Raw genomic sequence first — 54,516 nt, 5'->3', positions numbered from 1 at the left:
AGGAAGAGCATCCCGGCATTCGTCAGCCGCGTCTCCGCGGAGTCGCGGACGAAGAGCGGAGTTCCCACCTGCTCCTCCAGCTTCGCGATCGACGAGTAGAGCGACGCCAGCGGGATGTTGAGCGCCTTCGCCGCCCGCGGAAAGTGCAGCTCCTCGGCGACGGCGACGAAGCGCACGAGCAGGGTGATGTTCACGGGAGGCCCTTCATGGATGGTGGAACAGGCGCTCTACTAACCGTACGGAAGCGGACCCCTACGCGCGAGCGAGTGCCGGTTCCGTCACGGGCAGACGCGAACGCTGCGTCCCTCGAACGTCACGATGTCACCGAGCTGCAGCTGCCGCCCGCGACGCCGATCGACCTCGCCGTTCACGGTCACGTAGCCATCGATGATGGCCTCTTTGACATTCCCGCCCGAGTCGAGGAGCCCGGCGAACTTCAGGAACTGGCCGAGGCGGATGCCGTCGCCGCCGATCGGGGTGTCGTCGATCGGGGGCGAGGGGGTCATTCTGGAATGGTAGCTGACCTCGGTTCGCGAGGTCGCACCGGCTCTCCAGATGTGTCCGCAATATGAGGCCCTGGCGATCTTGAGCGAGCGGGCGGCTTGTGACTGCGAACGCCCCGGTCGAAGCACACGTTCGACGGATGGTGCCCCTGGAGGGACTCGAACCCCCAACCTTCTCCTTAGGACGGAGCAGCTCTTCCATTGAGCTACAGAGGCCAGCCCATCGAGTCTAGCGAAAACGAAAACCTGTCATGCCGCCGGCGCGAGGTAGTCCTGCCAGTCGGGTAGGGGCGCCTCCGAGCCGCGCACGACCCAGGAGGCGTCACGTGGGGCGCGAGGGGTGATGTTGAGGGTCCAGCCCATCTCGGCGGGGGTGCGGTCGCTTTTGAGGTTGTTGCAGCGGAGGCAGCAGGCGACGAGGTTCTCCCAGCTGTCGCGGCCGCCGCGGGAGCGGGGCAGGACGTGGTCGATGGTGGTGGCGGACTTGCCGCAGTAGCCGCAGCGGTGGAGGTCGCGGCGGAGGACGCCGCGGCGGCTGACGGGGACGGTGCGGCCGTGCGGGAGGCGCACGTAGCGGGTGAGCAGGATGACGGATGGTCTCTCGTAGCTGCCGGAGATGCTCCACACGGGGTGGGCGCCGTCGCTGGCGAGCACGGTCGCCTTCTGGTTCAGGACCAGGACGATGGCGCGCTTGTAGGAGACGACCGCGAGGGGTTCGTAGCCGGCGTTGAGGACGAGAGTCTTCATCTGCGACCTTCCGGGAGGGCGAGAGAGGGGATGACGGGTGCCGGGCAAACAAAAAGGGCACTGTCCGTGCGGACAGCGCCCAATGAAGGAACGGCATGGTGGTGGTGACGCACCACGTGATGGTGGAGGCAGGGCTCCACGTGGTGACGGCACAGCAGGAAATCGCGTTGGCGCTCGACCGGCAGAAGGCCGCGCTTCGCCCGCCGGGTCGCTCGCGGCGACCTGACTCCGGGCACGACGTCAACCGGATGAAGCGGCATCAGGGGATCAGAGTAACGCAGAAACGGCGCGCCTCCTATTCGAGGCGCGCCGTTTCACAGCCGGGCCGGGAGGAGTTCACCGGCCGGACACGAATCAGATACCGAGGCGGACGATGTAGAAGTCGCTCGTCCAGATGGGGCGCACCGAGATGGACCGGCCGACCTCGGGGGCGTCCATGATGTTGCCGTTGCCGGCGTAGAAGCCGTCGTGGCCGGACATGATGACGATGTCGCCGGGGCGGGCGTCGGCGATGGAGATGCGCTTGCCGGCCGCGGCCTGACCCGACACGGAGTGCGGGAGGGAGACGCCGAACTGGGCGTAGACGAACTGCACGTAGCCCGAGCAGTCGAAGCCCGCGGGCGAGGCGCCGCCGAAGACGTACGGGGTGCCGATGTACTGCTGCGCCACCGAGAAGACGGAGTCGAGGCTGAAGTTGGGGTAGGGCGGGTTGGCCAGGAAGTCGGAGACCGACGGGCCGGAGTAGCTGTTCGCGTAGTTCGTGAGGCTGACGGCGGCGCGCTGGCGGGCGGCCTCTGCGGCAGCGGAGGCGGCTGCAGCGGCCTTCTGCGAGGCGAGCTGCTCCTCGGTGGTGGCCGAGGCGGCGTCGCGGGCGACGGCGGCGGAGGCGACGGTGGTGCCGACCTCGACGCTCTGCGACTGGGCCTTCTTCATGCTGTCGGCGGCGGAGGGGCCGAAGGCGGAGTTCTCGGCGTTGTCCGGGTTGAAGGCGAAGGCGGGAAGAGACATGGTGGCGATGATGCCGGTCGCGACGGTCATGACCGCGACGTTGATGGCCCAGCCGCCCTTGCGCTTCTTGGCGGGGGTCTTCTTCACGACGGCGGTGGAGCCGGTGGAGGCGGAACCGCCGGACGACGATGCGGTGGGCTTCGCCGGAGCGGCGGCACGGGCAGCGGTGCTCGTGCGCTGCGGGGCGGCAGCCTGCGTGGTGCGCTCAGCGCGGAGCGAGCGGCGGGAGACCGCTGCGGAGGAGGCGGGGATGCCCGTCTCGGCGGTCGTCGGTGTGGCTTCGGTGCTCGTGCGGTCCTGGGCAGGGCCGGGCGTACTCGAGTGGGCCAAGTGCATCCTCCTGCGCTCCGGCAACCCTAGGGTGGCTGCCCCCGCCCGATGCGAATTGGCTTCGGCTTCACGAACCGGGAGACGGGTTCAGGGGGTGTGGAGCGTCCCGGTTCGGGTCCTGGTGGGCCGGTTGTGGCCCGTTCGGACTCGTAAGAGACTACGGGACGCTCACCCGTTTGTCACATCTTTTCGGAGCTTTTTTAACGAAAAGGTAACGGAACTCAGGCCTCGACGAAGATGTGGGCGGCGAGCTCGTTGGGCAGCTCCAGGCCGGTCTCGAAGCCCTCGATCTGCACGCCGACGTACGAACCGGCGGCGGAGAAAGTGCCGGTCGAGCCGGGGAAGACACCGGCCTGCTTGAGCTGCAGCAGCAGCTCGGGGTCGACCTGCGCCGGCTCGCCGAGCCGGCGGATCCTGGCAGTCACCCCGGAGTCGGAGCCGCGCACGACGTCGACGAGGTTCACGAGGTTCTGCGTGGCCACCTCGGTCGTGCCGAGGTCGCCGAGGTCGCCGAGACCCGGGATGGGGTTGCCGTAGGGCGACTCCGTCGGGTGCCCGAGCATGGTGAGCAGCTTGCGCTCGACCTGCTCGCTCATGACGTGCTCCCAGCGGCAGGCCTCTTCGTGGACGTACTCCCACTCGAGCTCGATCACGTCGCTGAGCAGGCGCTCCGCGAGGCGGTGCTTGCGCATGACGTTGACGGCCTTGCGGCGGCCCTCCTCGGTGAGCTCGAGGTGGCGGTCGCCGGAGACGACGACGAGGCCGTCGCGCTCCATGCGGCCGACGGTCTGCGAGACCGTGGGGCCGGAGTGCCCGAGGCGCTCGGAGATGCGCGCCCGCAGGGGGACGATGTTGTCCTCCTCGAGCTCCAAGATGGTGCGAAGGTACATCTCGGTCGTGTCGATCAGATCGGTCATGAACCCCTCCACTTGCAGGCACGCGAATGTCGCACTAGAGCCTACTTGCTGCCGATGACAGAAATGTGCAGGCGCGTCGATGGGGCCCGTGCGGCCCTCCGCGCTATCCAACAGCCAATACACTCTCTTTATGCCGGATGTGACCATTCCCACTGACCTCCTGCCCGCCGACGGCCGCTTCGGTTGCGGCCCGTCCAAGGTCCGCCCCGAGCAGCTCGCCTACCTGGCCGGGCCGGGCGCGGCGCTGCTGGGCACCTCCCACCGCCAGGCACCGGTCAAGAACCTCGTCGGCAGCGTCCGCCAGGGCCTCTCCGACCTGTTCCGCCTGCCGGAGGGCTACGAGGTCGTCATCGGCAACGGCGGCTCCACCGCCTTCTGGGACGCCGCGGCGTTCTCCCTCATCGAGAAGCGCAGCCAGAACCTCGTCTTCGGCGAGTTCGGCGGCAAGTTCGCCAAGGCCGCGGCCGCGCCGTGGCTGGAGGCCCCGCACGTGATCGAGGCGGCCGCCGGATCCCGCAGCGCCGCCGAGGTCGTGGAGGGCGTGGACGTCTACGCCTGGCCGCACAACGAGACCTCCACCGGTGTGATGGCGCCGGTCACCCGCGTGAACGGCGACGCCGGCGCGCTGACGGTCATCGACGCGACGAGCGCGGCGGGAGGCGTCGACATCGACGCGTCGCAGGCCGACGTCTACTACTGCGCGCCGCAGAAGAACTTCGCGTCCGACGGAGGCCTCTGGCTCGCCCTCTTCTCCCCCGCCGCGATCGAGCGCGTCGAACGCATCGCCGCGAGCGGCCGCTACATCCCCGAGTTCCTCAGCATCAAGAACGCGATCGACAACTCGCGCCTCAACCAGACGCTGAACACCCCGGCCGTCGCGACCCTCGCCCTCCTCGACAACCAGATCGAGTGGATGAACGGCAACGGCGGCCTCGCCTGGGCCGACGCCCGCACCCGCGAGTCGTCCGACGCCCTCTACACGTGGGCCGCGGGCGTGGACTACGCCACCCCGTTCGTCGCCGACCCGGCGCACCGCTCGCAGGTCGTCGTCACGATCGACTTCGACGACCGCATCGACGCCGCCGCGGTGGCCAAGACCCTCCGCGCCAACGGCGTGGTCGACACCGAGCCCTACCGCAAGCTCGGCCGCAACCAGCTGCGCATCGCGACGTTCACGGCCATCGAGCCGTCGGACGTGCGCGCGCTCATCGGCTGCGTCGAGTACGTGGTGGAGCGGCTGGGCTGAGCACCGCCATGCGGCTCTGGCTCCGAGACGACGAGAGACGGCCCGATCCGACACCCGCGAAGACGGATGATCGGCGGGCCGTCCTGGTCGGTCTCGCGTTGTGGGTCCTAGCGTTCGTCCCCGTGCTGCTCTTCGCCCCGGACGTCTGGATCTGGACCGTGGTCGTCGGCCTCGCCCTCGGCGTCGCCGGACTCGTCTACCTCACCGTCACCCGGCGCAAGCGCGGCTGACTCGGCCTCGGCCAGCGCCGTCGGCTCCTCGAGCGCGGCGGCCTCCTCGGCCGGGAGGTCGAGATCGGCGTCCACGTCGGCGTCGTCGTCGACATCGTCGGCGTCGTCGGCGTCGTCGGCGTCGTCGGCGTCGTCGGAGTCGTCCGCGTCATCGTCGCCGGAGTCATCCGCGTGGAGGCTGTCGATGTCCACGCCGTCGAAGTCGTCGTCGCCGTGCAGGTCGTGCACGTCGCGGTCGTCGTCGTCGTCATCGGACTCGTCGTCGAAGTCGTCGTCGTCATCCTCGTCGGAGGCGTCGTCATCCGACTCGTCATCGTCGGACTCGTCCTCGTCGGACTCGTCGTCGTCCTCGCCCTCACCCGCAGCGGCGGCCTCGGCCGCGAGGGCCTCCTGCGCCGCCTGGTAGTCGGCGAGACGCTCGGACCACGGCACCCAGTCGGGCGCGAGCAGCGCGCCGTCGGCCGGCATCAGCTCGGCCTCCAGCACGGTCGGCTCGGCGTCCTCGTCGGCACGGCCGACGGTGACGGTCCAGCGCCATCCCGGGTAGCCGGGGAGGGTGCACTCGAACAGCAGGGAGACGACGCCCTCGCCCTCGACGACGTGACCGATGGCAGCGCCGACCGTCGACTCGGGTGTGATCTCCGCGAGCGCGCGGCGGGCGAGCGGCTCGGCCGCCAGCAGATCCTCGATGCCGGTGTCAGGCATCCAGGTCGTCCGCAACGCGCCGCAGCACAGCGGCGATCTTCGCGCCGTGCTGCTTGTCGGGGTACTTGCCGCGACGCAGGTTGGAGCCGATCCCGTCGAGGAGCTTGACCAGATCCTCCACGATGATCGCCATGTCGTCGGCCGACTTGCGCTTCATCTTCACGAGGCTCGGGGGCGTCTCGAGGACGCGCACCGACAGCGCCTGCGCACCGCGCTTGCCGTCGGCGATGCCGAACTCGAGGCGCGATCCCGCCTTGACGACCGCGCCGGCGGGCAGCGCGGAGGCGTGCAGGAAGACCTCCTGACCGTCGTCGGCGCTGATGAAGCCGAAGCCTTTCTCATCGTCGTAGAACTTGACCTTGCCGGTTGGCATGGGAACCTCACTTCACATGGGGGATCGAATGACCAACCTCAATTATCCTTGATTTCGTGACCCAGCAGACCCCAGCGCCCGCATCTCGTGTGCAGCGCGTCCTCTCGTACATCATCGCGGCGCTCGTGATCGTCTCTCTGGTCTGCATCGCGGCCATCCTGATCGGCACCGCTGTGGGCGGATTCGCGCAGCAGGGATCGGGTGAGGGGCTGTGGCCGGCGGTCTTCGTCTTCCCGCTGATCGCCCTCCCGATCGCGTTCGTGCTCATCATCGCGCTGATCATCGTCGTCGGCCGCCAGCGCAGCAAGGCGGCGAAGGCCGCCAAGGCCCTGGACACCAAGGGCCGGCGCTAGGCGGGCGACCGCGGACCGCCGCGATGACGACGACGCTCGCTCTGGCGGCGCGTCTGCGAGCGCTCGGCGACGACGCGCTCATCTCCTCCCTGCACCGCCGCAGCATCCGGCGTGCGGGGGTCTCCGACTTCTTCGACCTGGCCGAGGCGCTGCTGGACGCCGAATCGGTCCAGCGGGCACTGGTCGGCCTCGACCGCACCCGCCTCGCCGTGCTGATCGCGCTGGGGCACGCGGATGAGCCGCTCGGCGTGGAGGCCATCGCCGCTCTGCTCGCCGACGAGCCGGCCACCGCGGGGCTGAGCGTCCCGGCCGTGGAGTCCGCGCTGGAGGCGCTGAGCGCGCTGCTCCTGGCGCAGCCCGCGGCCGCCGAGGACGGGAGCGATGGCGGCGAGGGCGCGGGCGGCGGAGACGGCGCGGGCGACGCGGACGACAGCGGCTCCCGCCCGGCTCCCCACGGCTTCACGACCTACGACGCGGTCTTCGCGCGGCTGACCGCGTGGCCGGAGGCGACCCTCCCATCGCCCGACGACCTGCTGCACACCGCGCCACCGCCCGCCCTCGCGCCGGTGCCGGACACGGAGCGCCGCTTCACCGACCGCCTCGCCGCCGACCGGGCGTTCGACGCGGTCGTCGCGGTCTCCGAGCTGCTGGCCGAGCTCTCACGGGAGGGTGCCCGCGAGTTGCAGCGCGGCGGCCTGGCCCTGCCCGCGGTGAAGCGGCTCGCCGAGGCCCTCGCGGTCGACGCGTCCGCCATCCCGACCGTGCTGTCGGTCGCCTCCCGTGCCGGGCTCGCCGCGCTGGAGGACGGCGTCTGGCTGCCCACCGAGCCCGCGGCCGAGTGGCTCCACGCCTCCACTCCCGAGCGCTGGCGCGCCCTCGTGGCGGCCTGGCTCGACGCACTGCCGGACGACCTGCGCGCCCTCGTGGCCGCCCGCAGTCGCGCCTCGTGGGGCGACAGCCTGCGCGAGCACGTCGCCTGGCTGTACCCGGCGGCGCCCGAGCAGGCGCAGCAGCGGGTGGATGCCCACCCGCGCGACGCGGAATGGCTCGGCGTGACCGCCGCCGGAGCCCCCTCCAGCGCCGGGACCGAGCTGGTGGAGCACGGGCCCGAGGCCGCGGCCGCGTTGCTCACGCCCGCCTTCCCCGCCCAGGTGCGCGGCGTCTACCTGCAACACGACCTCACCGTCATCTCGCCCGGACCGCTCGCCCCGGACCTGGAGGCGCGCCTGCGCGGGATGGCCGACCTCGAGAGCCGGGCGCTGGCGTCGACCTTCCGCTTCTCCCCCGCCTCGATCGACCGCGCGATCACCGCCGGCGAGTCGGCGTCGAGCATCCGGGACTTCCTGGCCGGGATCTCGCTCACCGGCCTCCCGCAGCCGCTGGACTACCTGATCACGGATGTGACCGAGCGGCACGGGCGCGTGCGGGTGCGGGCTGTGGACGACGGGGATGCCCGCAGCGCCATCCACTCGGCCGACGCCACCCTGCTGCGCACGATCCAGGTCGACCAGTCGCTGTCGTCGCTGCGGCTGGCCCCGGTGCACGCCGACGAGCTGCGCAGCCGGTTCCCGCGGGATGTGGTGTTCTGGGCCCTCTCAGATGCCCGGTACCCCGTGGTCGCCGAGGACGACGACGGCGTTCCGGTGGCCCTGCGGAGGCAGCGGTACGCGCATCCGCATCCCGTCGCCTCCCGCGACCAGGACCGCGAGCTGGTCGAGCGGCTGCGCGCGGTGGACGAGGCGACGACGGACGACACCGGTGAGCAGTGGCTGGCCCGCCAGCTCGACCAGGCCGTGCGCGCCCGGCAGACGGTGATCGTGGAGGTCGCGATGCCCGACGGGCGCACGGTGGACTACCTGCTCGAGCCGACCGGGGTCGGCGGCGGGCGCCTGCGCGGGCGGGATCGGGCGGCCGACATCGAGCGGACGCTGCCGCTGTCGAGTGTGAAGGGCGTGCGGCCGGCGTGACGGGCGGCGGGCAGCGTGGCGAGCGCGCACCCAGCCTGACGGCCAGCCGCGCGGCGTAGACTCAGCCGTTATGTCCGATGGCCCCCTGATCGTCCAGAGCGACCGCACCGTCCTGCTGGAGGTCGCCCACCCCGATGCCGAGGACGCCCGCCACGATCTCGCCGTCTTCGCCGAGCTGGAGCGCGCCCCCGAGCACATCCACACCTACCGGATCACCCGGCTCGGGCTCTGGAACGCGCGCGCCGCGGGCCACACGGCCGAGGACATGCTGGGCACGCTCGAGCGGTACTCGAAGTTCCCCATCCCGCAGACGGTGTCGGTGGATGTGGCGGAGACCGTCGGCCGCTACGGGCGCCTCGCGATCGCGCGCGACGACGAGGGCGAGCTGGTGCTGCGGTCGGACGACCTGGCCGTGCTCACCGAGGTGGCGAGCGCCAAGCGCATCGCGCCGTTGCTGCTCGAGCGCCGCGGGGACACGACGTTCGCCGTGCAGGCGTGGGCGCGCGGGCAGCTCAAGCAGGAGCTGGTGAAGCTCGGCTGGCCCGCCGAGGACCTCGCCGGCTACACCCCCGGCACCCCGCACGACATCGGGCTGATCGAGGACGGCTGGGCGCTGCGCGACTACCAGCGCAAGGCGGTCACCAACTTCTTCGACGGCGGTTCGGGCGTGGTCGTGCTGCCCTGCGGCGCGGGCAAGACGCTCGTCGGCGCGGGGGCGATGGCGACCTCCAAGACCACGACGCTGATCCTCGTCACCAACACGGTGTCGGCGCGGCAGTGGCGCGACGAACTGCTCAAGCGCACGACCCTGACCGCCGACGAGATCGGCGAGTACTCCGGGCAGGTGAAGGAGGTCAAGCCGGTCACGATCGCGACCTACCAGATCCTCACGGCCAAGCGGAAGGGCGAGTACGCCCACCTGGCGCTGCTCGACGCGCTCGACTGGGGACTCGTGGTCTACGACGAGGTGCACCTCCTGCCCGCGCCGGTGTTCAAGCTGACCGCCGAGCTGCAGGCCCGCCGCCGCCTCGGTCTGACCGCGACGCTCGTGCGCGAGGACGGCCGCGAGGGCGATGTCTTCAGCCTGATCGGTCCCAAGCGCTTCGACGCGCCGTGGAAGGAGATCGAGGCGCAGGGCTTCATCTCCCCCGCCGCGTGCTACGAGGTGCGCATCGACCTCCCCGCCTCCGAGCGGCTCAGCTACGCGGCCGCCGCGGACGACGAGCGCTACCGCCTCGCGGCGACCGCCCCGGCCAAGCTGGACGTCGTGCGGCAGCTCGTCGACCGGCACGCGGGCGAGCGCATCCTCGTGATCGGCCAGTACCTCGATCAGATCGACGAACTCGCCGAGGCGCTGGGCGCGCCGCAGCTCACGGGCGCGACGCCGGTGGACGAGCGCGAGCGGCTGTACCAGGAGTTCCGCGACGGGCGCACGCAGGTGCTGGTCGTCAGCAAGGTCGCGAACTTCTCGGTCGACCTCCCGGAGGCGACGGTCGCCATCCAGGTCTCCGGCTCGTACGGCTCGCGGCAGGAGGAGGCGCAGCGTCTCGGCCGCCTCCTGCGCCCGAAGGAGTCGGGGCTGTCGGCGAACTTCTACACGCTGGTCTCCCGGGACACGGTCGACCAGGACTTCGCGCAGAACCGGCAGCGGTTCCTGGCCGAGCAGGGGTACTCGTACACGATCCTGGACGCGCACACGCTGCAGGCTGCCTAGGGGCGTCGCCGGAACTCCGGAGATCTCCGGCGACACGCCGCTCGGTTCGCCGTTGTTCCGGTGATCCGCGTGGATTCGCGCCAAATCGCCGGAGTTGCTGGAGGGCCAGGTGGCCGGGACGGGTCAGGCCGGGTCGGTGAGAAGGCGGCGCAGCGTTGTGCGGGCTGCGGGGTCGGTGGGGTGGTCGCGGAGGGTGATGGCGGACTTCCAGAGGGCCCAGCCGCGGGCGCGCGCCCAGGTGGCGTCGTCGAGGGCGACGGCGTCGCGGAACGCGGTGCGTGCGGGGTCGTCGAACATGGTCCAGGCGAGGACGAGGTCGCAGGCGGGGTCGCCGACGCCGGAGGTGCCGAAGTCGATGACGGCGCTGAGGCGGCCGGAGTCGACGAGGAGGTTGCCCTCGGCGACGTCGCCGTGGAACCAGACGGGCGCGGCCTCCCAGCGCGACGCGGTGGCCCGCTCCCAGATGGCGCGCGCGGCGGGCGCGTCGTCGCCGAGCAGCGCGATCGCCGCGACGGCCTCGTCGGCGTAGACGCCGGGCGGGGCGCCGCGGAAGAAGTTGTGCGGGCCGGGCGCGGGGCCGTCGGTCGCATCGACTCCGCGGAGGGTGACGAGGAACGCGCCGAGGTCCTGGGCGAGCACGACGGCGTCGACGGCGTCCACGTCATCCACCCCGTCCGCCCCACCCACCTCGCGCCGCGCGAGCGCGAGCGCGAGCGGCCGGCCCGGGAGCCACCGGTACACCGACCACGGAAACGGATACCCGTCGCCGGGCACGCCGACGGCCACGGGTTGCGGGATGGGCAGCGGCAGCCGGGAGGCGAGACGCGGCAGCCACTCCTGCTCCTTGGCGACCTGCCCCGTGTACCCCGCGGCGCTCGGCAGGCGCACGCTCAGCTCGCTCCCGAGCCGGAAGGTGCGGTTGTCCCAGCCGTCGTGCTCCACGGGCGCGATGGGGAGGCCGCGCCACTGCGGGAACTGGGTGTCGACGAGCCGGCGCACCAGTGCTGCGTCGATGGCGGGCCGCACCTCGGGCGCCGTGGCGGGGTCAGGGGCGGACATAGCGCAGCAGCAGGGTGCTCTCGCTCTGGAGCACATGGGCCAGGCGCAGCTCGCGCGGGACGGGCGGGGTGGCGCCGGTCGCGATGCGGGAGGCGGTGCCGGCGACGAGCTCGGGACTGACGGTGAGGCAGAGCTCGTCGACGGAGTCGGCGGTGATGAGGTCGCCGAAGAGGTGCGGGCCTCCCTCGCAGTGGATGCGGGCGAGACCGCGCTCGCCGAGAGCGGCGACCATGGCGGCGGGGTCGACCCGGTCGACGCCGCAGACGAGGACGTCGGCCACGGCGGCGAGGGCGTCGCGCTTCTCCGCGGGGGCCGTCTCGGTGGTGACGACGATCGGCAGCACCGGCGCGTCCGTGAAGATCGGGCTGGCCGGGTCGAGATCGAGCCCGGCCGAGACCAGCGCGAACACGGGCTGCTCGGTCAGGCCGGCCGCGACGCGGGCGCGCTGGGCGGCGCGGTCGACGCGCATGGGGCCGTACCCTTCGGCGCGCACGGTGCCCGCGCCGACCACGACGACGTCGCACAGGCGGCGCAGGAGGTCGAAGACGCGGTGGTCGGCGTCGCCGCCGAGCCCGGCGGACAGGCCCTGCACGGTGGCGGCGCCGTCCACGCTGCTCACGAAGTTGACGCGCACCCACGGCGAGCGCGTCGGGAGGTCGTAGAGCGCGGTGAGGTCGGCGTCGCTCAGGGCGTCCTGCGCGGGCGCGGGAAACAGGCGTCCGATGGCGGCGTCACTCATTCACGTCTCCCATGTTGTGCTTCAGGTAGGCGGGCGCGCGCAGGCCGAGGATGGCCTCCGTCATGCGGGCGGCGGCGACCGAGGCATGCACGTCGTGCATCCGGATGATCCGGGCGCCGTTGACGATCGAGACGACGGCCGCGGCGAGCGAACCTTCGAGGCGCTCGCTGCGCGGAGCATCCAGGGTCTCGCCGATGAAGTCCTTGTTCGAAACGGCGGCGAGCACCGGGTAGCCGAGGTCGGCCAGCTCGGAGAGGCGGCGGGTGAGCTCGAGCGAGTGGAGGGTGTTCTTGTTCAGGTCGTGCCCGGGGTCGATGATGATCCGCTCCTCCGGCACCCCGGCGGCGAGCGCCCGGTCGACGCGGTCGAGCAGGAAGGCGGAGACCTCGGCGACGACATCCCCGTACTGCGGGCGCGGGTAGACGGTGCGCGGCTCGGCGAGGCTGTGCGTGATGACGAGGGTGGCCGCGCTGTCGGCGACGACGCGGGCGAGGTCGGGATCGCTGAGCCCGGTCGTGTCGTTGATGACGGTGGCGCCGGCGTCGATGGAGGCGCGCGCGACCCGCGCGTGGAAGGTGTCGACCGAGATGACGACGTCGGACCCCTCCCGCAGCCGGCTCACGACGGGGGTCACGCGCTCGATCTCGTCCTCGACCGGGACGGGGTCGCCGGGAGCGAACGGGGCGCCGCCGATGTCGACCCAGTCGGCGCCGAGCGCGACGGCCTCGAAGCACGCGTCGACGGCGGCCTCCAGGGCGTACGTGCGCCCCTGGTCGTAGAAGGAGTCGGGGGTCCGGTTCACGACGGCCATCACGGCGACGTGCCGCGAGAAGTCGAAGGTGCGCGCGCCGATGGTGCGGACGGGCACGCGGAGCGGGGGCAGGTAGGGCTCAGAGCGCGGCAAGGTCCACGCTCTCGTCCGTCAGGCGGGCGGGGTCGAGGCGGTCGCCGGAGCGGATGAGGCGCTGGATGTCGTCCTGCACGTCCCACACGTTGACGTTCATGCCGGCGACCACGCGGTCGTCGCGCAGCCAGAAGGCGACGAACTCGCGCGCGTCGACGTCGCCGCGGAAGACGACGCGGGCGTTCGCGGCGAGCGGTGCGTATCCCGAATACTCCATGCCCAGATCGTATTGGTCGGAGTAGAAGTACGGGATGTCGTCGTAGCTCGCGCGCTCGCCCAGGATGCTGCGCGCGGCGACGGTGCCGCCCGCGATCGCGTTGGCCCAGTGCTCGTTGCGCAGGTGCCGGCCGATGGCGGGCAGGAAGGGGTTGGCAAGGTCGCCGACGGCGAAGACGTCCTCCGCGGAGGTGCGCATCCCCTTGTCGGTGAGCACGCCGTTCTGGATGGTGAGGCCGGAGCGCTCGGCGACCAGCACGTCCGGGGTGGCACCCACGCCCGCGACCACCAGGTCGGCCGGGATGCGCTCGCCCGAGGCCAGCACGACGGCGTGACCGGCGCCTCCCTCGACCGCCGCGACGGCACCGGTCACGAACCGCACGCCGTGGTCGCGGTGCAGCCGCTCGAAGACGCCGCCGAGCTCGGCACCGATCGCGCCGGCCAGCGGGACGCTCTGCCGGCCGACGACGGTCACGTCGTTGTCGTAGCCGCGGGCGGCGGCCGCGACCTCCATCCCGATCCAGCCGGAGCCGACGATGACCACGCGCCGGCCGCCGACCTCCAGGGCCGCGTAGAGCCGTTGGCTGTCCTCGATGGTGCGCAGGCGCAGCACGTCGCCGCCCCCGCTGCCGGGCACGTCGAGCGAACGTGGCCGCGCGCCGGTCGCCAGCACGAGGCTGTCGTAGGTGAGCCGGGCGCCGCCGGTGAGGAACAGCTCGTGCGCGCCCGGGTCGAACGAGCCCGCCTCGGTGCCGGGCAGGAACTCGACGTCGTGCTCGGGATACCACTCCCCCGGCTTCACGTACGTGTCGCCGACATCCCCCTCGCCCTTCAGGTACTCCTTCGAGAGCGGGGGCCGGATGTACGGGTGGTGCTCCTCGGCGCCGAGCAGCAGGATGCGGCCGGCGAACCCGCGCTCGCGCAGCTCGACCGCGGTGGTCGCGCCCGCGAGCCCGGCCCCGGCGATGACGACGGTGGGATTCGACATGTCCACAGCATCCACTGATCGCACGGTCGGCACCAGACCCTCGCGTAGGGCGCACCCCAGCCGCTCACAGCTAAGCCACAGCCGCCGCGCAGATACTAGGCACCATGAACGCAGGACCACGCATTCTCATCGTCGACGACGAGCCGAACATCCGCGATCTGCTGACCACGAGCCTCCGTTTCGCCGGCTTCGCCGTGCGCGCGGTCGGCAACGGTGCGCAGGCCATCTCCGCGGTCCTCGAAGAGGAGCCAGACCTCATCATCCTCGACGTCATGCTGCCGGACATGAACGGCTTCGGCGTCACCAAGCGGCTCCGCGGCGCGGGCTACACCGCGCCCATCCTGTTCCTCACCGCGAAGGACGACACCGAGGACAAGATCACCGGCCTCACGGTCGGCGGCGACGACTACGTCACCAAGCCGTTCAGCCTCGACGAGATCGTCGCGCGCATCAAGGCCATCCTCCGCCGCACCATGCAGGCCGACGAGGACGCCGTCATCCGCGCCGGCGAGCTGACGATGGACCAGGACACCCACGAGGTGTTCGTGGGCGACACCCCCATCGAGCTGAGCCCGACCGAGTTCAAGCTGCTGCGCTACCTGATGCTCAACCCGAACCGCGTGCTGAGCAAGGCGCAGATCCTGGACCACGTCTGGGAGTACGACTTCAACGGCGACGCGGGCATCGTGGAGTCGTACATCTCATACCTGCGCCGCAAGGTGGATGCGCACTCCAGCGAGCCGCTCATCCAGACCAAGCGCGGCTTCGGCTACATGCTCAAGGCCGCCAAGGCGTGACCTCCGCCTGCGCTCCGGCGCACCGGGGGCACACAGAATGCGCTGCGTAGACTGACGGCCTGATGCACTCACGCCTGCTCGACCGCTGGAACGCGATCTCCCTGCGCACGAAGATCACGGGTGTCACCGTGCTCATGCTGACGCTCGGGCTGCTCGTGACGGGCATCGGCACCATGTCGATGCTCAAGCCGGTGCTGCTCGACCAGCTGGATGCGCAGCTCTCGGCGGCGTCGGGCGCGTCGTACCTGAACACGTACCTCTACGGCACGTCGTCGGACAGCGAGAAGATCGCCTCCGACGCGAGCCCCTCGGACTACTTCGCGGCGCTCTACGACGCGGACGGGAACCTGGTCAAGACCAACTGGACCAACATCCCGTACTCGCACCGCCCCGCCGTGCCCGACACCCTCAGCGTCGCCGACGGCAAGAAGCTGCCCGCGGGCGGCTACCCGCTGCAGAGCAACGACGGGCGCACCACCTACCGCGCCCTGGCGCAGACGGTGACGCTGACGAATCCGCCGGGGGCCCTCGGCACGGCCATCGTGGCGACGACCACCTCGCAGATCGACACGGTGATGGCCAGCTTCCTGGCGATCTTCCTGGGCTTCGGCGTGATCGTGATCATCGTCGGCGCGGGGCTCACCCGGATGCTCGTGACCACGACCTTCCAACCGCTGCGGGAGGTGGAGCAGACCGCCGCGCGGATCGCCGACGGCGACTTCAGCCAGCGCCTCGGCGGTGCGACCCCGAACACCGAGGTCGGCCGGCTCAATCGCTCCCTCAACACCATGCTGAACCGGATCGACCGCGCCTTCAGCGACCGCGCGCGCACCATCGACCAGATGCGGCGCTTCGTCGGCGACGCCTCCCACGAGCTGCGCACGCCGCTCGTGTCAGTGCGCGGCTACGCCGAGCTGTACCGGATGGGCGCGCTGCAGACCCCGGAGGACGTCGCGCAGGCGATGGAGCGCATCGAGAAGGAGGCGATCCGGATGGGCATCCTCGTGGAGGACCTCCTGGAGCTCGCCCGCCTCGACGAGGCGAAGCCGCTCGACCTGCACGCGGTCGACCTGGTGCGCATCGCGCAGGACGCCGCGATGGACGCCATGGCCGGGTCGCCGGGCCGCATCGTCACGGTGCTGACTCCCGATCCCGTGCCCGCGGCCGCGCCCTCCACCGACCCGGACGAGCCGACCCTGGACACCGTCCCGATGCCGCTCTCGGAGCTGCCGTCCTCCGCCTCCGCCGGCAAGGTCTCGAACGCCACCGGCCCGATCGCCTTCGCCGGCTCGGCCCTCGCACGTCTGCGCCGCAGCCGTCCGCGTCGCGGGACCGAGCCGATCCCGATCACGACGACGGAGAAGGTCGTGCTGGCCAACCCGGCGCCCGCCGAGCCCGCCATCGTGCTCGCGGAGGAGAACAAGCTGCGCCAGGTCGTCACGAACCTGATGGGCAACGCCCTGCGCTACACGCCGGTCGACACCCCGATCGAGATCGCCGTGCAGATCGACCACCGCACCGAGCGTGCGTCGCTCGAGGTCCGCGACCACGGCGAGGGCATCCCGCCGCAGATCCGCGAGAAGATCTTCCAGCGCTTCTGGCGCGCCGACACCTCCCGCGCCCGCGAGACCGGCGGCAGCGGCCTCGGGCTCGCGATCGTCTCCTCGATCGTGGCGGCGCACAACGGCACCGTCGACGTCTCGGAGACCGAGGGAGGCGGCGCCACGTTCCGGGTGACGCTCCCGCTGGCGGGCTCCCCGGCCGCGCCGAAGCCGCTGCAGCCGTAGGGGGCCGCTGTCCGCCAGGCCCCGTCGAGGTCATGCGCGTCCGCAGCGCATGGCAGAATTGAGGCCGGATCGTCGATCCGTGTCATGGGGGTTCCGAACACAATCCTGGGGGTGGAGTGCGCGCGCTGGTCGTGATGCCGACGTTCAACGAGCGTGAGAATCTCGAGACGATGGCGGGGCGCGTCCGCGGCGCAGGCCCCGACGTGCATCTCCTCGTGGTCGACGACAACTCCCCCGACGGCACCGGCGAGATCGCCGACCGTCTGGCCCACGACGACGACACCGTCCACGTGCTGCACCGGACCGGGAAGGCCGGCCTCGGCGCCGCGTACCGGGCGGGCATGCGCTGGGGACTGGACCACGGCTTCGACGTCATCGTCGAGATGGACGCCGACGGCTCCCACCGGCCCGAGCAGCTCCACCGGCTCCTCGACGCGGTCGAGGACGCCGACGTGGTCGTGGGCTCGCGCTGGGTCGCCGGGGGCGCCATCGAGAACTGGCCGAAGCGCCGCGTGCTGCTCTCGCGCGGCGGGAGCCTCTACTCCGGTCTCGCCCTCGGCCTGCCCGCGCGGGATGTGACCGGCGGCTACCGCGCCTACCGCGCGGACGCCCTCGAGCGGATCGCCTTCGAGGACGTGACCAGCCGCGGCTACTGCTTCCAGATCGACATGCTCCGGCGGGCGTACGCCGCCGGCGAGCGGGTGGTCGAGGTGCCCATCACCTTCGTCGAGCGCGAGTACGGCAGCTCCAAGATGACCGCGTCCATCGTGGTCGAGGCCATGCTGCGCGTCACCGGCTGGGGCATCGCCGGGTTGCCCGGCCGGCTGCGCCGACGCCCGGCACGCCGTGTCTCCTCGGGAAGCACCCCGACCCGATGACGACCGTGACGGAACCCCCGGCGCACGCGGCGCCTCCCGGCCCCGGACCCCTCGCGCGGTTCGCCGACCGCCCGGCGGTCCGCTGGACGGCCCTCGTCGTCGTGTTCGTGTGGGGCGCGTACCAGTCGCTCTGGAACATCCTCGCGGCGAACTTCAACGCGGACGAGCCCCAGTACATCCTGGTCGGCCGCCTCTACCTCAGCGGCGACCTCACGGCGAACCACGAGCAGCCGCCGACGGCGAAGTACCTGTTCGGCGCCATCCAGCTGCTCTTCGGCGAGGGCCCGCTCGCCCCGCGCCTGCTCGCAGGGTCGCTCACGGTGCTCGCGGGCGCGATCATCTTCCTCTGGCTGCGCCCGGAGCTCGGGTGGATGCCTGCCCTGGTGCCGACGGCGTTCTGGCTGCTGCTCCCGCGCGGCGTCTCCGGCACCTTCGAGTTCCGCCTGGACCGCTTCGCCGTGCTCGACCCCGTGATGGTCTTCTTCGCCATCGCCGCAATGGCCGCCGCCTGGCAGTGGCATCGCGGTCGATCGATCGTGTGGATCGGGATCGCCGCGGTCAGCCTGGGGCTCTCGGCGACCAGCAAGCCGACCACGGCCGTCATCATCCCCGCCTTCCTGCTGCTCATCCTGGTCCGCAGGCCGTGGAAGGACGCGCTCCTCGCGCTGGCCGTCGCCGTGCCCGCCCTGGCCCTCACCGTCGTGCTCGTCTACTGGCCCATCGGAGTCGTGTCCGGCATCTCCGACCTCGTCGCGTTCCAGGGCGCCCAGAACGCGACGGGCCACCTGATCGATCTGGCCGGGACCGCGACCGCGCATCCGCCCTGGTGGGCGAACCTCTACTTCGCGTGGAAGGGCGTCGGCCCGGTGGCCGTCGTCGTCTTCGCGATCGGCACCGTGGCGGCCCTGTTCGATCGCCGCCATCGCTTCCTGGTGGCCTATCTCGCGCTCGCGCTCGCGCTGCTCGTGATCTTCTACCTGTTCATCGCCAAGAACGCGCTGCCGTCGTACTACTACGCGTGGATGTGGGCCATCTGCCTTCTCGCCGGCATCGGCGTCGTGTGGCTGCTGAGAGCGCCGGTCGTGCGCGGCGTGCGGACCGTGCTGCGCGTCATCGGCGCCGCCGCGCTCGCCCTCGCCCTCGTCTCGGCCGTCACCACCTCCCTCCTGGTGTGGAACGACGGGCCGACGGGCTTCGGCCGCATCGACAGCACGCTCCGCGAGGACGGCATCACGTCCGGCCTGATCCTGGTGAGCGGCGCCGCGCCCTGGGAGTGGGACGAGACCATCGGCGATCGCGCGACAGCGGATCCGACCGCGGCCTGCATCGTCGCCGTGGCGACCAAGGTCTCGCCCCGGTCGCCGATCTCGCCCGCGGTCACCGCCTTCATCGACGCGCACCGGGCGGAGCTGCGGGAGACGATGCTCAACGAGGTGACGTTCTACGCGTTCGATCGCGCCACCGCGGCCGCCAACTGCCGCTGACCCCGGCTACAGCGTCGCGGCCACCCACTGCACGATCGCGAGCGAACGGCTGTCGTCGGGATCGGTGGAGCGGAACTCGACCCAGCGCGTCCCGATCATCGCGTCGACCGAGGTGAACGCCGTGTCGTCGGCCGTGACACCCCAGACGAGGGCCGGGACCTGCTCGCCCTTCACCGTCATCATCTCGCTGTGCGCGCTCGGGTCCTGGGCGAGGACGGCGGCGCGGAGCTGTTCGTAGGCGGCCGCGGTGCCCGGGAGCACCGACAGGCTGCCGAGGTAGCCTCCGCTGCCATCCTCGTTCGGCTGGAACGCGCAGAGCGTGGCTCCCGGCGCGACGATCACCGCGTCGGCGATCCGGAACGTCGGTTCCGTGCCCATCGATGTCACGGCGGGCAGAGCGAAGGTCTGCTGCAGCTCGGCGCGCAGGCCCGGGTCCGCGCAGTCGAACGCCTTCGCGGCCGGGACCGGGCTCGGGGCCTTCGCGACCGCCGCCGCGACCGACGGGAGCGCGCGCTGCACGATGTCGTGGAACCCGGCCTCGGTCAGGCCGGGAGCGGCCGCCGCGGTGAGCTCCACGGCGAGCCAAGCCTCCCCGACCAGGACGTTCGTGCGGCAGATCACGGTCGGCGTCAGCGTGCAGTCGCCGCCGAGGGACACCCCGCCGTCGTAGTCCGCTCCCGGAGTGGCGGCGTTCGGGTACGCCGCGGCGAGGGTCGTCCAGGCGGCGGCCGCGTGCGGGAGGACCTGCACGACGAGCGTGTCCGTGCCGTGTTTCCAGCGGCAGGCTGCTCCGCCCACCGCCGGGAGCGCCAGGGGTCCCGCCGCGGCCGCGGACGCGAGGATGCCGGGAGGCGTCGTGACGGCGGTCGCCTGCGCGCCGAGCACCGACGCCAGATCCGCAGCGCCGACGGTCGCCGGGCAGTCGAGCGCGAACGCGGGCGGCGCGGCCGGCCCGGTCGGGGTCGCCGTGCCGGTCGGCGTCCCCGGCAGCGGGAGGCCGAGCTCGGCACAACCGCTCACGGCGAGGAGGACGCTCGCGGCGAGTGCGACGGTCACGATCCGCCTGATCGGGGGCACGACGTTCCTACTTCACCCAGCTGCTCGCGAGGAGCTTCTGGGCCAGGTTCACCGTCTTGGCGGTGTCGTCGGTGTTGTAGGTCTCGACCTGCAGCCAGCGTCCGCCGTCGGCGACGTCGACGATCGTGCGCTCGGAGTCCACGGTGGGCTCGTAGAGGCCCGACGCGTCGCTGCCGAGCGCCGACACGTCCACCGGACGACTGTCGGGGTGGTCCGTGCCCGACCGGTAGGCCGCCACGAGACTCGGCGGCGCATCGTCGAGGACGGTGACGAACGTCTCCCAGCCCTTCGCGCCGGACGACGAGTCGAAGCGGCAGGCGGTGAGGTACCCGGCTCGAGCCAGCGCGTCCTTGAGAACGAACTGCGGGGAGCCGTCCGGACCGACCAGGTCTCCATCGCCGAAGACGCTCTTCACGGCGCTCTGCAGGGCCGGGTCGTCGCAGGACCGCGGATGCGGCTGGCGCACCGTCGGCGCCGGGAGCGCTCGATAGCGCGTGACCACGCCCTGGACGAACCCGTGGAAGGCGGACTCGCCGAGGGCGCTCTCCCCCTCCGCCTGAACATGCAGCCACGCGCCATCGACGAGCACGTCGGTCAGGCAGAGACCGCGATCGCAGTGGCCGCCCAGTGAGACGCCGCCGTCGTACGGGCTGCCCGCGCTCGGGCTGCTCTCCTGGGCGAGAGCGTTCCACGCGCTCTCCAGGCCCGGCACGACCTGGAGCAGGACCGTCCCCGGCATCGGCTGCTCGATCGACTGATCAGCACCCCGCTCACCCCAGCCGCAGACGGCACCGTTCGCCGTCCAGATGCTCCATGCGGCGTCTCCGTAGATCCCGCCCGGCTGGAGGTGCTCGAACTTCTGGGGCGTTCCCGAGCCTCCGACGAGCGCGGTGATCACTCCCGGGTCCGCGAGGTCGGCACAGGCCGGTGCGGGTGTCGTCACCGCGGTCGGTGAGGAGGAGGCCGTCGGGCGCGGGGAGGCGGTCGACGTCGGGCCGCCCTCGGCCCCGGGCGTGCATCCGCTCAGCGCGAGCAGCACGCCGGCTGCGGCGACGATGGTCCAGTGTGACGAGCGCATGGTTCCTCCCCGATTCCGCGTTCGCGCGGCGGCCCCCGCGAGCGCATTCCCGATGCGGCATACGCCGCATCCCCCTGCCGAGAAGACTATCCGCGAGCGCGGGCCGGGCGCGGGCGCCGCGCATAACGGTGCCGTATCGAAACGACGAGAGGGCGCCTCCCCGAAGGGAGACGCCCTCTGCGTCAGTGCGTGAGAAGACTCGACGCGGTGGGACTCAGAAGTCCATGCCGCCCGTCGGGTCGCCGACCGGAGCCGGGTTCTTCTCGGGCTTGTCGGCGACGACGGCCTCGGTGGTGAGGAAGAGGCCGGCGATCGACGCGGCGTTCTGCAGCGCCGAGCGGGTCACCTTCACCGGGTCGTTGATGCCCGAAGCGAGCATGTCGACGTACTCCCCGGTCGCGGCGTTGAGGCCGTGGCCGACAGGGAGGTTGCGGACCTTCTCGACCACGACGCCGGCCTCGAGGCCCGCGTTGATGGCGATCTGCTTCAGGGGCGCCTCGATGGCGACCTTGACGATGTTCGCACCGGTGGCCTCGTCACCGACGAGCTCCAGCTTCTCGAAGGCGAGCTTGCCGGCCTGGATGAGGGCGACGCCACCACCGGCGACGATGCCCTCCTCGACGGCGGCCTTCGCGTTGCGGACGGCGTCCTCGATGCGGTGCTTGCGCTCCTTGAGCTCGACCTCGGTGGCCGCGCCCGCCTTGATGACGGCCACGCCGCCGGCGAGCTTCGCGAGACGCTCCTGCAGCTTCTCGCGGTCGTAGTCGCTGTCGGTGGCGTCGATCTCGTTGCGGATCTGGGCCACGCGGCCGGCGATCTGCTCCGGGTCGCCCGCGCCCTCGACGATGGTGGTCTCGTCCTTGGTGATGACGACCTTGCGGGCCTGACCGAGCAGGTCGAGGGTGACGTTCTCGAGCTTGAGGCCGACCTCCTCGGAGATGACCTGGCCGCCGGTGAGGATCGCGATGTCCTGCAGCATGGCCTTGCGGCGGTCGCCGAAGCCCGGGGCCTTGACGGCGACGGACTTGAAGATGCCGCGGATCTTGTTGACGATCAGGGTCGCGAGGGCCTCGCCGTCGACGTCCTCAGCGATGATGAGGAGCTGCTTGTTGGCCTGGATGACCTTGTCGACGATCGGGAGCAGGTCCTTGATCGAGGAGATCTTCTGGTTGGCGATGAGGATGTACGGGTCCTCGAAGACCGCCTCCTGGCGGTCCTGGTCGGTGACGAAGTACTGCGACAGGTAGCCCTTGTCGAAGCGCATGCCCTCGGTCAGCTCGAGCTCGGTGCCGAAGGTGTTCGACTCCTCGACGGTGACGACGCCCTCCTTGCCGACCTTGTCGATCGCCTCGGCGATGATGTCGCCGATGGTGCTGTCGCCGGCGGAGATGGACGCGGTGGCGGCGATCTCCTCCTTGGTCTCGACCTCCTTGGCGCTGGAGATGAGCTCCTCGGTGACGGCCTTGACGGCCTTCTCGATGCCGCGCTTCAGCGTGATGGGGTCGGCGCCGGCGGCCACGTTGCGGAGGCCCTCCTTGACGAGCGCCTGGGCGAGGACGGTCGCGGTGGTGGTGCCGTCACCGGCGACGTCGTCGGTCTTCTTGGCGACCTCCTTGACGAGCTCCGCACCGATCTTCTCGTACGGGTCGTCGAGCTCGATCTCCTTCGCGATGGAGACACCGTCGTTCGTGATGGTGGGAGCGCCCCACTTCTTCTCGAGGACGACGTTGCGGCCGCGCGGGCCGAGGGTCACCTTGACCGTGTCGGCCAGGATGTTCAGGCCGCGCTCGAGGCCGCGACGCGCGTCCTCGTTGAAAGCAATGATCTTTGCCATGTGTTTCTCGTCCCTCCCGGACGTCTGCGAAAGATTCGGTCTATTAGCACTCGATCAGATGGAGTGCTAAAGCGATTCTGGCACTCGCTGCGGTCGAGTGCAAGACGAGGGAGGGAGGCGCCGCGACGCTGCGGCGCGCAGACGACGGTGCGCGGGGCGTCGATGCCCCGCGCACAGGAGAGCGCCGCCCTTGCGGGGCGGCGCTCCTCTCGTCGAATCGCTGGGTTCTAGGCCAGGCGCACCGACTCGGCCTGGGGACCCTTGTTCCCCGAACCGACCTCGAACACGACCTGCTGGCCCTCCTCGAGGACCTTGTACCCGGACATGTCAATTGCGGAGTAATGAACGAAAACGTCCTGCCCCCCACCATCGACGGTGATGAATCCGTAGCCCTTTTCAGCGTTGAACCACTTCACGGTTCCGTTCGCCATGCATTACTCCCATTGCTGTGTCGCAAGCGCGGTCCAGCGCCGCGCGTTGGACCGATAATAATGCGTGCAATACGGGTAATTGCCAGCTTTTTTGTGAAACCGTTACGAATTCCGCCGAAAGTTAAACACGCCGGAAACAAAGGGCTCGCGCCCGCTCCGGCAGCACCGGCGATCGGGTGGCGGGGTCAGCCGGTGTAGTCGGAACCGACGACCACCGTGATGTCGGCGCCGGTGTCTGCGAAGTCCTGAGTGTTCTGGATGGTCGCGCCGGGCAGCGACTGGGCGACGCCGAGGGCGGCCGCCTCCTTCGCCGGGTCGGAGTAGTAGACGACCGTCTTGGTCAGGTTCGTCATGTCGGCGTTGGCGACCGCGCCCACCTTCCAGCCCGCCGCCGTCAGCACGTCGCCGACCTTGCCGCCGAGTCCGCTGGTCGCGGTGCCGTTCAGCACGTTGACGGACAGGCTGGGGTCGACCGTGGGGACGATCGTCGGCGTGGGGGTCGGCGTCGGGGTGGGGGTGGCCGAGCCGGACGGGGTCGAGCCGTTGAACGAGATGGCGCCGTTGACGAGTGAGAGGCCGAAGATGCCGGCGCCCACGAGGACGACGGTCGCCAGGGCGGCCCAGCCGACGGCGATCCAGCCGCGACCGCGGGGACGAGGGGCACGGTGCGCGCCGACGCGCTGGATGTCGCCCGGGATCTCGTCGAACCGGTCGCGGGGGAACTTCTCTGCCATCTTGGGGTGGTTTCCTCGGGGGTCAGTCGTCGGCGGGCAGCGCCCTGGTCCGACGGGCGGCCTGCCGCGTCTCGCGGAGCCGGAGCAGCCGCTTGACGAGCATCGGGTCGTGCGTGAGAGCGGCCGGACGGTCGATCAGGGCTCCGAGGAGCTGATAGTACCGTGCGGCGGAAAGACCGAACTCCTCGCGGATGGCCTGCTCCTTGGCGCCGGCGTGCCGCCACCATTGGCGTTCGAAGGCGAGGATGGCGATGTCGCGCTCGCTCAGGCCAGGGCGACGGGGCTCGGCCCCGTGGTGCTCTGCAGCCTCGGCCACGCGCGTGCCGCCTTCCCTCGAACCGCCGCCTTCCGTTGAACGCTCGCCGCTCATCCTAGGCGGGAGGTCCTGTGTGTTGGCCGTTTGGCCCCGGCACGTCGCGTCTGAAACAGGGAACAGGACGCGCCCGCCGCCCGTTTAGGGTGTAGTCAGACCACCGAACCCCCATGGAGGCACCCCCGATGGATTACCAGGTCTCGAAGACCGACGACCAGTGGCGCGAGGAGCTCAGCGACGAGCAGTACGCGGTGCTGCGCGAAGCCGGCACCGAGCGGCCGTGGACGGGCGAACTGCTCGACGAGGGCCGGGCCGGTCTCTACACCTGTGCGGCGTGCAACGCGGAGCTGTTCAAGTCGGGCACCAAGTTCGACAGCGGGTGCGGCTGGCCGAGCTTCTACGAGTCGGTGCGCCCGGAGGCCGTGCAGCTGCTCGAGGACGACAGCCTCGGCGTCGTGCGCACCGAGGTCCGCTGCGCGAACTGCGGATCGCACCTCGGCCACGTCTTCCCCGACGGCTTCGGCACCCCCACCGGCGACCGCTACTGCATGAACTCGATCTCGCTCAACTTCACCCCGGACGCCGGATGAGCGACCTCCCCGCCCGCGTCGGCGCGCGTCGGTCGTACTCCCGCGTGACGGAGGCCGCTCCGACGCACGAGGAGCTGCTGCCGCTCGTCGCCGCGGCGGGACGCGTCGCCGACCACAGCGCTCTGCACCCCTGGCGGGTGATCGAGCTGCGCGGCGACGCCCGTCTGCGTCTCGGGCGCGCGTTCGCGAAGGACGCGAAGGCGCGCGGCTCGGAGGCCGAGAAGATCGCGACGAAGCCGCTGCGCGCCCCGCTGCTGCTGGCGATCGTGGCCGACCGCAAGAAGAGCAGCAAGGTGCCCGGCTGGGAGCAGGACGCGGTGGCGTCCGGCGTCGCGCACATCCTGAGCCTGCTGCTGCACGACGCGGGCTGGGGCGTCATCTGGCGCACCGGGCACCAGACCCGCGCGAAGGCCGTCCATCAGATGCACGGCCTGAAGAAGAACGAACGGCTGCTCGGCTGGCTCTACGTGGGCGGCATCCCGGCCGGCAGCAAGGAAGGGCACCGCAAGCCGCTGGCCGCGGAGCGCTTCCTCAGCGTCCTCGACTGAGGGCGCCCCAGCGGACGCTGGCGACGCCGACCGCCACGATGGCGAGCAGCGTGCCGCCGATCGTCGAGAACGCCACCGGCGCGCTCGAGGTCGGTGCGAGCAGGTCGAGCAGCAGCGCGGTCAGGAGCTGGCCGGCCACGGTCGCGAGGCCGAGCAGCAGCACGCCGGTCACCCGCACGAGCAGCGCGGCGCCCGCGATGAAGACACAGCCGATCGCGCCGCCGAGATAGAGCCACGGCTCCGTCGGCAGCGGCTTCGGCAGCCCCGCGAGCGCCCAGTGCACGAGCATCAGGATGACGAGCACGGTGCTGCCGACGAGGAAGTTGATGAAGGTCGCGGTCAAGGCGCTCTCGGCGACGACGCGCACCTGACCGTTGACGGCCTGCTGCCACCCCATCCCGAGCCCGGCGATGAGCGGGAGGAGCATCATCCACACCGGCACGCTGCCGCCGAACTGCGCGGAGACCGCCCAGGTGACGGCGAGGAGGGCGATGACCGCTCCGGCGATCCGGGCCGGCGTGAGCGGGCGACGGCCACCGGGACCGAGCCCGATGCGGTCGAGCACGAGGCCACTCACTGTCTGACCGGCGACGACCGAGACCGTGAAGAGCGCGACGCCGAGGACGGCCGCGGTGAGGCCTTGCGAGAGCACGAGGAACGCTCCTGCCGCGCCGCCGCACACGTACCACCAGCGCAGCTCGCCGCCGCGGAGCGCGTCACGGACGCGGCCGAGGCCCCGCCGGCCGGCGGGTGCGATGGCCAGGGCGACGAGCAGGATGACGAGCCCCGAGCCGAAGGAGATCGCGGCGGCCGTGAACCCGTCGCCGAGCCTCCGGCCGAGCTCCCCGTTGATGCGGGACTGGAGGGCGACGCCCGCACCGCAGACCATCGCGATGACGAGCGCCAGCCACAGGGGGAAGGTACGAGGGGTCACTCCCCCAACACTATCCGCGCGGGCGTGCGCGGTCGCGGGTCAGGGAGCGGGGGCTTCGCCGTCGGTGGGCTCCGGGTGAGGGAGCCAGTCGATGTTCTCCTCGGGGGCGACCAGCTTCTCGTCGGAGAGGTCGTAGTCCTCGCCGTTCTTGTCGGTGTTCTTCTCGTCGGTCATGGCTTCACCCTATGCCCGGTGCCGGAGCGCCCGGCGGCGGCGCGTCGGCCAGTACACCGAGGGGCGATTCGATCGCGTCGGCGATGTCGCGCAGGAACCCGGCGGCGACCCCGCCGTCGGTCACCCGGTGGTCGAAGACGAGCGAGAGCTGCGCGATGCGGCGCGGGACGATGGCGCCGTCGACGACCCAGGGGCGCTCGATCATCCGCCCGACGCCCAGGATGGCGACCTCGGGGTGGTTGATGATGGCGGCGCTGCCGTCCACGCCGAGGCTGCCGTAGTTGTTGATCGTGAAGGTGGAGCCGGTGAGCTCGGCCGGCCCGAGGGAGCCGTCGCGCGCGGCACGGGCGACGCGGTCGAACTCGGCGTCGAGCTGCCGCACCGAGAGCAGGTCGGCGCGGCGGACGGCGGGGACGACGAGGCCGCGCGGGGTGTCCACCGCGACGCCGAGGTTGACGCCGTCGAAGAACTCCAGGCCGGCGCCGTCGGCGGTGACGCGGGAGGCCAGCTCGGGGCGGCGGGCGAGGGCGGCCAGCGCGAAGCGGGCAATGAAGGAGAGCAGCGAGGGGGTGCGCCCGTCGAGCTGGAGGCGGCGGCGGCCGTTCCAGAGGTCCGTGGCGTCCACATCCACCCACACCGTCGCCTCCGGGATCTCGGCCCGGCTGCGCGACATCGTCTCGGCGACCGTGCGGCGGAAGCGCGAGAACGGCTCGGTCGCGCGCACGGCGAGGCCGGTGCGGGAGTCGGGGGCGGGATGTGCGTCGGGCTGTGGGAGCGGCGGGGCGGTGGCTGCGGCGGGGGCCGGAGTCGGCGCCGAGGAGGCGGCGAAGGCGGCCTCCACGTCCGCGCGCGTGACGACGCCGCCGTCTCCGGAGGCGCGGAGCGTCGCGAGGTCGATGCCGTGACTCCGCGCGAGCGCTCGGATGACCGGCGAGACCACCGGGACGATGTGCGGGGCGACGGAAGCGGCCGAGGCGGTGGGAGCGGTGGAGGCGACGGCGGTGGTCGCGGCCGTCGCCCCGCGGGTGCCTGCCGTGGCGACCGCGACGCGGGCCCGGCGGCCTCCCGTCACGTCGGTCGTGCCGTAGCCGACGAGCACCTGGCCGGAGCCCCCGGACGACGCCGCGGCCTCCGGGATGCTGGTCGGCGGCTGCTCTGCGGGCGCTCCGGCCTCCTCGACCTCCAGCAGCGGTGCGCCCACCGCGATCGTCTCGCCCTCCTCGCCGTGCAGGGCCGCGACGATCCCGGCGAACGGCGAGGGGACCTCCACGACCGACTTGGCGGTCTCCACCTCGGCGATGGGCTGGTCGACGACGACCGCGTCGCCGCGCGCGACCAGCCAGCGGACGAGTTCGGCGTCGGTGAGGCCCTCGCCGAGATCGGGGAGGGCGAAGACGCGGGCGGTCACGCGTCCTCCCACTGCAGGGTGTCGATCGCGTCGAGCACGCGGTCGACGTTCGGCAGATAGAAGGACTCGAGCTTGGGCGGCGCGAACGGGGTGTCGAAGCCGGTGACGCGGCGCACGGGCGCGAGGAGGTGGTGGAAGCAGCGCTCCGAGACCCGCGCGGCGATCTCGCTCGCCATGCTCGCGAATCCCGGCGCCTCGGCGATCACGACGGCGCGACCGGTGGCGCGCACGGCCGCGCACACCGTCTCGTCGTCGAACGGCACGAGGCTGCGCAGATCGACGACGCCGATGCTGCGACCCTGCTCGGCGGCCGCCTCCGCCGCGGCGAGCGCGACGGGGACGGAGGGGCCGTAGGCGATGAGCGTCGCATCCGTACCCTCCCGGGCGATGCGGGCCCGGCCGATCTCGGGCAGAGGCGCGGCGGTGTCGACCTCGCCGGTCGCCCAGTACAGCTTCTTGGGCTCGAGGAACACGACGGGGTCGGGATGGCGGATGGCCGCGCGCAGGAGGCCGTACGCGTCGGCCGGGGTCGCGGGCGAGACGACCGTGAGGCCCGGGGTGTGCGCGTAGTACGCCTCGGACGAGTCGGAGTGATGCTCCACGCCGCCGATTCCGCCCGCGTACGGGATGCGGATGACCAGCGGCAACCGGACGGCCCCGCGGGTGCGGTTGCCCATCTTGGCGACGTGGTCCACGATCTGCTCGAACGCCGGGTAGGCGAAGGCGTCGAACTGCATCTCGACGACGGGGCGCATCCCGTTCATGGCCATGCCGACCGCGGTGCCGACGATGCCGGCCTCGGCGAGCGGGGTGTCGAAGCAACGGTCCTCGCCGAAGCGGGCGGTGAGGCCGTCGGTGATGCGGAAGACGCCGCCGAGGGGCCCGACGTCCTCGCCGAAGACGAGGACCGCCGGGTCGGCGGCGAGTTCGTCGGCGAGGGCGCGGTTGAGGGCCTGCGCCATGCTGAGGGTCAGGCGGCCGGTCGCGTCGGCGGAGCCGGCCGGGTCGGCGGAGCGGTCGGGCTCGCCGGCGGAGCGGTCGGCGGGCGCGTCGTGCATGAGCGTCATCGGGCGGCCTCCTCGGCGGCGAGCTGCTGCGCCTGTTCGCGCAGCTGCGGGGTGGGTGTGGAGTAGACGTAGGCGAAGAGGTCCTCGGGATGCGGCTCCGCCTCCGCGACGAGCTGCGCGCGGACCCGCGTGGCGACGCTCTCGGCGTGCGCGTGGGCCTCCGCGTCGTCGCCGTCGGTGAGCGCTCCCTGCGCCTGGAGCCAGGTGCGCAGTCGCAGCAGCGGGTCGCGGGCGAGCCACGGCTCCACCTCGTCGGAGGTGCGGTAGCGCGTGGCGTCGTCGGCGTTCGTGTGCGGCTTGACCCGGTAGGTGACGGCTTCGACCAGCGTCGGGCCGCCTCCCTCGCGCGCCTCGTCCACGGCCTCCCCCAGCAGGGCGAGCAGTGCGGCGAGGTCGTTGCCGTCCACGCGGCGCCCGCGCATCCCGTAGCCGATGCCCTTGTGCGCGAGGCTCGGCGCGGCGGTCTGGCGGCTGAGCGGCACGGAGATCGCGTACCCGTTGTTCTGCACGAGGAAGACGACCGGGAGGTGGAACACCGCGGCGAAGTTGAGGGCCTCGTGGAAGTCGCCCTCGCTGGTGGCGCCGTCGCCGCACATGGCGAGCACGACCGTGTCCTCCCCGCGCAGGCGGGCGGCGTGGGCGAAGCCGACGGCGTGGAGCAGCTGGGTCGCCAGCGGTGTCGCCTGCGGCGCGACGTTGTGCTCGCGGGGGTCGTAGCCGGAGTGCCAGTCGCCGCGCAGCATCAGCATCGCCTCGAACGGGTCGACCCCGCGGGTGATGACGGCGACGGTGTCGCGGTAGGTCGGGAACAGCCAGTCCCGCTCGCCGAGCACGAGCGCGGCGGCGACCTCGGCGGCCTCCTGCCCGTATGACGACGGGTAGACCGCGAGCTTGCCCTGACGCACCAGGGCGTCGGCCTGCTCGTTGAGCCGTCGGCCCAGCACGAGGCGCCGGTAGCCGTCGACCAGCCGGTCGGCGGTCGGGAACGGGTGGTGCTCGTGCGGGTGGCCCGAGCCCTCCTCGTCGATGAGCCTCAGCGGGGTGTCGCCGGGCAGCAGATCGTCCGAGTGCATCGTTTCTCCTTCGAAAGACGTCGCTCACTCTCAGGATGACTTCACTGGACCGCTCGCGCCACCGATCCCCCGGTATCGAGACGAACAGTGCCGCCGCCCCGATCTTCGTGGCAGGATGTCTCCCACCATGGACGACATCGACGTACGCATCCTGGACGCTTTGCGCAGCGACGGCCGCGCCTCCATCACGGCGGTGGCCGAGTCCGCCCACGTCTCGCGGGCGAACGCGTACGCGCGGGTGGCCCGGCTGGTCGAGGAGGGCGTCATCACCGGCTTCACCGCCAAGGTCGACCCGCGCAAGTCGGGTCGCGCCTCCTCCGCCTACGTGACGCTGCGGGTCGACCAGGCGGAGTGGCACGCGCTGCGCGACACGCTCGGCAGCATCCCGGAGGTCGAGCACTTCGCCCTCGTCGGCGGGGACTTCGACGTGATCCTGCTGGTGCGGGCCCGCGACAACGAGGACCTGCGGCGCGTGATCCTGGAGGAGCTCACGAGCATCCCCTCGGTGCGCGACACGAAGACGTCCCTCGTCTTCGAGGACCACGACCTGCGCTGAGCGCGCTGGCCCCCTCTGCCTCCCCCTCCGCCGGATGGGCGCGGGTTGCCAGGGGCGCACGGCTCTGCGACTATTTACTCACTGAACGTTCGTTCGGTAATTCGCGATTCGAGGGAGAGGCGCGATGGAGACGCTGCGGGTCGCCGAGACAGCGGACCGCGTGGTCGTGACGCTCGACCGGCCCGAGCGGCGCAACGCGATCGACCAGCGGATGGTGGATGAGCTGCACGAGGTCTGCGAGACCCTCGAACGCGATCCGCGCATCCTGGTGCTGACCGGTTCGGACGGGGTCTTCGCCTCGGGAGCCGACATCGCGGAGCTGCGCGAGCGCACCGCCGTCGACGCCCGACACGCGATCAACGCCACGATCTTCACCCGCATCGCCGAACTGCCGATGCCGGTCATCGCGGCCCTCGACGGCTACGCCCTGGGCGGCGGAGCCGAGCTCGCGTACGCGGCGGACTTCCGCCTCGGCACGCCGCGGCTGCGGATCGGCAACCCGGAGACGGGGCTCGGGATCATCGCCGCGGCCGGCGCGCTGTGGCGCCTCCCCCGGCTCGTCGGCGAGCCGCTCGCGAAGGAGATGGTGCTCGCCGGACGGGTGCTCTCCGGGGAGGAGGCGCTCGCCGCCCGCCTGGTCTCCGACCTGTTCGAGCCCGATGAACTGCTGGCGGGCGCTCACGCCCTCGCCGACCGCATCGCCGCGAACGATCCCCTCGCGACGCGGTACACCAAAGAGGTGCTGGCGGCTCCCGAGAGCGACCATCCCCGCGCGGAGCGGGAGGCCCAAGCCGTGCTGTTCGATTCGCCCGAGAAGCATCGGCGGATGACGGCGTTCCTCGAGCGGAGGCGACGGTGAGCGCGGGCGGCGCGCCCGAGCGGGTCGGCGTGGTCGGCGGCGGACGGATGGGCGCCGGCATCGCGCACGCCTTCCTGATGGCGGGTTCTCGGGTGGCGGTGGTCGAGCGCGACCAGGCGTCCGCCGACGCGGCACGCGAGCGCATCCTCCACTCGGTCGCGGTGAGCATCGAGCGCGGCGAGACGGCTCCCGACGACGACGCGCTCGTCGTCGGCACCGCGTGGGAGGCGCTGGCCGGCTCGCAGCTCGTCGTCGAGGCGGTGCCTGAGCTCCCGGACCTGAAAGCGGAAGCGCTTCGGCGCGCCGAGGAGCTGCTCGACCCCACCGCGGTGCTGGCGACCAACACCTCCTCCCTCTCGATCGACGCGCTGGCGGCATCGCTGCGCCGGCCGGGCGGGTTCGCCGGGATGCACTTCTTCAACCCGGTCCCGGCCTCCGCCCTGGTCGAGGTCGTGGCCGGATCGGCGACGGCGCCGTCCGCCCTCTCGGCGGTCACGGGATGGGTGCAGGCGATCGGCAAGACCGCGATCGTCGTGCGCGACTCTCCCGGCTTCGCGTCCTCGCGGCTCGGCGTCCTGCTCGGCCTGGAGGCGGTCCGGATGATCGAGGAGGGCGTCGGCTCGCCCGAGGACATCGACGGCGCGATGGAGCTCGGCTACCGGCATCCCGTCGGCCCGCTGCGGCTGACCGATCTGGTCGGCCTCGACGTGCGCCTCGACATCGCCGAGTACCTGGCGCGCGAGCTCGGCCCGCGGTTCGAGCCGCCGGAGCTGCTGCGGCGCATGGTCGCCGAGGGGATGCTGGGCCGCAAGTCGGGCCGCGGGTTCTACTCCTGGCCCGATGCCGGTGGCGCTGCGGCTAGCGGCCCGGGGCGTCCACGATGAGGTTGGTGATGCGCGCCGTGCAGAGCCGGTCGCCGTTCTCGTCGGTCACCACGATCTCGTGCGACGCGATGGTGCGGCCGAGCCGGATGGCCGTCGCGACCCCGGTGACCAGCCCCGAGCTCGCGGACTTGTGGTGCGTGGCGTTGATGTCGACGCCGACCGCGCTCCGGCCGGGACCGGCGTGGATCACCGCAGCCCACGAGCCCAACGCCTCGGCGAAGGCGACCGACGCTCCACCGTGCAGCAGCCCGAACGACTGGCGATTGCCCTCCACCGGCATCGTCGCGACGACACGCTCCGCCGACTGCTCCAGGATGCGCACACCCATCTTCTCGTCGAGCTCACCGAGCTCGATCGTCCATCCACTGCCCGTGTCTCCGTCGACCATGCGGCCAGCATACGTGCCGGCCGGGTCCGCTCTCCGAGGAGGAATCCGATGACGCCACCCAGCGACGCATCCCCCAGCACCGTGCTGCCCAGCTTCGTGCACGGGGAATGGTGGACGCCCGCCGACGACACCGCCGCGACCGATGTGCTCGACGCCTCCACCGGCGAGCTCGTGACCCGCGTCGGGGCGGTCGGCCTCGACCTCGCCGCCGCGCTCGACCACGCCCGCACCGTCGGGCAGGCCTCCCTCGGCGCGCTGACCTTCCACCAGCGCGCGCTGCTGCTCAAGGCGTTCGCGCAGGCGCTCACCGAGCGCAAGCAGGAGCTGTACGACGCGTCGGCCCGCGCGGGCGCCACCCGGGCGGACGCCTGGATCGACGTGGACGGCGGCATCGGCGCCCTCTTCACGTACGGGTCGAAGGGGCGGCGCGAACTGCCGAACGCGCAGGTCGTGGTGGACGGGCCTCCCGAACCCCTGTCGAAGGACGGCTCGTTCTCGGGCCAGCACATCTACACCCGGCTGCCCGGGGTGGCCGTGCAGATCAACGCCTTCAACTTCCCGGTCTGGGGGCTGCTCGAGAAGCTCGCGCCGTCGTTCCTGGCCGGGATGCCGACGCTGGCCAAGCCCGCGACGCCGACGGCGTACGTCGCCGAGGCGATGGTGCGCATCCTCGTCGAGAGCGGGCTCCCGCCGGACGGGTCGCTGCAGCTGGTCTGCGGAGCGGTGCCCGGCCTCTTCGACGCGCTCCGGCTCGGCGACCTGGTGGCGTTCACCGGGTCGGCCTCCACCGCGCAGGCGCTGCGCGACCATCCCGCCGTCCAGACCGGCGGCGTGCGGTTCACCAGCGAGACCGACTCGCTCAACGCGTCGGTGCTCGGCCCGGACGCCGTGCCGGGCACGCCCGAGTTCGACGCGTACGTGAAGCAGCTGGTCGTGGAGCTGACGGCCAAGACCGGTCAGAAGTGCACGGCCATCCGCCGGGCGATCGTGCCGGCCGGAGTCGAGGACGCGCTCGCGGATGCGGTACGCGCCCGGATCGCGGAGCGCGTCGTCATCGGCGACCCGCGCGCCGAGGGCGTGACGATGGGGCCGCTGGCCTCCCGCGCGCAGCGGGACGAGGTGCTGCGACAGGTCGGCCGGCTGCTGGAGGCGGGCGGGGAGGTCGTGGTCGGCGAGCTCGGGGATCCCACCGTGCAGCTCGCGGACGGCAGCACCGGCGTCGTCGCGGACGGGGCGTTCGTCTCGCCGCTGCTCCTGCGGTTCGCCGACCCACGCACGCCCGCCGTGCATTCCGTCGAGGCGTTCGGTCCGGTCGCGAGCATCCTGTCGTACGGCTCGCCCGCCGAGGCCGCCGAACTGGTCGCGCTCGGCGGCGGATCGCTCGTGACGAGCGCCGCGACCCACGACGCCGGCTTCGCGCGGGACCTCGTGCTCGCCTCCGCCGCCTACAACGGCCGCATCCTGCTGCTCGACCGGGACGACGCCCGCACCTCCACCGGCCACGGCTCGCCGATGCCGCACCTCGTGCACGGCGGCCCCGGTCGCGCGGGAGGCGGCGAGGAGCTGGGCGGGATCCGGGCCGTGCTGCACCACATGCAGCGCACCGCCATCCAGGGCTCGCCCGACATGCTCACCGCCGTCACCGGGGTGTGGCACGAGGGAGCCGTCTCGTCGGCGGACGGGCCGCATCCGTTCCGCAAGTCGCTCGCGACCCTGCGGATCGGCGACCAGGTCGCCTCCCCCTCCCGCCGCGTCACGCTCGACGACATCGAGGCATTCGCGACGTTCACGGGCGACACCTTCTACGCGCACATGGACGAGGAAGCCGCCGCGGCCAACCCCTTCTTCCCCGGCCGAGTGGCGCACGGCTACCTGCTGGTGTCGTGGGCGGCGGGCCTGTTCGTCGACCCCGCGCCGGGGCCGGTGCTGGCCAACTACGGACTGGAGGAGCTGCGGTTCCTCACCCCGGTGGTCCCCGGCGACAGCATCCGCGTCACCCTCACCGCCAAGCAGATCACGCCGCGCGAGACCGACGACTACGGCGAGGTGCGCTGGGATGCGCGCATCCGCAACCAGCGCGACGAGCTGGTCGCGAGCTACGACGTGCTCACGCTCGTGGCGAAGGAGGACTGAGCCTCCGCCGAGGTTCACGTTGTGGCGCTCATTCCGCCCCGAATGACCGCAACGTCGTGAACCTCGGCGGGAGGTCAGAGCGCGAAGGCGAGGATGACGTCGGCGAGGGTGTCGGGTGCGACCGGGCCGGCGGGGTCGTACCACTCGGTCAGCGAGTTGATCGTGCCGAAGAGGAGGCGCGCGACGACGACCGGGTCGGCGTCGGTTCGGAGCGCGCCCTCGGCCTGGGCCTCGGCGACGAGGTCGGCGACGGCGCGGTCGAAGGCGCGGCGGCGCGCGAGTGCGGCCCGCTCGACCTCGGTGTTGCCGCGCACCCGCAGCAGCAGGGTGACGTAGGGCTTGCGCTCGGCGAGCACGTTCACCGCACCGCGAAGTACCGCTGCGAGCCGGGCGGCGGCGGGACCGTCGGTCGCCTCCGGCGAGCGCAGCACGCCTTCCAGCCCGTCGAGGGCTTCGTCGAGGGCGAGCGCGAGCAGTTCGTCCTTGGACGCGACGTGGTGGTAGATCGCGGATTTGGAGAGGCCGAGGCGCGTGGCGAGCATCCCGATCGAGGTGGCGTCGTAGCCGTGCTCGTTGAACGCGGCGACCGCGACCTCCAGGATGCCGCGCTGGTCGTAGCCCGGGCGGCCGCGGCGCAGCCCGTCGGAGCGCGGCCCCTCGGCACGCAGTCCGTCGGTCGGCAGCGTCTCGGTCATGCGCCCCAGTGTGGCACGACTGGCGGCGACGAGGATATACTGAACGAACGATCAGTCAGTTAATGAGCGTCGATGGAGACGGAGGGACTGATGACCACGATCGACACCCCGGTGGAGCACGGCGAGCGCGAGGCCCAGGCCCGCTTCGACGAGCTCATCGCGTCGGACGCGCGCATCGAGCCGCGCGACTGGATGCCCGACGCCTACCGGCGCACCCTCGTGCGGCAGATGTCGCAGCACGCGCACTCCGAGATCATCGGCATGCAGCCGGAGGCCAACTGGATCACGCGCGCGCCGAGCCTGAAGCGCAAGGCCATCCTGATGGCGAAGGTGCAGGACGAGGCGGGGCACGGCCTCTACCTCTACTCCGCGGCGCAGACGCTCGGCGTCACCCGCGACGAGATGACCGAGCAGCTCATCGCGGGCACGGCCAAGTACTCCTCCATCTTCAACTACCCGACCCTCAGCTGGGCCGACATGGGCGCGATCGGCTGGCTGGTCGACGGCGCCGCCATCTGCAACCAGGTGCCGCTGTGCCGGTGCTCGTACGCCCCGTACGGCCGCGCGATGGTGCGCATCTGCAAGGAGGAGTCGTTCCACCAGCGGCAGGGGTTCGAGATCCTGTTGACGCTGATGCGCGGCACCCCGGAGCAGCGAAAGATGGCGCAGGATGCGGTCGACCGCTGGTACTGGCCGTCGCTGATGATGTTCGGGCCACCGGACGAGGAGTCGCCCAACTCGGCGCGCTCGATGGGCTGGAAGATCAAGCGCTTCTCGAACGACGAGCTGCGGCAGCGGTTCGTCGGGATGCTCGTGCCGCAGGCCGAGGCGCTCGGCGTCACCCTCCCGGATCCGCAGCTGCGCTGGGACGAGGAGCGCCAGGCGTACGAGATCGGGCCGATCGACTGGAGTGAGCTGCACGAGGTGATCGCCGGCCGCGGGCCGTGCAACGCGCAGCGGATGCAGCGGCGGCGCGAGGCGCACGAGGACGGCGCCTGGGTGCGGGAGGCCGCCGCCGCGTACGCCGCGAAGCGCGCGGAGGCCGCCGCGTGACCGCCGAGACCTGGCCGCTGTGGGAGGTGTTCGTCCGTGCCTCCCGCGGGCTGAGCCACGTGCACGTCGGCTCGCTGCACGCGCCCGACGAGGAGATGGCGGTGCGCAACGCCCGCGACCTCTACACGCGACGCAGCGAGGGCGTCTCGATCTGGGTGGTGCGCTCCGACGCGATCACCGCGAGCGACCCCGACGCCAAGGAGGCGTTCTTCACCTCCCCCGAGGGCAAGAACTACCGCCACGCGACCTATTACACGGAGAGCGAAGGGGTGAAGCACCTGTGACCGCCGTCCCGGGCGCCGACGCCGATCCGCACGGCCACGTCGAGCTGAGCACCGTCACGCTGTCCGCCGAGTTCGTCGCGTCCGACACCCCGGCCTCCCCCGACGTCGCCGAGTACGCGCTCTGGCTCGGCGACGACGCGCTCGTGCTCGCCCAGCGGCTCGGGATGTGGATCTCCCGTGCACCCGAGCTGGAGGAGGATGTAGCCCTCGCCAACATCGCCCTCGACCTCCTGGGCCACGCCCGTTCCCTGCTGCGCTACGCGGGCACGGCCTCCGATCGCACCGAGGACGACCTCGCGTACTGGCGCGACGAGGACGCCTTCCGCTCGGCGCACCTGTTCGAGCTGCCCAACGGCGACTTCGCGCACACGATCGTGCGGCAGTTCGCCGCCGCCCACTACTTCGCCGAGCTGTACGACCGGCTGCGCGCCTCCACCGACCCGGTCCTCGCCGGGGTCGCCGCCAAGGCGGTCAAAGAGGTCGACTACCACCGCGACCACGCCGACCAGTGGATGCGCCGCCTCGCGCTCGGCACGGACGAGTCCCGCCGCCGCACCGTCACCGCCCTGGCGGACGTGTGGCCGAGCGTGGCGGAGCTGTTCCAGGACGAGCCGCTGATCGACCGGCTGGAGGGCGTCGCCGTGCGCCCCTCCACCCTGCGGCCCGATTTCGACGAGAGCCTGCGACCCGTGCTCGACGAGACCGGGCTGGAGCTGCCGGGCACGTTCGCCTCGGCGGGCGGCGGACGGCGCGGGCGGCACTCCGAGCACCTGGGGCCGCTGCTGGCGGAACTGCAGGTGCTCGCACGACAGCATCCGGGGGCGACATGGTGAACCACTTCGCGGAGGCCGACCGGGCGTGGGAGGCGGCGGCGGCCGTGCTCGACCCCGAGGTCCCCGTGCTCACGATCGACGACCTCGGCATCCTGCGCGCGGTCACCGTCACCGACGACGGCGTGGAGGTCGTGATGACGCCCACGTACTCCGGCTGCCCGGCGATGGAGACAATCCGCGAGGACGTCGTGCGCGCGCTGGCCCGCGAGGGGTTCGACGCCGTGCGGGTGCGCCTGGAGCTGTCCCCGGCCTGGACGACCGACTGGATCAGCGCGAGCGGCAAGGCCGCGCTGGAGGAGTTCGGGATCGCCCCGCCCACCGGGGTCGCGGCTGCGACCGGGCCGGTGCGCCTCACCCTCGCCGTGAAGTGCCCGCAGTGCGGTTCGCTGAACACCCGGCAGCTGTCGCGGTTCGGCTCCACCTCGTGCAAGGCGCTCTACGTGTGCGAGGGATGCGGCGAGCCCTTCGACCACTTCAAGGCCCTGTGAGGACCGGCTGATGGCCCGGGCGCGCTTCCACACGCTCGCGGTCGCCGAGGTGCGGCCGCTGACCGCGGCCAGCGTCGAGGTGACGTTCGCCGTGCCTCCCGAGCTGCGCGACGCGTACGACTATCTGCCCGGCCAGCACGTCGCCCTGCGGGCCGAGGTCGACGGACGGGAGCTGCGCCGCAGCTACTCGATCTGCCGGCCACCGCTGCCGCCGTCGGTCGACCGCGACGGCCGGATCAGCGTCGCGATCAAGCGCGACCTCGGCGGCGCGTTCTCCACCTGGGCGACGAGCGAGCTGAAGCCGGGCGACCGGATCGACGTGATGAGCCCGCAGGGCACCTTCACCGTCGATCTCGGCGCGCTCGACGGCCGGCACATCGCCGGGATCGCGGCGGGCTCCGGCATCACGCCCCTCATGGCGCTCGCCACGAGCGTGCTCACCGCCTCCCCCTCCGCTCAGTTCACCCTCGTGTACACGAACCGCACGGCGATCGACGTGATGTTCCTGGAGGAGCTCGCCGACCTCAAGGACCGCTTCCCCGCCCGGCTCGCGCTGCACCACGTGCTCTCGCGCGAGCAGCGCTCGGCGCCGCTGCTGTCGGGCCGGATCGACGAGGAGCGGCTGCGGCGGATGCTCGACGCCCTCCTTCCGCCGAGCACCGTGGACGAGTGGTTCCTGTGCGGGCCGTTCGAGCTCGTGCAGCTGTGCCGGGATGTGCTGGAGACCTACGGCGTCCCCCGCACGTCGGTGCACTTCGAGCTGTTCACGACCGGCGAGCCCGGCGAGGTGCGCGGCGACGTCGGGCATCCGGTGGTCGTGCACGACGGCGAGCGCACCGCCGAGATCGAGTTCACCCTGGACGGCACCACCTCCACCGTGACGACGCCGGTGGACGCGAACGAGTCCGTGCTGAACGCCGCGCTCCGGGTGCGCGCCGACGTCCCCTTCGCCTGCACGGGCGGCGTCTGCGGCACCTGCCGCGCCCGCCTGCTCGACGGGGAGGTGCGGATGACCGAGAACTACGCCCTCGAGCCCGAGGAGCTGGAGCGCGGCTACGTGCTCACCTGCCAGTCCCATCCCCTGACCGACCGGGTCGTCGTCGACTACGACGTGTGAGGAGCGAGCGCATGATCGAGCTGAGCATCGACGACGGGGTCGCCCGGGTCACCCTGAACGCCCCCGAACGGCTGAACGCGCTCGGCGCCGACGACCTCCGCGCCCTCGATGCGGCGTACGCGGAGGCCGAGGCCGCCGGCGTGCGCGCACTCGTGCTGCGCGGCGAGGGCCGCTCGTTCTGCGCGGGCCGCGACATCGCCGGCGTCGACACCGCGACAGACGACGTCAGCGGCTACCTGGACGGTCTCGTCACCCCGCTGCTGCGCCGGATGAGCGCCTTCCCCGCCCCGACCTTCGCCGCCGCGCAGGGTGCGTCGCTCGGCGTCGGCCTCGGCCTCCTGCTCGCCACCGACGTCGTCTACGTCGCCGAGGATGCCAAGATCGGCTCCCCCTTCGCCACGCTCGGCGCCGCCCTCGACTCGGGAGGTCACTGGCTGCTCGTCTCCCGCCTCGGCCCGCACCGCGCCCTCGACCTGATCTACTCGGGCCGGCTGCTCTCCGGCACCGAGGCGGTGGCGGGCGGGCTGTTCAGCCGCGCGCTGCCCGCGGAGTCGCTGCAGGAGGCGGTGGAGGCGGCTGCCACGACCGCCGCGACGGGCGCCACCCAGGCATACCTCGCGAGCAAGCGCATCGTCGCCGGCCTGCGCGACGGCACGCTCGGTCTGTGGGACTCGATGGCGGCCGAGAACGCCGCGCAGGCCGCCCTCCGCGACACCGCCGACTACCGCGAGGGCTTCACCGCCTTCCAGGAGAAGCGGCGGCCGCGGTTCACGGGGCGATAGCATGTATTTCAAGCTTTATACGCTGTTGTTATACGTTCTGAATTCTTTCTAAGATTTCCGCACGCGGTCAACGACGATCGCAGGGATGAGGGAAGATCGTGAGAATTCTGTCCATTCGCAACAGGAACGCGGCAGCAGTCGCGATCGCCAGTCTCGTCGCTGTGATGACGAGCGGCGCGGCCGCAGCGGGTACATCGAATACGGATCCAACGGCGGAGTTCGTTGTATTCGTCAATGAACTCCACGTCGACGCACCAACCGCAGCCGCACTCACCTCTCGATTCGACGCCCTAAGCGCTGACGAGCAGCGAGCGTTTCTCGAGACCGCAACGACGAATCCGCTCGCCGTCGTGGAATTCGAGGACGACGTTGAACCGACCGTAAAGCCAGCGGCTCCCCCGACCTATGCCGGCATCCAGACGTGGACCGCGACCTACCCGGTCACGGTGAGCGTTCTGGGAATCGACACGGGCACGTTCTCCTTGAGCTACACATTCCAGGGGACGTCCATCTCAACGACGAAGAATCTCGAATGCCGCGGATGGTTCTCGGGATTCGCCGGCTTCTGGTCTATTTCGAGCACGAGTTCGAACTACATCTCGGGCTCGAAAGGCACCTGCAAAGTCGTCCATCGAATGAGTGCGGTGTACAAGGGTTCATTCGTCACGGCCAACAAGGAGCAGTCGATCACGTTCGCGGGACCGACATTGATCGAGAAGTACACCCGGAACGTGTGACCTTGTGAGCGGAGGCGCCTGGAAAAGGTCCGTGCAACGTAGCGAATGGTGGCTCTGCGCATCCGCAGCCGTCTCGGCCCTGGCAATGCTCATGCATCCGGTTGCGTGGTTGGTCGGGCTCGGGACGGCTGTGGTCGCGCTGGTGCTCCTCTTCCGGAGGGGCGAGAGGCGACGAGGGCCCCTCGTCGCTGCCGTGGGTTTTGTCGCCGCCGCGACCTCGATCCTCGTGATCGTCGGCATCGCGACGCAGGAGCTCGTTTCAACGACGGACGATGAGGTCACGGTCGTGCGGATCGAATGACGCCGGCCGTGCGACGTTGATTACGCACGATGACGCCGGGGGTGCGCCCGCCTCCCGCGTCCCGCATCCTGGACCGCATGACCCGTCAGATCCGCTTCAATGCCTTCGACATGAACTGCGTCGCCCACCAGTCCTCCGGGATGTGGCGCCACCCCGACGACCAGGCGTGGCGGTACAAGGACCTCACGTACTGGACCGAGCTGGCGAAGCTGCTGGAGCGCGGGCGGTTCGACGGGATCTTCATCGCCGACGTGCTGGGCACCTACGACGTGTACGGCGGTGACAACGAGGCAGCGATCCGGCACGGCGCGCAGGTGCCGGTCAACGACCCCATCCTGCTGGTGTCGGCGATGGCGCTGGTGACCGAGAACCTGGGCTTCGGGATCACGGCGGGCACCGCCTACGAGCACCCGTATCCGTTCGCGCGCCGCATGTCGACGCTCGACCACCTGACCAAGGGACGCGTCGGCTGGAACGTCGTGACCGGCTACCTGCCGTCGGCCGCGCGCAACATGGGGCACGACGACCAGCTGGAGCACGACGACCGCTACGACCACGCCGACGAGTACCTCGAGGTGCTCTACAAGCTGTGGGAGGGGTCGTGGGAGGACGACGCCGTCGTCCGCGACCGCGAGACGGGCGTGTTCACCGACCCGGCGAAGGTGCACGAGATCGGGCACAGCGGCAAGCACTTCACCGTGCCGGGCATCCACCTCTCCGAGCCGAGCCCGCAGCGCACCCCCGTCATCTACCAGGCGGGCGCGTCCAAGCGCGGCATCGGTTTCGCGGCCGAGAACGCGGAGGCCATCTTCGTGGCCGCCTCCACGAAGGAGGGGCTGAAGGAGACGGTGGCCAAGCTGCGCGACGCGCTGGAGGCCGCGGGCCGGGACCGCTACGCCGCTCGCATCTACACGTTGCTTACCGTGATCACCGACGAGACGCCGGAGAAGGCGCAGGCGAAGTTCGAGGACTTCCTGCAGTACACCAGCGACGAGGGCGCGCTCGTGTTCATGTCGGGCTGGATGGGCGTCGACCTGTCGCAGTACGACCTCGACGAGCCGATCGGCCATGTGCAGAGCAACGCCATCCAGTCGGCGGTCGCGAACTTCCAGCGGCCGAACGAGGACGGCGGCGAGTGGACGGTGCGCGACATCGGCCGCAACGGCGCGATCGGCGGTCTGGGGCCGTTCATCGTGGGCTCGGGCGCGGAGATCGCCGACCAGCTGCAGGAGTGGGTGGAGGAGACCGACGTGGACGGGTTCAACCTCGCCTACGCGATCACCCCCGGCACGTTCGAGGACATCGTGGAGTTCGTCATCCCGGAGCTGCAGAAGCGCGGCGCCTACCCGACCGACTACGCGCCCGGGTCGCTGCGCAACAAGCTGCACGGCGCCGGCGACCGCGTGCCCGAGACGCATCGGGCAGCGAAGTACCGGGTCGGGGCGCCGGCGCAGGGGTGAGCCGGCCGCCTTGCACGCAAGCTTGCATGCAAGGCGTACACTGAAGGCATGATCCCCGCCGCCGAGCACGCCTACAGTCACGCCAAACGCCTCATCCTCTCGGGCGAGGCGCCCGGCGGGACCCTGCTCAGCGAGGCCCAGCTCGGCGCGGAGATCGGCGTCAGCCGCACCCCGGTGCACGAGGCGTTCCTGCGGCTCGCGGCGGAGGGCCTGCTCACCCTCGAGCCGCGCCGGGGCGCGATCGTCGTGCCGATGTCGCCCCGGGAGGCGCAGAACGTGCTCGACCTCCGCGAGGCGATCGAGGCCACGGCCGCCGCCCGCGTGCGCGACGGCGGGGGCGCCGACGAGGCGCTGCGGTCCGCGCTGGAGGAGGCCCTGGCCGAGCAGCGCGCGGCCATCGCCGAGGGCGACGTCGAGCGGTTCGTGGAGGCCGACCAGTGGTTCCACGCGGCCGTCGTCGACGCGTCCGGCAACGACCTCGCCGGTCACTTCTACGGGCTGCTGCGCGACCGGCAGCAGCGCATCCGGCACCAGCTGTTCCGCGTGCGGCCCGAGACCCTCGGCGACTCGCTCGCCGACCACGAGGCCCTGCTCGACGCGCTCCGCAGCGGCGGTGACTACCCGGGGCTGCTGCGCACGCACATCGCGCGCAACCAGGGCGCACTGTGAGCCGCCGGATCGCGGGTTCCCCCTGGCGCGGCGTCTTCGCCGTCATGTTCGTCTGCTCGTGGTGCGGCAACCAGTTCAGCCCGCTGCTGCTGATGTACAAGGACGTGCAGCACTACTCCGAGCTCACCGTCAACATGTTCCTCGGCGTCTACGTGCTGGGGCTCGCGCCGGCCCTCCTCGTCGCCGGAGCGCTCTCCGACCGGCACGGCCGCCGCCCGCTGATGCTGGCGGGCGTCATCACGGCCGTGCTCGCGAGCGCCGCGCTGGCCCTCGGCGCGCTCGGGCCGGTGCCGATCTACGTCGGCCGGCTGCTGTCGGGCATCACCGTGGGCATCGCGATGGCGGTCGGCACCAGCTGGATGAAGGAGGTGTCGTCGAGCCGGTTCGAGCCGGGCGTCGACGGCGCGGCCGGAGCGCGCCGCGCCTCCCTCGCCTTCACCCTCGGCTCGGCGGCGGGTGCCCTGGTCGCGGGAGGCATCGCGCAGTTCACCGCCTTCGGCGAGGAGCTCCCGTTCCTCGTCCACATCGCGCTGACCCTCCCGCTCGCGTGGATCGTCCTGCGCATCCCCGAGACGGCGACGACCGGCGGCGAGCGCGGACCGCTGCTCGCCCAGCTGCGCATCCCGGCGGCGGGCCACAAACGGTTCCGACGCGTGGTGCTCGTCGCCGCGCCGTGGATCTTCGCCGCGGCCGCGCTCGCCTACGGCTACCTGCCCGTGCTGCTCGGCGCGCAGACCGGCGAGTGGGGGCTCGGCTACGCGACGCTGCTCACCGTGATCGCGCTCGGCGTCGCCTCCCTCGTCCAGCCGATCGCGAAGCGGCTGCACTCGGTGTCGAGCGCGCGCGGTCTGGTCGCCGCCCTCGCGACGATCGCCGGCGGGCTCATCGTGCTCACCGGCGCGGTCGTCTCCCGCTCGCTCGTCCTCGGCGTCGTCGCGGCCGTGATCCTGGGCGCCGGGATGGGCATCGCCCTGGTCTCCGGGCTGCTGGAGGTGCAGCGGATCGCCACGCCGCGCGATCTCGCCGGGCTCACGGGGGTCTTCTACGCGGTCGCGTACGCCGGCTTCCTGGTCCCGACGATCATGGCGGCGCTCACCCCGCCGCTGTCGACCGTCGGGCTGTTCCTGGCGCTGATCGTGCTCGCCGCGCTCTCGGCGGTCGCCCTGCTCGCGTCCTACACGAAGCACCTGCCGCGCACGGCGGAGGCGTAGGAGCGGCCGCCGGGGCGTCGCGGGTCAGACCCGCGTCGCCAGCAGCCGCTCGACCGCCCGCAGCGGGATGGGGATCCACGCCGGACGGTGCCGCGCCTCATAGGCGATCTCGTAGACGGCCTTGTCGAGCTCGAACGCGTCGAGCAGCGCGTGGTGCTCGTCCAGCTCCGCACCGGCCACCGACGCGTACCCCTCCAGGTACGCATCACGGGCGCGGGAGGCCCAGGCTTCGGCGTCGACGGGTGGATGGCGCTGCGCCAGCGACCCCGCGACGTAGTCGAACGAGCGGAGCATGCCCGCCACATCCCGCATCGTCGAGTCGGGGAGGCTGCGCTCGGCCAGCGGACGCAGCGGTTCGCCCTCGAAGTCGATGAACTGCCAGCCGCGGTCGGGCGAATGGAGCACCTGGCCGAGGTGCAGATCGCCGTGGATGCGCTGCAGCACCGGGAGCGGGGCCGCCGCGGCCGCCTCGTAGACGGCGGCGATGCCGGGCCGCAGGAGCCCCACCTCGGGGACCTCGGTCGTGGTCACGGTCAGCCGGCGGAACATGGCGTCGAGCGCCTGCCGCACGTCGTCCGTGCCCGCCGGACGGGTCGGGAGGGCCTCGGCGAGCTGACGGTGCAGCTCCGCCGTGCCGCGGCCCAGGTCGAAGGCGCGATCGGCGAAGTCCTCCGCGTGCTCGGCGGCCGAGACGGCGAGCTCCCAGCCGTCCTCGGCCCCGACGAGGAAGTCCTGGATGAGCGCGAGCTCTCCGCCCGCACGGCCTCCGCTCGCCGACGGCCATTCGCCGGTCAGCCAGCCGAGCAGGGCCGGGGTGCGACGCGAGCCGCCCGAGGTGAGCGCCGCGAGCGTCGAGACGTCGGGGTTCTCGCCGTCCTGGACGACGCGGAACACCTTCACGAGTGCGAGGCGGTCGCCGGCGAGCTCGGCGACGATGGAGGTGTTGGACTGCTCACCGGTCAGGCGGCGCGAGGAGCGCACCTCGATCGGCTCGCCGAGCGCGTGGCCCTGCGCGTGGGCGTCGCGCCCCTCCGACCGCTGGGCCCCGGTCATCAGGCCGATGAGGGCGGCGACGTAGGCCTCCTCCGTCGGTCCGTCGTAGAGGAAGCGTCCGCCGGCCTCGCCGATGAGCGCGGCGGCATCGCCGTCGCGGTCCGGGCGCGCGACGACGGGCACCTGATAGACGCGTGGCGTGCGCGGCGCATCGTCGCAGAAGAAATGGGTGACGATGCGGAGGCCGGGTTCGGCGGGTTCGAGCTCGAATGAGGCGAGGAGGCGCAGTCGCGGCTCGACGCTCTTGGTCGAATACCACCGTTGGCGCCGCATCCATGACCCGACGAGCTCCGTGAGTTCGGTCATGCTCTGCACGGTACGCCCACCCGGCGACCTCGCCGAGAACAACCGGCGAACGCGCAGGATCCGTGCGCGGGGAGGCTCGTCAGCGGGTGCCGATGGTCACGCCGCGGGCCGCGAAGAACGGCATCGGGTCGATCTGCAGCCCATTGACCCGCACCTCCAGGTGCAGGTGGCAGCCGGTGGAGGCGCCCGTCGAGCCCACCTGCGCGATGGCCTGCCCGGCGGCGACGACCTCACCGACCGTCACGCCGATCCCGCCGTCGCGGATGTGCCCGTACGCCGTCTCCACGCCGCCCCCGTGGTCGATCAGGACGAAGTTGCCGTACGACCCGTTCGGCCCCGCCTCCACGACCGTCCCGGCCGCGGCGGCGACGATCGTGGTGCCGCACGCCGCTCCGATGTCGTCGCCCGGGTGGAAGAGGGCGGTGCCGGCCGGCCGCGAGGGGCGCGGCCCGAAGCCGTCGGTCAGGGGGCCGTGCACAGGCAGCGTCCAGCCGTCCGGGATGAGGGACGGATCGACCGTCAGTGTCTGCCAGCCCGTGTCGGCCGAGAGCACCGTCGGCACGGCGGCGAGGGCCGCGACGGCGAGGTCGACGCGGGACTGCGCGTCGGCGACGGCCTGCTCGGAGCCGGACACGTCGACGGCGGTGACGGCCTGCGCCGCCCGGTCGGCCTTCGTGCGGGCGGCGGCGGCGGCGCGGGCGTCGGCGCCGGCCGCGCGAATGGTGCGCTCCCCGTCGGCCGACAGCGAGCGCAGCCGGTCCACGGCGCCGAGCTTGCCCAGCAGGTTGCCGGGGCCGTCCAGGACGGCCGCGAGCGGATCCTCGGTCGGGGCGCGCGAGACCGCCGCGCGGACCAGCGCGGCCGCCGCGGCAGCCGACGACGCGGCGCGCTTCTCCGCCGCCTTCGCCTGGGCCTTCAGGGCGTCGGCGACCGTCGTCGCCTGCTCCTGCTCGCTCTGGGCCTCCCGCGACTGCTGGGAGGCCGTCGCCAACTGCTCCTGCGCGGCGGCGAGGTCGCTCGCGAGCTGCGCGGCCTGGGCGACCTCGGCCGTGTCGACCACCGGGCCGGAGCCGAGGTCGGGCACCGCCAGCGGGATGTCGTCCGTCGGGGCCGGAGCGGGCGCCCCGCTCGCCGGGGGCGCAGTCGTCGGGGTGCCGGACGGAGTCGGGGTGGGCGTGGGCGTGGGAGTCGGCGTCGACGTCCCGGTCGGATCCGGCGTCGGCGTCGGGGTCGGGGTCGGGGTGGACGTCGGCGTCTGCGTGGGCGTCGGCGTCTCGCTCTCCCCGCGGGTCGGCGACGGCGTCGGCGTCGCGCATCCCGTCGCCACGCAGTCCTCGGCCGACGCGGCCGTGACCGGCGCCGCGAGCACGCCCAGACCGCCGAGCGCGAGCGCCGAGACGAGGGCCAGCGCGTTCGCGGCCCGCAGGGGACCAGCGCGGCGCGGTGTCCCGCGTCGTGACCCCACCCGCCGACTTCGCTGCGCGCTCTGCATGATCACGCGGGCCCACGCCGAACGCGGCAGCGCCCGCCCTCCGATGCTCCCACCGCGCCGGGGTCCGGGACAAGACTCGGCCGTCAGGTCGGATGCGGCTCACAGCCTCCGCACGGTACGGTGAACCATTGTGACCGACAGCACCGCCACGACCCGCCCTCGCCGCGCCACTCGCAAATCCGGGTGGAAGTCGCTGCTGCGGGATGTCGTCGTCATCTTCGTCGTCGCGGTGCTCGTCTCGTTCCTCATCAAGACGTTCGTCGCGCGCTCCTTCTACATCCCGTCCGGGTCGATGGAGAACACGCTCCAGATCAACGACCGGATCATCGTGAACGAGCTCCAGCCGCGCGTCTTCCCGCTGCAGCGCGGTGACGTCGTCGTGTTCAAGGATCCGGGCGGCTGGCTGCCCGCGCCCGCCCCGGACAACAGCAACGCGCTCCAGAAGGGCGTCGGCGCGGTGCTCGACTTCGTCGGCCTCGGCGCCTCCGACAGCGACCAGCACCTCGTGAAGCGCCTCATCGGTCTGCCGGGCGACAAGATCAGCTGCTGCAACGCGCTCGGCCAGATGAGCGTCAACGGCGTGCCACTGAAGGAGCCGTACGTGCTCCTCCCCGCCGGCGTGCAGCAGGTCTCCGGCAAGCCGTTCTCCGTCACCGTGCCCGCGGGCAAGGTGTGGGTGATGGGCGACAACCGCTACAACTCGGCCGACTCCCGCTACCACATGGACGACCCGGGCGGCGGCTTCGTGCCGCTCGACGACGTGGTCGGCAAGGCGTTCGTGGTGAGCTGGCCGCTCAGCCACTGGTCGTGGCTCAGCGACTACCCCGAGACCTTCGCCGGGGTCGAGGACAAGAAGAAGTAGCTCAGTTCTCGGCGCGGCCCCGTCGCCAGTAGCCCATGAACGCCACGCGGTGCCGGTCGATGCCGTGCCCGCGCACCAGCAGGCGGCGCAGGGTCTTGACCGCGGCGGACTCCCCCGCGATCCACGCGTAGAAGCCGGTCTCGGTGTTCTCCGCCAGCTCCCAGAGCACGTCGCGGTCGACATCCACCCTCGCCAGGGGCTGCCGTCCGTCGGCCGCGGCCCGGGCGACGACCTCGGGATGCTCGCCGAGCCACCGCTCGACCGCGGGCACCAGCGCGCTGCCGCTCTCCGCGTCCCCGCGCGCGAGCCAGGTGATGGTCACTCCGCTCGGGGCCTCCAGCGCGAGCGCGTCATCGGCCGAGGGCACCTCGAGGAACACGTGCGCGGTGCAGTCGTCGGGGCGGGAGGCGAGGATCGCGGCGATGGCCGGGACCGCGGTCTCGTCGCCGACGACGAGCAGGTCGGTGCAGCCTCCCGGGTGCCAGTCGATCCCGACGCCCGTCGTCGTGCTCCGGGCGTCCGGGCCGACGATGACGAGCTCGTCACCGGGCGCGGCCGCGAGCAGCCAGCGGGCAGCGGGGCCGCCGTCGCCGTGGGAGACGAAGTCGATGTCGACGCGGCGGTCGGCCGGATCGGAGACGCGCACGGTGTAGGTGCGGAACGGATTGCGCCGGTGCTCGGGCAGGGCGCGCCACCGCTCGTACCAGTCGCCGGCCGCGATCGAGTCCTCGTCGTCGAACCCGAGGTCGGAGAACGTGCCGTCCGCGAGCGGGAAGAGCAGCTTGATCCGTTGGTCGAGCCCCTCGGTCCCGAAGTGCTCGAAGTCGTCGCTGCGGAAGCTGACCCGGGTGAAGTGCGGGCTGAGCGGCTGGACGGCGGAGACGCGGGCGCGGTACGGACGGTAGGCGGGGCGGTCCGTCCGGGTCGGGGCGGTGGTGGACACTCGGGTGCGGATCCTCTCGAACTTTCAGCAGAATTGAAAATTAAACTAAGGTAAGGCTACACTAACCAATCGTTTCGCCTCGCGCGACCGAAAGGACCCCATGCCCCGCCGCCCCCGCCGTCTCCGCACTGCCCTCGCAGTCGTCGGAATCGCCGCTTCCGCCCTCCTGCTCAGCGCCTGCTCGAGTGGAGCCACCGGCTCCACCTCCGCCGACGACGGCTTCGCGCCCGTGACCATCACCCACGCGCTCGGAAAGGCCGTGATCGACCACAAACCCACGAGGATCGTCACGCTCGGGATGGGCTCGGCCGAGACCGCCATCGCGCTCGGCACCGTCCCGGTGGGCGTCGAGGAGTACCCCTGGGGCAGCGACGAATCGGGCTACCTGCCCTGGATCCACGACGCCGTCCAGAAGTCCGGGGAGAAGCTCCCCGAGCAGTTCACCGGCGGCACCGAGCTCGACGTGGAGGCGATCGTCGATCTCGAGCCCGACCTCATCCTCGCCCCGTGGTCCGGGGTGACCCAGGCGCAGTACGACGTGCTGAAGGACATCGCCCCCACGGTGGCGTACCCCGAGCTCCCCTGGACGATCACCTGGCAGGACCAGATCACCACGATCGCGAAGGCGATGGGCGAGCCCGGCAAGGCGGCCGGCCTGATCGACGGCATCGAGAAGCGGTTCGCGGACGCCACCGCCGACCACCCCGAGTACGCGGGGGTGACGTTCTCGTACGTCTACAACACCGGCCCGGGCACGCTGGGCGTCTTCTTCCCGGACGAGCAGCGCGTGGCGATGGTCAGGGCCCTCGGGCTCACCGTCGACCCGGTGGTGACCACGTTCGACGAGACCGAGGGCACCGACTCCGCGGTGATCGGGCTCGAGAACGCCGACAAGCTGAAGGGCTCCGACCTGATCTTCACCTTCTACTCCGACGAGGCCAACCGCGCCGAGGTGGAGGCCCAGCCGCTCTACCAGGCCATCCCGGCGGTCTCGCGCGGCGCGGTCGTCGCGCCGACCGACCAGCCGTTCGTGACGGGCTCCTCGATCATCAACCCGCTGACGGTGCCGTGGGCGCTCGAGCGCTACGTGCCGATGATCGACGAGGCGCTCGCCCGCGCCGGCCGGTGACCGTCACCGCCGACGCACGTCGCGCGCGGCCGGCGTCGCTGCGAGGGATCGTCCTCGTCGCGGCGGCGGCCGCGCTCGTCGTGGTCGCCGTCGTCAGCCTGTTCGCGGGCAGCAAGGCGACCGGCGTCGGCGACGTCCTCACGGCGCTCGGTGGCGGCGGCGACGCGTTCACCCGGGAGGTCGTGGCCGCCCGCATCCCCCGCACCGTGCTCGGGATGCTCGTGGGCGGCGCACTCGCCGTCGCCGGGGTCATCGTGCAGGGCGTCACGCGCAACCCGCTGGGCGATCCCGGCCTGCTCGGCGTGACCGTCGGCGCCTCCGCTGCCGTCGTCACCGCGGTCGCGCTGTTCGACGCGACCGGCGGCGCGCTCGTGCTGGCCGCCCTGCCCGGTGCCCTGCTCGCCGCCCTGCTCGTGGTCGCGATCGGCGCACGGTCGCGCGGCATGGTCACGCTCATCCTGGCGGGTGCCGCGCTGAGCGCCGTGCTCGGGGCGTACATCCAGGCGATGACGCTGCTGCAGCCGAAGGTCTTCGACTCGTTCCGGCACTGGGTGGTCGGCTCGCTCGCCGGCCGCGGCCTCGACACCGCCGCGCAGGTCGCGCCGCTGCTGGTGCTGGGCTTCGTCCTGGCGATCGTGCTGGCGCCCGGGCTCAACTCGCTCGCGCTCGGCGACGACGTCGCGGCGGCGCAGGGCGTGCGCGTGCAGCGGGTGCGCTGGGGCGGCATCGGCGCGGCCGCGCTGCTCTGCGCCGCCGCGACGGCCGCGGTCGGGCCGATCGCGTTCGTCGGCCTCGCCGTTCCGCACGTCGCCCGCGCACTGGTCGGCCCCGACCACCGCTGGCAGCTGCCGGCCGCCCTCCTCCTCGGCGCAGGGATGCTGCTGGCGGCCGACATCGTCGCCCGCGTCGTCGCTCGCCCCGGCGAGCTGATGGTCGGCATCGTGACCGCCTTCGTCGGCGCGCCGTTCCTGCTGGTCGCGGTGCGGCGCGGGAAGGCGCTCACGTGACCGGCACGACGGCGGTCCGGCCGGTTCGCAGCCCGGCTCGACGCTCCCTGCGGGCCCGGCGGACACGACGCGTCGTCGTCGCCCTGACCGCCGTGCTGCTCGTCGCGGCCGTCGCGACGCTCACGCTCGGCCGCCTCGGCATCCCGCTGCCCGAGCTCCCCGCCGCCCTGCTCACCGGTTCGTCGGGCAAGACCGCGTTCGTGCTCGAACGGCTCCGGGGCCCGCGCCTGCTGGCCGCGGCCGGGGTGGGCGCTGCGCTCGGCCTGGCGGGCGCGCTGTTCCAGACCGTGACGCGCAACCCGCTGGGCAGCCCCGACATGGTGGGGCTCGCCTCCGGGGCGGGCGCCGGCGTGGCGATGTGCGCCCTGTTCGCGCCCATCGTGCCGGCACCCGTCGGAGCAGTGGCCGGCGGCGCGATCGCGCTGGCCGTCGTGTGGATCGCGACCGGACGCGGCTTCTCCTCCCCCGGCCGCGTGCTGGTGGCGGGCATCGCCGTGACCGCGATGGCCGCCGCCCTCACGCAGTACGCGGTGAGCGTCGTGCTCCGCGACCAGGGGTCGCAGCTGGCGGCGTACCTCGTCGGCTCGCTCAACAGCACCGGCGTCGCCGACGTCGCCGTGATCGCCCTCACCTTGGCGCTCGTGGTGCCCGCCGCCGCCGTGCTCCGCCATCGCATCGCCGTGCTCGAGCTCGGCGACGACGTCGCGGACGGCCTCGGCGCCGCCTCCGGACGCACCCGCACCGCGGCGATCGTCGTCTCGCTCGTGGCCGCCTCCGGTGCGGTGGCGGTCGCCGGGCCGATCTCCTTCGTCGCCCTCACCGCCCCGCCCATCGCGAGGATGCTGCTCGGGCGCAGCGGCGCGAACCTCGCCGTCTCCGCCCTGGCCGGCGCCGCGATCGTCGTGCTCGCCGACCTGGCGGTCCAGCAGGTGGGCGCGCTCGGCGGTCTCCCGGTCGGCGTGCTCACCGCGGCCGTCGGCGGAGGCTACCTGGGGGTGCTCCTGGTCAGCCGGCTGCGTCGCGGGCGGCTTTGAAGGCCTCCCACCGCTCCGGCAGCACGCCCTCCTCGACGATCCAGCCCATGTAGTCCCGCATGTTGCGCAGCCGCTCGTGCGCGCGCCCCTGCTCCGGCACGACGGCGAGCGCCCGCTCGGCCAGCACGCGCTGATCGCGCAGGTAGTCCTGCTCGGCGCGGAGGAACCCGCCCCAGACGTCCAGATCCATCACGAAGTAGTGGGTCCGCTCGCCCTCGCGCCGCACGCGCTGCACGAAACCGGCCTCCACGAGCCGGCGCGTGTAGGTCGAGACCGAGCCGCGGCTGGCGCCGAGCACGGCGGAGAGCTCCTCCGCCGACACGCCGCCGGAGTCGTCCAGGAGCAGGTAGCCGGCGATCCGCCCCTCGATGTGCGGAGCGCCCCGCGACCCCCAGTAGGCGGCGAACCGCTCCACGAACCAAGTGCGGAACTCGTCCGGGATCGTGTTGTCGATGGCCGTCTCCTCTCGTGCTCCTGGAATCGTAACGGCAGAATGTCGACCGAGCGGACGCCCGTTCGACCTCCGGGTGTGAACGTCCCCGATCGAAAGGACAGGACGATGAAGTACATGATGTTCGTGGTGACCTCGAACACCCCCGACAGCCCGCAGGACGACTCCGATGTGGAGCTGTGGGTCGACCAGTACGACGCCTCCGGAACGCGCGTCATCGGCGATGCCCTGGAGCCGCCGGCGGAGTCGAAGGTCGTGCGGGTGCGCGGCGGCAAGCGCTACGTGACCGACGGCCCGTTCGCGGAGTCGAAGGAGTGGATCTGCGGCTTCGACGTGCTCGAGTGCGACTCCATGGAGGAGGCCGTCGAGGTCGCCGCCCGGCACCCGATGGCGCGGAACGGCCAGCTGGAGCTGCGACCGTTCATGACCTGGGAGTGATGCGGTAGCGGTGCTCCGGTCGTCCGGTCGCGCCGTACTGCAGCGAGACCTCGGCCAGTCCCCGTGCCGCGAGCGCAGCGAGATAGCGCTGCGCCGTGGCACGGGAGACGCCGACGGCCGCGGCCACGTCCGTGGCCGTCCGCTCGCCGTCGCGCAGTTCGGCGAGCACCCGGTGCTCCGTCGCGGACCGCGAGCCGGTGGCGACCGCGTCACCGGAGTGGAGGATGCGCAGCGCCCGCTCGACGGCCTCCTGATCGGCTCCGCGGTCGTCCGCCAGGACGTTGCGGTACCGCTGGTACGCGTCGAGCCGCTCCTCGAGCAGCCGGGCGTCGAAGGGCTTGATCAGGTACGCGAGCGCCCCGCGCCGGAGCGCTCTGCGCACGGTCGAGCCGTCCGTCGCGGCGCTGATGACGAACGTGTCGACGTCGAGCTCCGCCAGCAGGTCGAGGCCGTCGCCGTCGGGCAGGTAGACGTCGAGCAGGACGAGATCGGGGGCGAGGTCGCGGACGGCGGTGCGCGCCGCCCGCGCGGAGACGACGGGGTTGAGCGCCGAGAACCCGCGGCGCGCGGCCACGATGTCGCGGTGCAGCCCGGCGACGCGGAAATCGTCGTCCACCACCAGCACCCGGATGTCGGGGATCATCCCGGACCGCCGCTCGTCGAGGAGGCGGCCGCGACGATCGTGCCGGGCAGCCGGGCACAGAAGACCGCACCGTGCCCGCCCCCACCGGAATCGACGACCCACACGTCGCCGCCCCGTCGTCGGGCGATGTCGCGGCTGAGCGGCAGGCCGAACCCGTGCCCGTGCACCGCGTCGGCGCCGAGGGCCACGCTGTCCGCCTCACCGGTCGCGCCGTCCGGAGCCGGGCGCAGGCCGCGTCCCGAGTCGCTGACCGTCGCATAGAGCGTGTCCGCGTCGTCCAGTAGCTCCACCTCCACCCAGCGCGGCTCGTCGCCCTCGACCGCCGCGCGCACCGCGTTGTCGACGAGGTTGCCGATGACGGCGGCGACGTCCTCCGCGTCGGCGACCGCGCCCAGGATGAGCGTCTCGGGGCCCAGCGAGAGCAGCACGCCGCGCTCGGCGGCCTCGACCCCCTTCGCCCCCAGCAGCGCCTGGAGGTACGGCTCCTGCAGCCGGTCGGCGT

The 54,516-nt window shown here is 72.0% G+C and carries 60 protein-coding genes, 1 tRNA gene and 1 pseudogene (2 of these 62 cut by a window edge); 31 read left to right on the top strand and 31 right to left on the bottom strand.

The genetic code is table 11. From position 1 onward, the window contains the following. From BGO91_RS20585 to BGO91_RS20560, 6 genes are all read right to left on the bottom strand, one after another. Window positions 1–194 carry the 5' portion of a LysR family transcriptional regulator gene (locus BGO91_RS20585; RefSeq protein ID WP_290474602.1) on the bottom strand. 154 nt of this gene lie to the left of the window's left edge, so only the first 194 of its 348 coding nucleotides appear in the window; the start codon lies at window positions 192–194; its stop codon lies beyond the left edge, outside the window. 84 nt (window positions 195–278) lie between these two features. Beyond that, window positions 279–506 carry an RNA-binding S4 domain-containing protein gene (locus BGO91_RS20580; protein ID WP_290474601.1) on the bottom strand — a complete coding sequence of 76 codons (228 nt, stop codon included), beginning with the start codon at window positions 504–506 and terminating at the stop codon, window positions 279–281. A 138-nt stretch (window positions 507–644) separates the two neighbouring features. Beyond that, a tRNA-Arg gene (locus BGO91_RS20575) sits at window positions 645–719 on the bottom strand. A 33-nt stretch (window positions 720–752) separates the two neighbouring features. After that, a complete protein-coding gene (locus tag BGO91_RS20570; protein ID WP_290474600.1) occupies window positions 753–1,250 on the bottom strand; it encodes an HNH endonuclease in 498 nt (165 codons plus the stop codon). 354 nt (window positions 1,251–1,604) lie between these two features. Next, window positions 1,605–2,588 carry a C40 family peptidase gene (locus BGO91_RS20565; protein WP_290474599.1) on the bottom strand — a complete coding sequence of 328 codons (984 nt, stop codon included), beginning with the start codon at window positions 2,586–2,588 and terminating at the stop codon, window positions 1,605–1,607. 221 nt (window positions 2,589–2,809) lie between these two features. Continuing rightward, window positions 2,810–3,505: a metal-dependent transcriptional regulator gene (locus BGO91_RS20560; RefSeq protein ID WP_290474598.1), complete on the bottom strand. Its 696-nt coding sequence runs from the start codon at window positions 3,503–3,505 to the stop codon at window positions 2,810–2,812. A gap of 130 nt (window positions 3,506–3,635) precedes the next feature. Between BGO91_RS20560 and serC the strand changes: the two genes are divergently transcribed. Both serC and BGO91_RS20550 read left to right on the top strand, forming a co-directional pair. Continuing rightward, entirely contained in the window at window positions 3,636–4,751 is a 1,116-nt protein-coding gene (gene serC, locus BGO91_RS20555; protein ID WP_290474597.1) for a phosphoserine transaminase, read from the top strand. Between the two features lie 8 nt (window positions 4,752–4,759). Beyond that, a pseudogene (locus BGO91_RS20550) lies at window positions 4,760–4,909 on the top strand (DUF2530 domain-containing protein); the annotation flags it as partial. On the opposite strand, the gene BGO91_RS20545 reads toward BGO91_RS20550, so the two are convergent. Continuing rightward, entirely contained in the window at window positions 4,859–5,686 is an 828-nt protein-coding gene (locus BGO91_RS20545) for a DUF3027 domain-containing protein (protein ID WP_290474596.1), read from the bottom strand. The pseudogene BGO91_RS20550 and the gene BGO91_RS20545 overlap by 51 nt on opposite strands. Next, window positions 5,679–6,059: a cold-shock protein gene (locus BGO91_RS20540; RefSeq protein WP_021754477.1), complete on the bottom strand. Its 381-nt coding sequence runs from the start codon at window positions 6,057–6,059 to the stop codon at window positions 5,679–5,681. The genes BGO91_RS20545 and BGO91_RS20540 overlap by 8 nt, the downstream gene beginning before the upstream one ends. A gap of 56 nt (window positions 6,060–6,115) precedes the next feature. Between BGO91_RS20540 and BGO91_RS20535 the strand changes: the two genes are divergently transcribed. The 3 genes from BGO91_RS20535 to BGO91_RS20525 all read left to right on the top strand — a co-directional run bounded on the left by BGO91_RS20535 (window position 6,116) and on the right by BGO91_RS20525 (window position 10,093). Further along, window positions 6,116–6,412 (top strand): hypothetical protein, encoded by a 297-nt coding sequence (locus BGO91_RS20535; protein ID WP_290474595.1) that lies wholly within the window; start codon window positions 6,116–6,118, stop codon window positions 6,410–6,412. A gap of 23 nt (window positions 6,413–6,435) precedes the next feature. Next, complete coding sequence (locus BGO91_RS20530) at window positions 6,436–8,379, top strand: helicase-associated domain-containing protein (RefSeq protein ID WP_290474594.1); 1,944 nt, start codon at window positions 6,436–6,438, stop codon at window positions 8,377–8,379. Window positions 8,380–8,449: 70 nt separating this feature from the next. Further along, entirely contained in the window at window positions 8,450–10,093 is a 1,644-nt protein-coding gene (locus BGO91_RS20525; protein WP_290474593.1) for a DNA repair helicase XPB, read from the top strand. Window positions 10,094–10,216: 123 nt separating this feature from the next. Here the strand turns inward: BGO91_RS20525 and BGO91_RS20520 are convergent, their stop codons facing one another. From BGO91_RS20520 to BGO91_RS20505, 4 genes are read right to left on the bottom strand one after another with little or no spacing between them, the layout of a single operon-like run. Next, window positions 10,217–11,152 carry an aminoglycoside phosphotransferase family protein gene (locus tag BGO91_RS20520; RefSeq protein ID WP_290474592.1) on the bottom strand — a complete coding sequence of 312 codons (936 nt, stop codon included), beginning with the start codon at window positions 11,150–11,152 and terminating at the stop codon, window positions 10,217–10,219. Next, the gene (locus tag BGO91_RS20515; protein ID WP_290474591.1) at window positions 11,139–11,891 is read right to left on the bottom strand and encodes a pyrimidine reductase family protein; all 753 of its coding nucleotides are present in this window, start codon (window positions 11,889–11,891) and stop codon (window positions 11,139–11,141) included. Before BGO91_RS20515 ends, BGO91_RS20520 begins: the two co-directional genes overlap by 14 nt. Next, a complete protein-coding gene (gene folP, locus BGO91_RS20510) occupies window positions 11,884–12,795 on the bottom strand; it encodes a dihydropteroate synthase (RefSeq protein ID WP_290474590.1) in 912 nt (303 codons plus the stop codon). Before folP ends, BGO91_RS20515 begins: the two co-directional genes overlap by 8 nt. After that, window positions 12,782–13,999 carry an FAD-dependent oxidoreductase gene (locus BGO91_RS20505; RefSeq protein ID WP_290474589.1) on the bottom strand — a complete coding sequence of 406 codons (1,218 nt, stop codon included), beginning with the start codon at window positions 13,997–13,999 and terminating at the stop codon, window positions 12,782–12,784. Before BGO91_RS20505 ends, folP begins: the two co-directional genes overlap by 14 nt. Window positions 14,000–14,103: 104 nt before the next feature. Here BGO91_RS20505 and BGO91_RS20500 point away from each other — a divergent pair, with 104 nt between their 5' ends. The 4 genes from BGO91_RS20500 to BGO91_RS20485 all read left to right on the top strand — a co-directional run bounded on the left by BGO91_RS20500 (window position 14,104) and on the right by BGO91_RS20485 (window position 18,945). Next, window positions 14,104–14,796, top strand: a complete 693-nt coding sequence (locus BGO91_RS20500; protein WP_018191755.1) for a response regulator transcription factor — start codon at window positions 14,104–14,106, stop codon at window positions 14,794–14,796. 62 nt (window positions 14,797–14,858) lie between these two features. Continuing rightward, the gene (locus BGO91_RS20495) at window positions 14,859–16,583 is read left to right on the top strand and encodes a HAMP domain-containing sensor histidine kinase (RefSeq protein WP_290474588.1); all 1,725 of its coding nucleotides are present in this window, start codon (window positions 14,859–14,861) and stop codon (window positions 16,581–16,583) included. Window positions 16,584–16,699: 116 nt separating this feature from the next. Next, on the top strand, window positions 16,700–17,461 hold the full coding sequence (locus BGO91_RS20490; protein ID WP_290474587.1) for a polyprenol monophosphomannose synthase: 762 nt from the start codon (window positions 16,700–16,702) through the stop codon (window positions 17,459–17,461). After that, on the top strand, window positions 17,458–18,945 hold the full coding sequence (locus tag BGO91_RS20485) for a glycosyltransferase family 39 protein (protein WP_290474586.1): 1,488 nt from the start codon (window positions 17,458–17,460) through the stop codon (window positions 18,943–18,945). The genes BGO91_RS20490 and BGO91_RS20485 overlap by 4 nt, the downstream gene beginning before the upstream one ends. A gap of 6 nt (window positions 18,946–18,951) precedes the next feature. On the opposite strand, the gene BGO91_RS20480 is transcribed toward BGO91_RS20485, so the two are convergent. The 6 genes from BGO91_RS20480 to BGO91_RS20455 form a co-directional block, all read right to left on the bottom strand. Continuing rightward, window positions 18,952–20,022 (bottom strand): hypothetical protein, encoded by a 1,071-nt coding sequence (locus tag BGO91_RS20480; RefSeq protein ID WP_290474585.1) that lies wholly within the window; start codon window positions 20,020–20,022, stop codon window positions 18,952–18,954. Window positions 20,023–20,029: 7 nt separating this feature from the next. Continuing rightward, window positions 20,030–21,100, bottom strand: a complete 1,071-nt coding sequence (locus BGO91_RS20475; RefSeq protein ID WP_290474584.1) for a hypothetical protein — start codon at window positions 21,098–21,100, stop codon at window positions 20,030–20,032. A gap of 214 nt (window positions 21,101–21,314) precedes the next feature. Continuing rightward, the gene (gene groL / locus BGO91_RS20470; protein WP_021761174.1) at window positions 21,315–22,934 is read right to left on the bottom strand and encodes a chaperonin GroEL; all 1,620 of its coding nucleotides are present in this window, start codon (window positions 22,932–22,934) and stop codon (window positions 21,315–21,317) included. A 227-nt stretch (window positions 22,935–23,161) separates the two neighbouring features. Continuing rightward, a complete protein-coding gene (locus BGO91_RS20465; RefSeq protein ID WP_021761178.1) occupies window positions 23,162–23,365 on the bottom strand; it encodes a cold-shock protein in 204 nt (67 codons plus the stop codon). A 185-nt stretch (window positions 23,366–23,550) separates the two neighbouring features. Next, window positions 23,551–24,099 carry a LytR C-terminal domain-containing protein gene (locus BGO91_RS20460; protein WP_290474583.1) on the bottom strand — a complete coding sequence of 183 codons (549 nt, stop codon included), beginning with the start codon at window positions 24,097–24,099 and terminating at the stop codon, window positions 23,551–23,553. 22 nt (window positions 24,100–24,121) lie between these two features. Next, the gene (locus tag BGO91_RS20455) at window positions 24,122–24,415 is read right to left on the bottom strand and encodes a DUF3263 domain-containing protein (protein ID WP_290474582.1); all 294 of its coding nucleotides are present in this window, start codon (window positions 24,413–24,415) and stop codon (window positions 24,122–24,124) included. Window positions 24,416–24,597: 182 nt separating this feature from the next. On the opposite strand from BGO91_RS20455, the gene msrB reads away from it, so the two are divergent. Together msrB and BGO91_RS20445 are read left to right on the top strand one after the other, a co-directional pair. Then, the gene (gene msrB, locus BGO91_RS20450) at window positions 24,598–25,002 is read left to right on the top strand and encodes a peptide-methionine (R)-S-oxide reductase MsrB (protein WP_290474581.1); all 405 of its coding nucleotides are present in this window, start codon (window positions 24,598–24,600) and stop codon (window positions 25,000–25,002) included. Then, on the top strand, window positions 24,999–25,550 hold the full coding sequence (locus BGO91_RS20445) for a nitroreductase family protein (protein WP_290474580.1): 552 nt from the start codon (window positions 24,999–25,001) through the stop codon (window positions 25,548–25,550). The genes msrB and BGO91_RS20445 overlap by 4 nt, the downstream gene beginning before the upstream one ends. Here BGO91_RS20445 and BGO91_RS20440 read toward each other — a convergent pair. Genes BGO91_RS20440 through pdhA form a run of 5 tightly spaced genes read right to left on the bottom strand, consistent with a single transcriptional unit; the run spans window position 25,534 to window position 30,206 of the window. Continuing rightward, entirely contained in the window at window positions 25,534–26,484 is a 951-nt protein-coding gene (locus tag BGO91_RS20440; protein WP_290474579.1) for a DMT family transporter, read from the bottom strand. The genes BGO91_RS20445 and BGO91_RS20440 overlap by 17 nt on opposite strands. Before the next feature lie 39 nt (window positions 26,485–26,523). Beyond that, window positions 26,524–26,658 (bottom strand): hypothetical protein, encoded by a 135-nt coding sequence (locus tag BGO91_RS20435; RefSeq protein WP_290474578.1) that lies wholly within the window; start codon window positions 26,656–26,658, stop codon window positions 26,524–26,526. Window positions 26,659–26,662: 4 nt separating this feature from the next. Beyond that, complete coding sequence (locus BGO91_RS20430) at window positions 26,663–28,066, bottom strand: dihydrolipoamide acetyltransferase family protein (RefSeq protein ID WP_290474577.1); 1,404 nt, start codon at window positions 28,064–28,066, stop codon at window positions 26,663–26,665. Next, window positions 28,063–29,133 (bottom strand): alpha-ketoacid dehydrogenase subunit beta, encoded by a 1,071-nt coding sequence (locus BGO91_RS20425; protein ID WP_290474576.1) that lies wholly within the window; start codon window positions 29,131–29,133, stop codon window positions 28,063–28,065. Before BGO91_RS20425 ends, BGO91_RS20430 begins: the two co-directional genes overlap by 4 nt. Beyond that, window positions 29,130–30,206, bottom strand: a complete 1,077-nt coding sequence (gene pdhA, locus BGO91_RS20420; RefSeq protein WP_290474575.1) for a pyruvate dehydrogenase (acetyl-transferring) E1 component subunit alpha — start codon at window positions 30,204–30,206, stop codon at window positions 29,130–29,132. The genes BGO91_RS20425 and pdhA overlap by 4 nt, the downstream gene beginning before the upstream one ends. A gap of 127 nt (window positions 30,207–30,333) precedes the next feature. Here pdhA and BGO91_RS20415 point away from each other — a divergent pair, with 127 nt between their 5' ends. The 3 genes from BGO91_RS20415 to BGO91_RS20405 all read left to right on the top strand — a co-directional run bounded on the left by BGO91_RS20415 (window position 30,334) and on the right by BGO91_RS20405 (window position 32,505). Beyond that, window positions 30,334–30,762 (top strand): Lrp/AsnC family transcriptional regulator, encoded by a 429-nt coding sequence (locus BGO91_RS20415; RefSeq protein ID WP_290474574.1) that lies wholly within the window; start codon window positions 30,334–30,336, stop codon window positions 30,760–30,762. Window positions 30,763–30,886: 124 nt separating this feature from the next. Continuing rightward, window positions 30,887–31,621 carry an enoyl-CoA hydratase/isomerase family protein gene (locus BGO91_RS20410; RefSeq protein WP_290474573.1) on the top strand — a complete coding sequence of 245 codons (735 nt, stop codon included), beginning with the start codon at window positions 30,887–30,889 and terminating at the stop codon, window positions 31,619–31,621. Then, a complete protein-coding gene (locus BGO91_RS20405) occupies window positions 31,618–32,505 on the top strand; it encodes a 3-hydroxyacyl-CoA dehydrogenase family protein (RefSeq protein ID WP_290474572.1) in 888 nt (295 codons plus the stop codon). Before BGO91_RS20410 ends, BGO91_RS20405 begins: the two co-directional genes overlap by 4 nt. On the opposite strand, the gene BGO91_RS20400 is transcribed toward BGO91_RS20405, so the two are convergent. Beyond that, window positions 32,480–32,893 (bottom strand): hotdog fold thioesterase, encoded by a 414-nt coding sequence (locus BGO91_RS20400; RefSeq protein WP_290474571.1) that lies wholly within the window; start codon window positions 32,891–32,893, stop codon window positions 32,480–32,482. The genes BGO91_RS20405 and BGO91_RS20400 overlap by 26 nt on opposite strands. A gap of 48 nt (window positions 32,894–32,941) precedes the next feature. On the opposite strand from BGO91_RS20400, the gene paaZ reads away from it, so the two are divergent. Beyond that, entirely contained in the window at window positions 32,942–35,026 is a 2,085-nt protein-coding gene (gene paaZ / locus BGO91_RS20395) for a phenylacetic acid degradation bifunctional protein PaaZ (protein WP_290474570.1), read from the top strand. 74 nt (window positions 35,027–35,100) lie between these two features. On the opposite strand, the gene BGO91_RS20390 is transcribed toward paaZ, so the two are convergent. Then, a complete protein-coding gene (locus BGO91_RS20390) occupies window positions 35,101–35,721 on the bottom strand; it encodes a TetR/AcrR family transcriptional regulator (RefSeq protein ID WP_290474569.1) in 621 nt (206 codons plus the stop codon). A 90-nt stretch (window positions 35,722–35,811) separates the two neighbouring features. Between BGO91_RS20390 and paaA the strand changes: the two genes are divergently transcribed. From paaA to BGO91_RS20335, 11 genes are all read left to right on the top strand, one after another. Then, window positions 35,812–36,774 carry a 1,2-phenylacetyl-CoA epoxidase subunit PaaA gene (gene paaA / locus BGO91_RS20385; RefSeq protein ID WP_290474568.1) on the top strand — a complete coding sequence of 321 codons (963 nt, stop codon included), beginning with the start codon at window positions 35,812–35,814 and terminating at the stop codon, window positions 36,772–36,774. After that, a complete protein-coding gene (gene paaB, locus BGO91_RS20380; protein ID WP_290474567.1) occupies window positions 36,771–37,058 on the top strand; it encodes a 1,2-phenylacetyl-CoA epoxidase subunit PaaB in 288 nt (95 codons plus the stop codon). The genes paaA and paaB overlap by 4 nt, the downstream gene beginning before the upstream one ends. Window positions 37,059–37,102: 44 nt before the next feature. Then, window positions 37,103–37,891, top strand: a complete 789-nt coding sequence (paaC, locus tag BGO91_RS20375) for a 1,2-phenylacetyl-CoA epoxidase subunit PaaC (protein WP_290474723.1) — start codon at window positions 37,103–37,105, stop codon at window positions 37,889–37,891. After that, the gene (gene paaD / locus BGO91_RS20370; protein WP_290474566.1) at window positions 37,885–38,379 is read left to right on the top strand and encodes a 1,2-phenylacetyl-CoA epoxidase subunit PaaD; all 495 of its coding nucleotides are present in this window, start codon (window positions 37,885–37,887) and stop codon (window positions 38,377–38,379) included. Before paaC ends, paaD begins: the two co-directional genes overlap by 7 nt. Before the next feature lie 10 nt (window positions 38,380–38,389). After that, window positions 38,390–39,496: a 1,2-phenylacetyl-CoA epoxidase subunit PaaE gene (gene paaE, locus BGO91_RS20365; protein ID WP_290474565.1), complete on the top strand. Its 1,107-nt coding sequence runs from the start codon at window positions 38,390–38,392 to the stop codon at window positions 39,494–39,496. A gap of 11 nt (window positions 39,497–39,507) precedes the next feature. After that, complete coding sequence (locus BGO91_RS20360; RefSeq protein WP_290474564.1) at window positions 39,508–40,278, top strand: enoyl-CoA hydratase-related protein; 771 nt, start codon at window positions 39,508–39,510, stop codon at window positions 40,276–40,278. Between the two features lie 98 nt (window positions 40,279–40,376). Continuing rightward, window positions 40,377–41,015, top strand: a complete 639-nt coding sequence (locus BGO91_RS20355; protein ID WP_290474563.1) for a hypothetical protein — start codon at window positions 40,377–40,379, stop codon at window positions 41,013–41,015. A 31-nt stretch (window positions 41,016–41,046) separates the two neighbouring features. Next, window positions 41,047–41,316: a hypothetical protein gene (locus BGO91_RS20350; protein ID WP_290474562.1), complete on the top strand. Its 270-nt coding sequence runs from the start codon at window positions 41,047–41,049 to the stop codon at window positions 41,314–41,316. A gap of 77 nt (window positions 41,317–41,393) precedes the next feature. Continuing rightward, complete coding sequence (locus tag BGO91_RS20345; protein ID WP_290474561.1) at window positions 41,394–42,776, top strand: LLM class flavin-dependent oxidoreductase; 1,383 nt, start codon at window positions 41,394–41,396, stop codon at window positions 42,774–42,776. Between the two features lie 48 nt (window positions 42,777–42,824). Then, the gene (locus tag BGO91_RS20340) at window positions 42,825–43,445 is read left to right on the top strand and encodes a GntR family transcriptional regulator (protein WP_290474560.1); all 621 of its coding nucleotides are present in this window, start codon (window positions 42,825–42,827) and stop codon (window positions 43,443–43,445) included. Beyond that, window positions 43,442–44,656 carry an MFS transporter gene (locus BGO91_RS20335; protein WP_290474559.1) on the top strand — a complete coding sequence of 405 codons (1,215 nt, stop codon included), beginning with the start codon at window positions 43,442–43,444 and terminating at the stop codon, window positions 44,654–44,656. The genes BGO91_RS20340 and BGO91_RS20335 overlap by 4 nt, the downstream gene beginning before the upstream one ends. A 24-nt stretch (window positions 44,657–44,680) precedes the next feature. On the opposite strand, the gene BGO91_RS20330 is transcribed toward BGO91_RS20335, so the two are convergent. Then, window positions 44,681–46,015, bottom strand: coding sequence for a hypothetical protein (locus BGO91_RS20330; RefSeq protein ID WP_290474558.1), 1,335 nt, complete (start codon window positions 46,013–46,015; stop codon window positions 44,681–44,683). Window positions 46,016–46,094: 79 nt separating this feature from the next. Beyond that, window positions 46,095–47,480 (bottom strand): M23 family metallopeptidase, encoded by a 1,386-nt coding sequence (locus BGO91_RS20325; RefSeq protein WP_290474557.1) that lies wholly within the window; start codon window positions 47,478–47,480, stop codon window positions 46,095–46,097. A gap of 157 nt (window positions 47,481–47,637) precedes the next feature. On the opposite strand from BGO91_RS20325, the gene lepB reads away from it, so the two are divergent. Next, complete coding sequence (lepB, locus tag BGO91_RS20320) at window positions 47,638–48,369, top strand: signal peptidase I (RefSeq protein WP_290474556.1); 732 nt, start codon at window positions 47,638–47,640, stop codon at window positions 48,367–48,369. A 1-nt stretch (window position 48,370) separates the two neighbouring features. Here the strand turns inward: lepB and BGO91_RS20315 are convergent, their stop codons facing one another. After that, on the bottom strand, window positions 48,371–49,312 hold the full coding sequence (locus BGO91_RS20315; RefSeq protein ID WP_290474555.1) for a siderophore-interacting protein: 942 nt from the start codon (window positions 49,310–49,312) through the stop codon (window positions 48,371–48,373). A 100-nt stretch (window positions 49,313–49,412) separates the two neighbouring features. Between BGO91_RS20315 and BGO91_RS20310 the strand changes: the two genes are divergently transcribed. From BGO91_RS20310 to BGO91_RS20300, 3 genes are read left to right on the top strand one after another with little or no spacing between them, the layout of a single operon-like run. Next, complete coding sequence (locus tag BGO91_RS20310) at window positions 49,413–50,441, top strand: iron-siderophore ABC transporter substrate-binding protein (RefSeq protein ID WP_290474554.1); 1,029 nt, start codon at window positions 49,413–49,415, stop codon at window positions 50,439–50,441. Beyond that, the gene (locus tag BGO91_RS20305; protein ID WP_290474553.1) at window positions 50,438–51,448 is read left to right on the top strand and encodes an iron ABC transporter permease; all 1,011 of its coding nucleotides are present in this window, start codon (window positions 50,438–50,440) and stop codon (window positions 51,446–51,448) included. Before BGO91_RS20310 ends, BGO91_RS20305 begins: the two co-directional genes overlap by 4 nt. Then, entirely contained in the window at window positions 51,445–52,482 is a 1,038-nt protein-coding gene (locus BGO91_RS20300; protein ID WP_290474552.1) for an iron chelate uptake ABC transporter family permease subunit, read from the top strand. Before BGO91_RS20305 ends, BGO91_RS20300 begins: the two co-directional genes overlap by 4 nt. Here BGO91_RS20300 and BGO91_RS20295 read toward each other — a convergent pair. Then, complete coding sequence (locus BGO91_RS20295) at window positions 52,454–52,897, bottom strand: MarR family transcriptional regulator (protein WP_290474551.1); 444 nt, start codon at window positions 52,895–52,897, stop codon at window positions 52,454–52,456. The genes BGO91_RS20300 and BGO91_RS20295 overlap by 29 nt on opposite strands. 144 nt (window positions 52,898–53,041) lie before the next feature. On the opposite strand from BGO91_RS20295, the gene BGO91_RS20290 reads away from it, so the two are divergent. Continuing rightward, entirely contained in the window at window positions 53,042–53,371 is a 330-nt protein-coding gene (locus BGO91_RS20290; protein ID WP_290474550.1) for a YciI family protein, read from the top strand. Here BGO91_RS20290 and BGO91_RS20285 read toward each other — a convergent pair. Next, window positions 53,355–54,014 (bottom strand): response regulator, encoded by a 660-nt coding sequence (locus tag BGO91_RS20285; RefSeq protein ID WP_290474549.1) that lies wholly within the window; start codon window positions 54,012–54,014, stop codon window positions 53,355–53,357. The genes BGO91_RS20290 and BGO91_RS20285 overlap by 17 nt on opposite strands. Next, window positions 54,011–54,516: the end of a sensor histidine kinase gene (locus BGO91_RS20280; protein ID WP_290474548.1), read on the bottom strand. It continues 1,153 nt past the right edge of the window; only the last 506 of its 1,659 coding nucleotides appear in the window; the start codon falls outside the window, past its right edge; the stop codon is at window positions 54,011–54,013. The genes BGO91_RS20285 and BGO91_RS20280 overlap by 4 nt, the downstream gene beginning before the upstream one ends.

It is taken from the genome of Leifsonia sp. 71-9 (assembly GCF_001898805.1).
Classification (GTDB): domain Bacteria; phylum Actinomycetota; class Actinomycetes; order Actinomycetales; family Microbacteriaceae; genus Leifsonia.
The sequence above is the reverse complement of the archived record's forward strand: the minus strand, read 5'-3'. Positions and strand labels throughout refer to the sequence as shown.

Excerpts from the sequence above, each read along its gene's own strand:
- BGO91_RS20390 (WP_290474569.1), bottom strand. The coding sequence starts at position 35,721 with ATGACCGAGACGCTGCCGACCGACGGACTGCGTGCCGAGGGGCCGCGC.
- BGO91_RS20400 (WP_290474571.1), bottom strand. The coding sequence starts at position 32,893 with ATGGTCGACGGAGACACGGGCAGTGGATGGACGATCGAGCTCGGTGAG.
- BGO91_RS20425 (WP_290474576.1), bottom strand. The coding sequence starts at position 29,133 with ATGACGCTCATGCACGACGCGCCCGCCGACCGCTCCGCCGGCGAGCCC.
- paaZ (WP_290474570.1), top strand. The coding sequence starts at position 32,942 with ATGACGCCACCCAGCGACGCATCCCCCAGCACCGTGCTGCCCAGCTTC.
- BGO91_RS20500 (WP_018191755.1), top strand. The coding sequence starts at position 14,104 with ATGAACGCAGGACCACGCATTCTCATCGTCGACGACGAGCCGAACATC.
- paaA (WP_290474568.1), top strand. The coding sequence starts at position 35,812 with ATGACCACGATCGACACCCCGGTGGAGCACGGCGAGCGCGAGGCCCAG.
- BGO91_RS20545 (WP_290474596.1), bottom strand. The coding sequence starts at position 5,686 with ATGCCTGACACCGGCATCGAGGATCTGCTGGCGGCCGAGCCGCTCGCC.
- BGO91_RS20505 (WP_290474589.1), bottom strand. The coding sequence starts at position 13,999 with ATGTCGAATCCCACCGTCGTCATCGCCGGGGCCGGGCTCGCGGGCGCG.
- BGO91_RS20340 (WP_290474560.1), top strand. The coding sequence starts at position 42,825 with ATGATCCCCGCCGCCGAGCACGCCTACAGTCACGCCAAACGCCTCATC.
- msrB (WP_290474581.1), top strand. The coding sequence starts at position 24,598 with ATGGATTACCAGGTCTCGAAGACCGACGACCAGTGGCGCGAGGAGCTC.
- BGO91_RS20410 (WP_290474573.1), top strand. The coding sequence starts at position 30,887 with ATGGAGACGCTGCGGGTCGCCGAGACAGCGGACCGCGTGGTCGTGACG.
- BGO91_RS20360 (WP_290474564.1), top strand. The coding sequence starts at position 39,508 with ATGATCGAGCTGAGCATCGACGACGGGGTCGCCCGGGTCACCCTGAAC.
- BGO91_RS20310 (WP_290474554.1), top strand. The coding sequence starts at position 49,413 with ATGCCCCGCCGCCCCCGCCGTCTCCGCACTGCCCTCGCAGTCGTCGGA.
- BGO91_RS20495 (WP_290474588.1), top strand. The coding sequence starts at position 14,859 with ATGCACTCACGCCTGCTCGACCGCTGGAACGCGATCTCCCTGCGCACG.
- BGO91_RS20560 (WP_290474598.1), bottom strand. The coding sequence starts at position 3,505 with ATGACCGATCTGATCGACACGACCGAGATGTACCTTCGCACCATCTTG.
- BGO91_RS20475 (WP_290474584.1), bottom strand. The coding sequence starts at position 21,100 with ATGCGCTCGTCACACTGGACCATCGTCGCCGCAGCCGGCGTGCTGCTC.
- BGO91_RS20540 (WP_021754477.1), bottom strand. The coding sequence starts at position 6,059 with ATGCCAACCGGCAAGGTCAAGTTCTACGACGATGAGAAAGGCTTCGGC.
- BGO91_RS20445 (WP_290474580.1), top strand. The coding sequence starts at position 24,999 with ATGAGCGACCTCCCCGCCCGCGTCGGCGCGCGTCGGTCGTACTCCCGC.
- BGO91_RS20290 (WP_290474550.1), top strand. The coding sequence starts at position 53,042 with ATGAAGTACATGATGTTCGTGGTGACCTCGAACACCCCCGACAGCCCG.
- BGO91_RS20580 (WP_290474601.1), bottom strand. The coding sequence starts at position 506 with ATGACCCCCTCGCCCCCGATCGACGACACCCCGATCGGCGGCGACGGC.
- BGO91_RS20415 (WP_290474574.1), top strand. The coding sequence starts at position 30,334 with ATGGACGACATCGACGTACGCATCCTGGACGCTTTGCGCAGCGACGGC.
- BGO91_RS20285 (WP_290474549.1), bottom strand. The coding sequence starts at position 54,014 with ATGATCCCCGACATCCGGGTGCTGGTGGTGGACGACGATTTCCGCGTC.
- BGO91_RS20330 (WP_290474558.1), bottom strand. The coding sequence starts at position 46,015 with ATGACCGAACTCACGGAGCTCGTCGGGTCATGGATGCGGCGCCAACGG.
- BGO91_RS20465 (WP_021761178.1), bottom strand. The coding sequence starts at position 23,365 with ATGGCGAACGGAACCGTGAAGTGGTTCAACGCTGAAAAGGGCTACGGA.
- groL (WP_021761174.1), bottom strand. The coding sequence starts at position 22,934 with ATGGCAAAGATCATTGCTTTCAACGAGGACGCGCGTCGCGGCCTCGAG.
- BGO91_RS20345 (WP_290474561.1), top strand. The coding sequence starts at position 41,394 with ATGACCCGTCAGATCCGCTTCAATGCCTTCGACATGAACTGCGTCGCC.
- BGO91_RS20485 (WP_290474586.1), top strand. The coding sequence starts at position 17,458 with ATGACGACCGTGACGGAACCCCCGGCGCACGCGGCGCCTCCCGGCCCC.
- pdhA (WP_290474575.1), bottom strand. The coding sequence starts at position 30,206 with ATGCACTCGGACGATCTGCTGCCCGGCGACACCCCGCTGAGGCTCATC.
- BGO91_RS20570 (WP_290474600.1), bottom strand. The coding sequence starts at position 1,250 with ATGAAGACTCTCGTCCTCAACGCCGGCTACGAACCCCTCGCGGTCGTC.
- BGO91_RS20460 (WP_290474583.1), bottom strand. The coding sequence starts at position 24,099 with ATGGCAGAGAAGTTCCCCCGCGACCGGTTCGACGAGATCCCGGGCGAC.
- BGO91_RS20530 (WP_290474594.1), top strand. The coding sequence starts at position 6,436 with ATGACGACGACGCTCGCTCTGGCGGCGCGTCTGCGAGCGCTCGGCGAC.
- BGO91_RS20525 (WP_290474593.1), top strand. The coding sequence starts at position 8,450 with ATGTCCGATGGCCCCCTGATCGTCCAGAGCGACCGCACCGTCCTGCTG.
- BGO91_RS20520 (WP_290474592.1), bottom strand. The coding sequence starts at position 11,152 with ATGTCCGCCCCTGACCCCGCCACGGCGCCCGAGGTGCGGCCCGCCATC.
- serC (WP_290474597.1), top strand. The coding sequence starts at position 3,636 with ATGCCGGATGTGACCATTCCCACTGACCTCCTGCCCGCCGACGGCCGC.
- BGO91_RS20435 (WP_290474578.1), bottom strand. The coding sequence starts at position 26,658 with ATGACCGACGAGAAGAACACCGACAAGAACGGCGAGGACTACGACCTC.
- paaD (WP_290474566.1), top strand. The coding sequence starts at position 37,885 with ATGGTGAACCACTTCGCGGAGGCCGACCGGGCGTGGGAGGCGGCGGCG.
- paaE (WP_290474565.1), top strand. The coding sequence starts at position 38,390 with ATGGCCCGGGCGCGCTTCCACACGCTCGCGGTCGCCGAGGTGCGGCCG.
- BGO91_RS20515 (WP_290474591.1), bottom strand. The coding sequence starts at position 11,891 with ATGAGTGACGCCGCCATCGGACGCCTGTTTCCCGCGCCCGCGCAGGAC.